The sequence below is a fragment of the Lysobacter sp. 05T417 genome (genome assembly GCF_056396405.1).
The window spans coordinates 341,375-395,216 of record NZ_JBFTLK010000003.1; the positions used below are offsets into that span (position 1 = coordinate 341,375).

59 protein-coding genes and 1 tRNA gene (2 of these 60 cut by a window edge) are annotated in these 53,842 nt (G+C 67.4%); 16 read left to right on the forward strand and 44 right to left on the reverse strand.

Features of this window, described 5'->3' with window-relative positions:
- The 3 genes in view from AC1DER_RS07500 to AC1DER_RS07510 are tightly spaced (at most 39 nt apart) and all read right to left on the reverse strand, a layout consistent with a single transcriptional unit that may run on beyond the window.
- Window positions 1-787, reverse strand: the 5' portion of a protein-coding gene (locus AC1DER_RS07500) for an ABC transporter permease (RefSeq protein ID WP_477247030.1). Its footprint begins 41 nt before the window's first position; the window shows 787 of its 828 coding nt (coding positions 1-787); the start codon lies at window positions 785-787; the stop codon falls past the left edge of the window.
- Window positions 788-826: 39 nt separating this feature from the next.
- Window positions 827-2,002 (reverse strand): cystathionine gamma-synthase, encoded by a 1,176-nt coding sequence (locus AC1DER_RS07505; RefSeq protein WP_477247028.1) that lies wholly within the window; start codon window positions 2,000-2,002, stop codon window positions 827-829.
- A 35-nt stretch (window positions 2,003-2,037) separates the two neighbouring features.
- Complete coding sequence (locus AC1DER_RS07510) at window positions 2,038-3,342, reverse strand: glycosyltransferase (RefSeq protein WP_477247026.1); 1,305 nt, start codon at window positions 3,340-3,342, stop codon at window positions 2,038-2,040.
- 103 nt (window positions 3,343-3,445) lie between these two features.
- Here AC1DER_RS07510 and AC1DER_RS07515 point away from each other — a divergent pair, with 103 nt between their 5' ends.
- Window positions 3,446-4,459 carry a hypothetical protein gene (locus AC1DER_RS07515; protein WP_477247024.1) on the forward strand — a complete coding sequence of 338 codons (1,014 nt, stop codon included), beginning with the start codon at window positions 3,446-3,448 and terminating at the stop codon, window positions 4,457-4,459.
- Between the two features lie 31 nt (window positions 4,460-4,490).
- Here the strand turns inward: AC1DER_RS07515 and AC1DER_RS07520 are convergent, their stop codons facing one another.
- The 5 genes from AC1DER_RS07520 to AC1DER_RS07540 all read right to left on the reverse strand — a co-directional run bounded on the left by AC1DER_RS07520 (window position 4,491) and on the right by AC1DER_RS07540 (window position 8,854).
- A complete protein-coding gene (locus tag AC1DER_RS07520; protein WP_477357813.1) occupies window positions 4,491-5,453 on the reverse strand; it encodes a 2OG-Fe(II) oxygenase family protein in 963 nt (320 codons plus the stop codon).
- The gene (locus AC1DER_RS07525) at window positions 5,450-6,826 is read right to left on the reverse strand and encodes a pyridoxal-phosphate dependent enzyme (protein ID WP_477246906.1); all 1,377 of its coding nucleotides are present in this window, start codon (window positions 6,824-6,826) and stop codon (window positions 5,450-5,452) included. Before AC1DER_RS07525 ends, AC1DER_RS07520 begins: the two co-directional genes overlap by 4 nt.
- Window positions 6,827-6,964: 138 nt before the next feature.
- Window positions 6,965-7,183, reverse strand: a complete 219-nt coding sequence (locus AC1DER_RS07530; RefSeq protein ID WP_158733494.1) for an HP1242/YdcH family protein — start codon at window positions 7,181-7,183, stop codon at window positions 6,965-6,967.
- A gap of 415 nt (window positions 7,184-7,598) precedes the next feature.
- Window positions 7,599-8,480: an OmpA family protein gene (locus tag AC1DER_RS07535; protein WP_477246904.1), complete on the reverse strand. Its 882-nt coding sequence runs from the start codon at window positions 8,478-8,480 to the stop codon at window positions 7,599-7,601.
- On the reverse strand, window positions 8,477-8,854 hold the full coding sequence (locus AC1DER_RS07540) for a DUF4398 domain-containing protein (RefSeq protein WP_441816854.1): 378 nt from the start codon (window positions 8,852-8,854) through the stop codon (window positions 8,477-8,479). The genes AC1DER_RS07535 and AC1DER_RS07540 overlap by 4 nt, the downstream gene beginning before the upstream one ends.
- A 113-nt stretch (window positions 8,855-8,967) precedes the next feature.
- Here AC1DER_RS07540 and AC1DER_RS07545 point away from each other — a divergent pair, with 113 nt between their 5' ends.
- Window positions 8,968-10,080, forward strand: a complete 1,113-nt coding sequence (locus tag AC1DER_RS07545; RefSeq protein ID WP_441816855.1) for a PilT/PilU family type 4a pilus ATPase — start codon at window positions 8,968-8,970, stop codon at window positions 10,078-10,080.
- Window positions 10,081-10,133: 53 nt separating this feature from the next.
- Here the strand turns inward: AC1DER_RS07545 and maiA are convergent, their stop codons facing one another.
- The 5 genes from maiA to rplM form a co-directional block, all read right to left on the reverse strand.
- Window positions 10,134-10,805 (reverse strand): maleylacetoacetate isomerase, encoded by a 672-nt coding sequence (gene maiA, locus AC1DER_RS07550; RefSeq protein WP_441816856.1) that lies wholly within the window; start codon window positions 10,803-10,805, stop codon window positions 10,134-10,136.
- 78 nt (window positions 10,806-10,883) lie between these two features.
- Complete coding sequence (locus tag AC1DER_RS07555; RefSeq protein ID WP_441816857.1) at window positions 10,884-11,867, reverse strand: fumarylacetoacetate hydrolase family protein; 984 nt, start codon at window positions 11,865-11,867, stop codon at window positions 10,884-10,886.
- 237 nt (window positions 11,868-12,104) lie between these two features.
- Window positions 12,105-12,179: transfer RNA gene (locus AC1DER_RS07560), tRNA-Gln, on the reverse strand.
- Between the two features lie 24 nt (window positions 12,180-12,203).
- A complete protein-coding gene (rpsI, locus tag AC1DER_RS07565; protein WP_241918404.1) occupies window positions 12,204-12,596 on the reverse strand; it encodes a 30S ribosomal protein S9 in 393 nt (130 codons plus the stop codon).
- Between the two features lie 10 nt (window positions 12,597-12,606).
- Complete coding sequence (gene rplM / locus AC1DER_RS07570; RefSeq protein WP_158733500.1) at window positions 12,607-13,035, reverse strand: 50S ribosomal protein L13; 429 nt, start codon at window positions 13,033-13,035, stop codon at window positions 12,607-12,609.
- A 169-nt stretch (window positions 13,036-13,204) separates the two neighbouring features.
- Between rplM and AC1DER_RS07575 the strand changes: the two genes are divergently transcribed.
- Together AC1DER_RS07575 and coq7 are read left to right on the forward strand one after the other, a co-directional pair.
- Entirely contained in the window at window positions 13,205-14,401 is a 1,197-nt protein-coding gene (locus AC1DER_RS07575; RefSeq protein WP_477246900.1) for a (Fe-S)-binding protein, read from the forward strand.
- A gap of 9 nt (window positions 14,402-14,410) precedes the next feature.
- Window positions 14,411-15,055 (forward strand): 2-polyprenyl-3-methyl-6-methoxy-1,4-benzoquinone monooxygenase, encoded by a 645-nt coding sequence (gene coq7 / locus AC1DER_RS07580; protein ID WP_441816859.1) that lies wholly within the window; start codon window positions 14,411-14,413, stop codon window positions 15,053-15,055.
- A gap of 257 nt (window positions 15,056-15,312) precedes the next feature.
- On the opposite strand, the gene speD is transcribed toward coq7, so the two are convergent.
- Entirely contained in the window at window positions 15,313-16,107 is a 795-nt protein-coding gene (speD, locus tag AC1DER_RS07585; protein WP_441816860.1) for an adenosylmethionine decarboxylase, read from the reverse strand.
- 259 nt (window positions 16,108-16,366) lie between these two features.
- Between speD and crp the strand changes: the two genes are divergently transcribed.
- Both crp and AC1DER_RS07595 read left to right on the forward strand, forming a co-directional pair.
- Window positions 16,367-17,056 carry a cAMP-activated global transcriptional regulator CRP gene (crp, locus tag AC1DER_RS07590; protein ID WP_441816861.1) on the forward strand — a complete coding sequence of 230 codons (690 nt, stop codon included), beginning with the start codon at window positions 16,367-16,369 and terminating at the stop codon, window positions 17,054-17,056.
- On the forward strand, window positions 17,056-17,517 hold the full coding sequence (locus AC1DER_RS07595; protein ID WP_477246897.1) for a GNAT family N-acetyltransferase: 462 nt from the start codon (window positions 17,056-17,058) through the stop codon (window positions 17,515-17,517). The genes crp and AC1DER_RS07595 overlap by 1 nt, the downstream gene beginning before the upstream one ends.
- A gap of 94 nt (window positions 17,518-17,611) precedes the next feature.
- On the opposite strand, the gene AC1DER_RS07600 is transcribed toward AC1DER_RS07595, so the two are convergent.
- The 13 genes from AC1DER_RS07600 to AC1DER_RS07660 all read right to left on the reverse strand — a co-directional run bounded on the left by AC1DER_RS07600 (window position 17,612) and on the right by AC1DER_RS07660 (window position 28,290).
- Entirely contained in the window at window positions 17,612-18,343 is a 732-nt protein-coding gene (locus tag AC1DER_RS07600) for a haloacid dehalogenase-like hydrolase (RefSeq protein WP_477246908.1), read from the reverse strand.
- A 5-nt stretch (window positions 18,344-18,348) separates the two neighbouring features.
- Complete coding sequence (gene trpC / locus AC1DER_RS07605) at window positions 18,349-19,140, reverse strand: indole-3-glycerol phosphate synthase TrpC (protein ID WP_477246895.1); 792 nt, start codon at window positions 19,138-19,140, stop codon at window positions 18,349-18,351.
- A gap of 63 nt (window positions 19,141-19,203) precedes the next feature.
- Window positions 19,204-19,557, reverse strand: a complete 354-nt coding sequence (locus AC1DER_RS07610) for an antibiotic biosynthesis monooxygenase family protein (protein ID WP_477246893.1) — start codon at window positions 19,555-19,557, stop codon at window positions 19,204-19,206.
- A 1-nt stretch (window position 19,558) separates the two neighbouring features.
- Window positions 19,559-20,605, reverse strand: a complete 1,047-nt coding sequence (gene trpD, locus AC1DER_RS07615) for an anthranilate phosphoribosyltransferase (RefSeq protein ID WP_477246891.1) — start codon at window positions 20,603-20,605, stop codon at window positions 19,559-19,561.
- Window positions 20,606-20,614: 9 nt separating this feature from the next.
- Window positions 20,615-21,208 (reverse strand): anthranilate synthase component II, encoded by a 594-nt coding sequence (locus AC1DER_RS07620; RefSeq protein WP_441816866.1) that lies wholly within the window; start codon window positions 21,206-21,208, stop codon window positions 20,615-20,617.
- 195 nt (window positions 21,209-21,403) lie between these two features.
- Window positions 21,404-22,795 carry a sensor histidine kinase gene (locus AC1DER_RS07625; protein WP_477246889.1) on the reverse strand — a complete coding sequence of 464 codons (1,392 nt, stop codon included), beginning with the start codon at window positions 22,793-22,795 and terminating at the stop codon, window positions 21,404-21,406.
- A 5-nt stretch (window positions 22,796-22,800) separates the two neighbouring features.
- Window positions 22,801-23,478, reverse strand: coding sequence for a winged helix-turn-helix domain-containing protein (locus AC1DER_RS07630; RefSeq protein WP_441816868.1), 678 nt, complete (start codon window positions 23,476-23,478; stop codon window positions 22,801-22,803).
- Between the two features lie 189 nt (window positions 23,479-23,667).
- The gene (locus AC1DER_RS07635) at window positions 23,668-23,856 is read right to left on the reverse strand and encodes a hypothetical protein (RefSeq protein ID WP_441816869.1); all 189 of its coding nucleotides are present in this window, start codon (window positions 23,854-23,856) and stop codon (window positions 23,668-23,670) included.
- 284 nt (window positions 23,857-24,140) lie between these two features.
- Window positions 24,141-24,842 carry a zinc ribbon domain-containing protein gene (locus AC1DER_RS07640; RefSeq protein ID WP_441816870.1) on the reverse strand — a complete coding sequence of 234 codons (702 nt, stop codon included), beginning with the start codon at window positions 24,840-24,842 and terminating at the stop codon, window positions 24,141-24,143.
- A gap of 218 nt (window positions 24,843-25,060) precedes the next feature.
- Window positions 25,061-26,551: an anthranilate synthase component I gene (gene trpE, locus AC1DER_RS07645; protein WP_477246886.1), complete on the reverse strand. Its 1,491-nt coding sequence runs from the start codon at window positions 26,549-26,551 to the stop codon at window positions 25,061-25,063.
- A gap of 184 nt (window positions 26,552-26,735) precedes the next feature.
- Complete coding sequence (rraA, locus tag AC1DER_RS07650) at window positions 26,736-27,209, reverse strand: ribonuclease E activity regulator RraA (RefSeq protein WP_441816872.1); 474 nt, start codon at window positions 27,207-27,209, stop codon at window positions 26,736-26,738.
- The gene (gene rpe / locus AC1DER_RS07655) at window positions 27,206-27,883 is read right to left on the reverse strand and encodes a ribulose-phosphate 3-epimerase (protein ID WP_477246883.1); all 678 of its coding nucleotides are present in this window, start codon (window positions 27,881-27,883) and stop codon (window positions 27,206-27,208) included. The genes rraA and rpe overlap by 4 nt, the downstream gene beginning before the upstream one ends.
- Window positions 27,884-27,954: 71 nt before the next feature.
- Window positions 27,955-28,290, reverse strand: coding sequence for a J domain-containing protein (locus tag AC1DER_RS07660; protein WP_477246881.1), 336 nt, complete (start codon window positions 28,288-28,290; stop codon window positions 27,955-27,957).
- Between the two features lie 204 nt (window positions 28,291-28,494).
- On the opposite strand from AC1DER_RS07660, the gene AC1DER_RS07665 reads away from it, so the two are divergent.
- From AC1DER_RS07665 to AC1DER_RS07675, 3 genes are all read left to right on the forward strand, one after another.
- A complete protein-coding gene (locus AC1DER_RS07665) occupies window positions 28,495-29,442 on the forward strand; it encodes a phosphoribosylaminoimidazolesuccinocarboxamide synthase (protein ID WP_477246879.1) in 948 nt (315 codons plus the stop codon).
- Between the two features lie 144 nt (window positions 29,443-29,586).
- A complete protein-coding gene (locus AC1DER_RS07670; RefSeq protein WP_441816876.1) occupies window positions 29,587-30,093 on the forward strand; it encodes an Mpo1 family 2-hydroxy fatty acid dioxygenase in 507 nt (168 codons plus the stop codon).
- Window positions 30,094-30,243: 150 nt separating this feature from the next.
- Complete coding sequence (locus AC1DER_RS07675; protein WP_477246877.1) at window positions 30,244-31,131, forward strand: DMT family transporter; 888 nt, start codon at window positions 30,244-30,246, stop codon at window positions 31,129-31,131.
- 3 nt (window positions 31,132-31,134) lie between these two features.
- Here AC1DER_RS07675 and AC1DER_RS07680 read toward each other — a convergent pair whose 3' ends face one another.
- The 6 genes from AC1DER_RS07680 to hppD form a co-directional block, all read right to left on the reverse strand.
- Complete coding sequence (locus AC1DER_RS07680) at window positions 31,135-32,007, reverse strand: NAD-dependent epimerase/dehydratase family protein (RefSeq protein ID WP_477246875.1); 873 nt, start codon at window positions 32,005-32,007, stop codon at window positions 31,135-31,137.
- 3 nt (window positions 32,008-32,010) lie between these two features.
- Window positions 32,011-33,252 carry a Na+/H+ antiporter NhaA gene (gene nhaA / locus AC1DER_RS07685; protein WP_477246873.1) on the reverse strand — a complete coding sequence of 414 codons (1,242 nt, stop codon included), beginning with the start codon at window positions 33,250-33,252 and terminating at the stop codon, window positions 32,011-32,013.
- A gap of 34 nt (window positions 33,253-33,286) precedes the next feature.
- Complete coding sequence (locus AC1DER_RS07690; protein WP_441816880.1) at window positions 33,287-34,243, reverse strand: sodium:calcium antiporter; 957 nt, start codon at window positions 34,241-34,243, stop codon at window positions 33,287-33,289.
- Between the two features lie 81 nt (window positions 34,244-34,324).
- Window positions 34,325-34,714 carry a hypothetical protein gene (locus AC1DER_RS07695; protein ID WP_477357816.1) on the reverse strand — a complete coding sequence of 130 codons (390 nt, stop codon included), beginning with the start codon at window positions 34,712-34,714 and terminating at the stop codon, window positions 34,325-34,327.
- Between the two features lie 297 nt (window positions 34,715-35,011).
- On the reverse strand, window positions 35,012-36,310 hold the full coding sequence (gene hmgA / locus AC1DER_RS07700) for a homogentisate 1,2-dioxygenase (RefSeq protein WP_477246868.1): 1,299 nt from the start codon (window positions 36,308-36,310) through the stop codon (window positions 35,012-35,014).
- A 70-nt stretch (window positions 36,311-36,380) separates the two neighbouring features.
- A complete protein-coding gene (hppD, locus tag AC1DER_RS07705) occupies window positions 36,381-37,475 on the reverse strand; it encodes a 4-hydroxyphenylpyruvate dioxygenase (RefSeq protein ID WP_477246866.1) in 1,095 nt (364 codons plus the stop codon).
- A 102-nt stretch (window positions 37,476-37,577) separates the two neighbouring features.
- On the opposite strand from hppD, the gene AC1DER_RS07710 reads away from it, so the two are divergent.
- On the forward strand, window positions 37,578-38,090 hold the full coding sequence (locus AC1DER_RS07710) for a MarR family winged helix-turn-helix transcriptional regulator (protein ID WP_441816884.1): 513 nt from the start codon (window positions 37,578-37,580) through the stop codon (window positions 38,088-38,090).
- A gap of 181 nt (window positions 38,091-38,271) precedes the next feature.
- Here the strand turns inward: AC1DER_RS07710 and AC1DER_RS07715 are convergent, their stop codons facing one another.
- The 3 genes from AC1DER_RS07715 to AC1DER_RS07725 form a co-directional block, all read right to left on the reverse strand.
- The gene (locus tag AC1DER_RS07715; protein ID WP_477246863.1) at window positions 38,272-39,780 is read right to left on the reverse strand and encodes a M14 family metallopeptidase; all 1,509 of its coding nucleotides are present in this window, start codon (window positions 39,778-39,780) and stop codon (window positions 38,272-38,274) included.
- Window positions 39,781-39,917: 137 nt separating this feature from the next.
- Window positions 39,918-41,462 carry a peptide MFS transporter gene (locus AC1DER_RS07720; RefSeq protein WP_477246861.1) on the reverse strand — a complete coding sequence of 515 codons (1,545 nt, stop codon included), beginning with the start codon at window positions 41,460-41,462 and terminating at the stop codon, window positions 39,918-39,920.
- 210 nt (window positions 41,463-41,672) lie between these two features.
- Entirely contained in the window at window positions 41,673-42,554 is an 882-nt protein-coding gene (locus AC1DER_RS07725) for a tryptophan 2,3-dioxygenase (protein ID WP_477246859.1), read from the reverse strand.
- 361 nt (window positions 42,555-42,915) lie between these two features.
- Between AC1DER_RS07725 and pdhA the strand changes: the two genes are divergently transcribed.
- From pdhA to AC1DER_RS07750, 5 genes are all read left to right on the forward strand, one after another.
- A complete protein-coding gene (pdhA, locus tag AC1DER_RS07730) occupies window positions 42,916-43,986 on the forward strand; it encodes a pyruvate dehydrogenase (acetyl-transferring) E1 component subunit alpha (RefSeq protein ID WP_477246857.1) in 1,071 nt (356 codons plus the stop codon).
- Window positions 43,986-45,038 (forward strand): alpha-ketoacid dehydrogenase subunit beta, encoded by a 1,053-nt coding sequence (locus AC1DER_RS07735; RefSeq protein ID WP_441816889.1) that lies wholly within the window; start codon window positions 43,986-43,988, stop codon window positions 45,036-45,038. Before pdhA ends, AC1DER_RS07735 begins: the two co-directional genes overlap by 1 nt.
- A gap of 205 nt (window positions 45,039-45,243) precedes the next feature.
- A complete protein-coding gene (locus AC1DER_RS07740) occupies window positions 45,244-45,417 on the forward strand; it encodes an SH3 domain-containing protein (protein ID WP_477246855.1) in 174 nt (57 codons plus the stop codon).
- Window positions 45,418-45,542: 125 nt separating this feature from the next.
- Window positions 45,543-46,913 (forward strand): dihydrolipoamide acetyltransferase family protein, encoded by a 1,371-nt coding sequence (locus tag AC1DER_RS07745; protein WP_477246853.1) that lies wholly within the window; start codon window positions 45,543-45,545, stop codon window positions 46,911-46,913.
- Window positions 46,914-46,923: 10 nt separating this feature from the next.
- Window positions 46,924-47,310: a VOC family protein gene (locus AC1DER_RS07750; protein WP_477246851.1), complete on the forward strand. Its 387-nt coding sequence runs from the start codon at window positions 46,924-46,926 to the stop codon at window positions 47,308-47,310.
- A gap of 4 nt (window positions 47,311-47,314) precedes the next feature.
- On the opposite strand, the gene AC1DER_RS07755 is transcribed toward AC1DER_RS07750, so the two are convergent.
- From AC1DER_RS07755 to AC1DER_RS07770, 4 genes are all read right to left on the reverse strand, one after another.
- A complete protein-coding gene (locus tag AC1DER_RS07755; RefSeq protein WP_441816893.1) occupies window positions 47,315-48,418 on the reverse strand; it encodes a GGDEF domain-containing protein in 1,104 nt (367 codons plus the stop codon).
- Window positions 48,419-48,548: 130 nt separating this feature from the next.
- Complete coding sequence (locus AC1DER_RS07760) at window positions 48,549-49,484, reverse strand: MBL fold metallo-hydrolase (protein WP_477246849.1); 936 nt, start codon at window positions 49,482-49,484, stop codon at window positions 48,549-48,551.
- Window positions 49,485-49,494: 10 nt separating this feature from the next.
- On the reverse strand, window positions 49,495-49,806 hold the full coding sequence (locus tag AC1DER_RS07765) for a hypothetical protein (protein WP_477246847.1): 312 nt from the start codon (window positions 49,804-49,806) through the stop codon (window positions 49,495-49,497).
- Entirely contained in the window at window positions 49,803-51,143 is a 1,341-nt protein-coding gene (locus AC1DER_RS07770) for a tryptophan--tRNA ligase (RefSeq protein ID WP_477246845.1), read from the reverse strand. The genes AC1DER_RS07765 and AC1DER_RS07770 overlap by 4 nt, the downstream gene beginning before the upstream one ends.
- 96 nt (window positions 51,144-51,239) lie before the next feature.
- Between AC1DER_RS07770 and AC1DER_RS07775 the strand changes: the two genes are divergently transcribed.
- A complete protein-coding gene (locus AC1DER_RS07775; protein WP_477246843.1) occupies window positions 51,240-52,046 on the forward strand; it encodes a hypothetical protein in 807 nt (268 codons plus the stop codon).
- Between the two features lie 131 nt (window positions 52,047-52,177).
- Here AC1DER_RS07775 and AC1DER_RS07780 read toward each other — a convergent pair whose 3' ends face one another.
- The 4 genes from AC1DER_RS07780 to rocF all read right to left on the reverse strand — a co-directional run.
- Window positions 52,178-52,378, reverse strand: a complete 201-nt coding sequence (locus tag AC1DER_RS07780) for a CsbD family protein (protein ID WP_200606993.1) — start codon at window positions 52,376-52,378, stop codon at window positions 52,178-52,180.
- A gap of 236 nt (window positions 52,379-52,614) precedes the next feature.
- Complete coding sequence (locus tag AC1DER_RS07785) at window positions 52,615-52,767, reverse strand: entericidin A/B family lipoprotein (RefSeq protein ID WP_441816898.1); 153 nt, start codon at window positions 52,765-52,767, stop codon at window positions 52,615-52,617.
- Window positions 52,768-52,991: 224 nt separating this feature from the next.
- A complete protein-coding gene (locus AC1DER_RS07790; protein ID WP_477246840.1) occupies window positions 52,992-53,153 on the reverse strand; it encodes an entericidin A/B family lipoprotein in 162 nt (53 codons plus the stop codon).
- A gap of 99 nt (window positions 53,154-53,252) precedes the next feature.
- Window positions 53,253-53,842, reverse strand: the 3' portion of a protein-coding gene (gene rocF, locus AC1DER_RS07795; RefSeq protein WP_477246838.1) for an arginase. The gene runs 334 nt beyond the window's last position; 590 of the gene's 924 nt are visible here — the last part of the coding sequence; its start codon lies off the right edge, out of view; the stop codon is at window positions 53,253-53,255.

Here is a 53,842-nt window from a genome sequence, read left to right on the forward strand (position 1 = left end):
AGGCGTAACCCAGCCACGCCACGATCACGCCCACCACCAGCATCACCAGCCAGGTGCCGACGTCCAGTCCGCGACCCCAGATCATCACGTCGCGCGCCTGCTCGATCGTCGCTGTCAGCGGATTGGCCCGCATGATCGGACGATAGGCTTCAGGCAGCGAATCGATCGCGTAGAACACCGGCGACATGAACAACAACACCGTGGTGGCCACGCCGACAACCTGCCCCACATCGCGCAGGTAAACGCCGAGCGATGCCAGCATCCAGGTCAGACCAAGGGTGAAGAATGCCAGCGGCGCAAGCACCACCGGAAGCAACAACGCGGTGAGCGGCGGCGTACCGAAATAGATCAGGTAGAAGCCGGTCCACACCAGCGTGCTGACCAGCATGTGGAACGACGACGACAGCAGGCTGACCACTGGGAGGATCTCCAGCGGGAACACGACTTTCTTGACGTAGTTGATGTTGCTCAGCACCAGCCCCGGTGCGCGATTCACGCACTCGGAGAACACGCTGAACACCATCAGGCCGGTGAACAGCACGAGGGCGAACTCGGCCTTGGAGCCGCCACCGCTGGGCCAGCGCGACTTGAACACCACGGAGAAGACGAACGTGTAGACCGCCAGCATCAGCAGCGGGTACAGGAACGACCAGAGCAGGCCCATCACCGAGCCGCGGTACCGCCCTGCGACTTCGCGCCGGGTCAATGCGAGGATGAGCTCGCGGTTGTTGCGCAGTGACCTGACCAGACCGAGCGGACTGGTAGGGGCCTGACCATGTTGCTTCACGGGCACCGCCCCGCGTTGCCGGCGCCCAGCGGTTCGAAATCAGCCGACAAGTGCATTCTCCAGGTCCTGCCGGAGGTCGTCCGGGTGCTCGACACCCACGCTCAACCTCACCAGCCCGTCGCCAATACCCAGCTGCGCGCGGCGATCGGCGGGGATCGAGGCGTGCGTCATGACGGCCGGGTGATTGATCAGGCTCTCAACCCCACCCAGCGATTCGGCCAGCGTGAACAGCTCCGTGCGTTCGCACAGGCGCTTGGCAGCGTCCATTCCGCCCTTGAGGTAGATGCTGACCATTCCGCCGAAGCCATCCATCTGGCGCTTGGCCAGCTCATGCTGAGGATGCGATGCCAGTCCCGGATAGATCACTTTCTCGACGGCGGCGTGGCCCTGCAGCCATTCGGCCAGCAGCTGCGCGTTCTCGCAGTGCGCCTTCATCCGCAGGTGGAGCGTCTTCAGTCCGCGCAGCGCAAGGAAACTGTCGAACGGACCCTGCACGCCGCCAACCGCGTTCTGCAGGAACGTCATCTTCTCGGCAAGCGCTTCATCGTCGCCGACGACGACCATGCCGCCGACCATGTCGGAATGGCCATTGAGATACTTCGTCGCCGAATGCATGACCATGTGCGCGCCCAGCTCGAGCGGGCGCTGCAGGATCGGCGAACTGAACGTGTTGTCGACCACGACGATCAGGCCGCGCTTGCGTGCAAGGGTGGCAATGCGCTCGACGTCGACAAGCTTGAGCAGCGGATTGGTCGGCGTCTCGATCCAGACCATCTTCGTTTCGGGGCGAATGGCGGCCTCGAAAGCGTCGAGGTCGGTCAGGTCGACCCAGCTGAAATCAAGACCGGCCGAGCGGCGCCGTACGCGCTCGAACAAGCGGTACGTACCGCCGTAGACGTCGTCCATGGCGATCACATGGGCGCCCGAATCGAGCACTTCCAGGATCGTGGAGGTCGCCGCCAGGCCGGAGGCGAACGCGAAGCCGCGGCTGCCGCCTTCCAGGCCGGCTACACAGCGCTCGTACGCGAAACGGGTCGGATTGTGGCTGCGCGAGTATTCAAACCCCTGGTGCTCGCCCGGGCTGCTCTGCGCGTAGGTCGAAGTGGCGTAGATCGGCACCATCACCGCACCGGTGCTGGGGTCGGGAGCCTGTCCCGCGTGGATGGCGAGGGTCGCCAGGTGGGGCTTCCGCGCTTTTGAGCTTGAATCGGACATGGCACTCCGCCAGAAGGGGTTACAGGGGTCCCGCCTTATCCTGCGGACGAGGCTGGACGGGGCTCAGGATCAGGAAACAGCAGGCGATCGAGGCGACCGGCAATTCTATCCCAGCTGTACTGCAATATCGGGCTGGAAGCCTCGTCCGCCCCGTCGCGCAAGGCGTTGGACGCCACGATGGTGGCCAGGGCGCTGGCAATGGCCGCCTCCCCGTTCTCCGTCACCCAGCCGCGGCCGGTGTCCCTCAGGATCGAGGCAGCCTCGTCGTCGGCGACGTGCTGGCTGATATGGAGAATGGGCCTGCCTGCGCCCAGGTATTCGAAGAACTTGCCCGGTATCTGGGCGGGATCCTCGTTGCCGATGCTGACCAGCAGATCGGATTCCTGCTGCAGTTCCAATACCCGCTCGTGTGGAAGAAACCCGAGCAGCCGAATCGTGTCCGGAAACCGGGCCGCATATTCGCGGACGACATCTGGCACCTGAATCGCAGCGATGCTCAGCCGGACCTGGGGTGTTGCCAGCACGGCGGCGAGCAGCTGGTCCGGCTGCCGGAACATGTAGAAACTGCCGGTATAGAGCGCCTCGACCCGATTGCCATCGCGCGCGCGGCCTGCCTTGGGGGCGGGCCTGGACTCGAATCCCTGCGTCACCACGTGCACGCGCTTTTCGTCGATGCCGTGGCGCTTGACCATCAGCTGCCTTGCGCCTTGATTGGTCACGAGCAACAGGTCGACGCGCCGGCACGTTGCCGCTTCGATGCGATTGGCCCGGCGCTTCCAGCGCCTTGGCGTGTATGCGGCCAACACCGGGTCACCCAGATCGGCAACCCAGCGGTAACCCGAGCGCGACGCGTGCAGACCCAGCTCCAGGGTCGTCGCAGGCTCATGCGAACTGATCACCACGTCCGGTCCGAGAGCACGCAGCAGTTCGCGCATGCGGCGCCGCGCGCCCCATTTCCATTCCCCGCGAAGGTCCGGAAATACGACGTGCTCGGCAACCTTCTGGACGCGCTCGACCAGCCGCCCCTTCCAGTTGAGGCCTGACGGCGTCGCCGCCGCGGGCGCCGGTTCGTCGACGCGGACGGACGCGGGCGCAAGCTCCATCCGTGCCTGTTTGCGCTTTGCCAGCATCGCCACCAGGCCACGGACGGGGCCTGCCCACGAACGATGCACGGTCACGTTGTCCGGCACGGCCAACGCACCGCCATGGGACGCGATATCGGCGGTCAGGACGTGGACCTCGTGCCCAAGGCGCGCCAGTTCGCGCGACAGGTACATCCAGCGGAGCGATTGCGGGGACGGGCTGGGCGGAAACTCGTAGGCAACAATCAATATCTTCATGGAGGTCCAATCGCCTGGACATTTCGCCCTGATGTCGCCGGACCGGGTCGCACCGCGGCCCAAGCCGCCAATGCGAATGCCGGCGATATCCTAACATTGGCCCATGACCACACCCCGGCGCCTCCCGAGCGACTTCAGTCGCAGTGCAGCCTATCCGCTGTTCGCATTCGACCCGGCCCAGGGCCAGGCCTGGGTGCTGCATTTCGAGCCGAAGGACTACCAGCGGGCGAGCTTCCTCGACCGCCGGGCGATGCAGCACCGCGAGGTCTCCGGCTGGGTCCTTTCGCGGGAGGAGCTCGATGCGACCCTGGCCGGCAACACCAGCGGCCTGCCGGTGCACTGGCTGTTCCACATCGGCCACTGCGGCTCGTCGCTGGTGAGCCGGTTGCTGGACCTGGTTCCCGGCGTGCTCGGACTACGCGAGCCGCTGCCCCTGCTGACCCTGGCCCATGGTCGCGGCGATCCGGCGACGGACGCCTGGCAGGCGCCGGTGACCGCCCTGCTGGCCCGCGGCTTCGCCGACACCTGCGCCGTTGTGGTCAAGCCGACCAGCCTGGTCACGACCATGGCCCAGTCGTTGCTCGACGGCGGTGGGCAGGCCTGCCTGCTGTGGGTGGACCTGCAGACCTGGCTGGCGACGATGCTGCGCGACCCCCAGCTCGCCAAGGGCGTCTTCGACACCGAATCACTGCGCCTGCACTGGCTCCCGATCGACACGCCCGCGGTGACCGACGGCGAGCGCCTCGCCCGGGCCTGGCTGGCCGAGCAGGTGCGCTGGCAAACGCTTGCCGGCGATCCCGCCCTGGCCCCGCGCCTGCTCGATCTGGATTTCGCCGACGTGCTGACCGATCCGGCGGCCACCAGCGCGCGCCTGGCCGCGCACTACGGGCTGCAGATGCCCTCCGACTGGCCGCAGCGGATCGCCGGCTCGAAACTGCTCGGCCGCTACGCGAAAGACGACTCCGTGCATTTCGATGCCGATGCGCGCCGGCGCGAACTGGCGGCGGCGGCGGCAAAACATGCCGACACCGTTGCCGAGGGGCTGGCCTGGGCCGAAGGCGAGATCAGGAACTCCGGCGCCGTCGATCTGCTGGAGCGTCTGCGACCAGGCACCTGACGCGCTGCGCCGCGATGGGCAAGGCCGAGCCTCAGGCCAGGAACGTGGTCATCGCGTAACGCGTGCCGCGCTCGACCGGCAGCACCTCGTGCAGCATCGAACACGAGAACACCAGCGCGGCCCCGGTTGCCGGCGAGAACCGGTGCGGGCCGAACTCCGGATAGCGGAATTCGCCGCCGGCGTAATCGCCCTGGTTGAGGTTGACCGACAGCGCGAACCTGCGGTGCGCGACATCGGGCGTCTCGTTGTCGCGGTGGGCACGGAAATAGCCCGCGTCCTGCGGATAGGCCAGCAGCTTGAACGGATCGCGCCGCTTCACTTCGAAATTGAACACGCGCGCGATCTCCGGCAACGCCCGCCGCATCAGCCGCTCGTGCATGCGCGCTTCGAGCGCGGGGTCGCGCGGAATGACTTCGCGGCGCTGCTTGATCGACGGATCGACCTGGAGCCGCTGCTGGCCGCCCTCGAGCACCAGCACCGCCGAGACCTCACCGCCGCCGCAGTCCACCTCGAGGTGGCGGATCAGGGCCGCGCACAGCTCGGGCTCGAACACGTCGGGCACCTGCAGGACCGGCGCGATCAGCCCGGTCTGCCGCCACGAGAGTTCCGGCACCGGGGCCGGCGCGGCCGCGATCGCCACAGTCGCCGCAACCGGCAAGGAATGCGCGGCCTGCAGGCGCAGGTTGGCATCGACCTGCCACAGCGCGCTGGCGCCCAGCGCCGCGCACCAGTGCGGGTCGGCCGCGAACGCCTGCCAGGGCGCCGGCGCCGCGCCCGGCATGGCCTCGCCCACGCACAACGCCACCACGCCCGGCGGCGGTGACGGCAGCGCGCGCGCCGCCGCCTCGTCGACGGGCGTCGCCAGCCACAGCGGCGCGCCGGCGAACTCGGCATGCAGGGTCTGGCTGCCGCCGTCGTGCGCGCGCAGGCGCACGTCGGGCAGGCGGTCGCCCGGCAGCCAGCGTTCGCCCGCCGCCTCGGCTGCGTTGTTCATTGCACGCGTCGGCGCAGGTAGTTGAGCAGGTCGATGCGGGTGATCAGGCCGAGGAACTTGTCGCCGTCGACCACGATCGCAACGTGGCCGCGGTCGAACACCGGCAGCAGCGTCTCGATCGGCGAACTCACGTCGATCTTGTCGAGTTTGCTGACCATCGCCGTCGACACAGGATCGCGGAAACGTGATTCGTCGCCATACACATGCAGCAGCACGTCGCTCTCGTCGACGATGCCGACGATGTTGTCGCCGTCCATCACCGGCAGCTGTGAGACGTCGTAGAGCTTCATGCGCTGGTAGGCGGTGACCAGCAGGTCGTTGGGGCCCACCACCACCGTGTCGCGCTGCGAGTACGGCCGCAGGATCAGGTCGCGCAGGTCGCCGCTCGATTGCCGCGCAAGGAAGCCGTTGTCGAGCATCCAGTAGTCGTTGTACATCTTCGACAGGTACTTGTTGCCGGTGTCGCAGACGAACACCAGCACCTTCTTCGGCGTGGTCTGCTCGCGGCAGTACTTCAGCGCCGCCGCCAGCAGCGTGCCGGTGGAGGAGCCACCGAGGATGCCTTCCTTCTCCAGCAGCTCGCGCGCGGTCAGGAAGCTTTCCTTGTCAGTGATCGCGTAGGCCTTCTTGACCCGGGTGAAGTCGGAGATCGGCGGCAGGAAATCCTCGCCGATGCCCTCGACCATCCAGCTCGCCGACTTCTCCGAGATGGTGCCGCGGTTGATGTATTCCTCGAGGATCGAACCCACCGGGTCGGCCAGCACCAGCTCGGTGTGCGGCGACTTCTCGGCGAAGCAGCGCGACAGGCCGGTCATGGTGCCCGAGCTGCCGCAGCCGAACACGACCGCGTCGACGCCGCCGACATCGGCCATCTGCTCGAGGATCTCCGGGCCGGTGCCGAACTCGTGCGCGGCCGGGTTGTCCGGATTGCCGAACTGGTTGATGAAGTACGCGCCCGGGGTCTCGCGGGCCAGGCGCTCGGCCAGGTCCTGGTAGTAGTCCGGGTGGCCCTTGGCGACATCGGAGCGGGTCAGCACGACCTGCGCGCCCATCGCCTTGAGGTTGAAGATCTTCTCCCGGCTCATCTTGTCCGGGACCACCAGGATGAGTTTGTAGCCCTTCTGCTGTGCCACCAGCGCCAGGCCGATGCCTGTGTTGCCGGCAGTGCCTTCGACCAGGGTGTCGCCGGGCTTGATGCGGCCGGCCTTCTCGGCCGACTCGATCATCGACAGGCCGATGCGGTCCTTGATGGACCCGCCCGGGTTCTGCGACTCAAGCTTGAGGAAGAGCTCGCAGACGCCAGTGTCCAGGCGCTGCGCCTTGATGATCGGCGTGGCGCCGACCAGTTCGAGCACGGATTGATGGATGGTCATGCGGGGAGTTTAAGACTCCCCGCTTTCCTTCGCACCGGGGCGGCTGCCGTTGCCAGCAGCCGCCCCGGTTCCGGGAGACGCGGATGGAGAGACCGACGAGGAAGTCGCCACCCGCGGCGAGGAAGTGGGTGAGGAAGCTCAGTGATGTTGGGTGTCGTAGAGACGGACCAGGCGGTCCTTCGCAGCCAGCTTTTCGCGCTTCATCTGCGCAAGCGTCATGTCATCGATAGGCAGCACGCCCAGTTCGGCGTCCATCACCTTCTTGTCGAGATCCTTGTGGCGCTGATAAAGCTGCTTGAATTCCGGGTTGCTCTTCATCAGCGCGTCGATCTCTGGCTGCGGTCGTTCCTCGAACATGTAAAGCCTCCTTCAGCTGTTTCGGGAACCCGTGGCCGGGCGGCCACGGACCATGCGGAAGGCCCCGCAAATGAAAACGCCCCGGTCGTGGGACCAGGGCGCAGCGGGGTCGTGGGGGTACTGGATTACAGAATCGGACTGAGCGGTCTGGACGTGGACATCGCCGGCTTCACACAGGCCGACCACCATCAAGCGTGGGGCGGATGGATCCTGCGCAATCGGTGTTGGCGTCATCGACCTGGCTCATCGCCAAGCGGAAAACAGGCCGCTTGGGTATCCGACCCTACTCCTCCGTTTTGCGGTCGGCAAGGCCTTGTCTGGCGGTATCGCGCACCGTGTCGCAGTCAGTTTCGCCACGCCCACCTGGCGCCGTCCGGACGACGCCAAGCGGTTGATTTTCCGTTATTTCGTCGCGTTACTTGGACTGCACGACGACGTCGACGCGGTCGCCCTTGCCGCTGCGACCGGTGGCCTGGACCTTGCCGGCCGGAACGCCGCCGGCGACCAGCGCATCGCGCACCGCGTCGGCCCGGCGCTGGGCCAGCTTGGCGTCGCTGCCGGTGGCCTCGACCTTCAGCGCCGGCGACGAGGAGGCCTGCGCATAGGCCGCCACGGTCCGCACGGTGGTGTCGCCCCCGCCGCTCAGGGTCGCCTTGCCCGCGGCGAAACTGTCCTTGGCCAGGCCGAAGACCTCGCCGCGGCTGTCGCGCTTGGCGCTCGGAAGCTTGCCACCGGTGGTCAGTTCGGCTTCTTCGCGGGCGAGTTTGGCTTCGCGGTCGCGGGCGGCATTGAGGCGTGCGGTCTGGGCGCCGGCGACGCCCTTGAGGGCGGTCTCCACATCCTGCAGCGATGCCGCGTCGGCCTCGCTCTGCACGCGCAGGCGCTCGGCTTCCTCGGTCTGCATCTGCGCCTGCAGGCGCAGGCGTTCGGTCTCGGCGCGGGCGCGGGCGGCGTCCTGGCGGCTGGCTTCGACCAGCAGTTCGCTGCGCTCGCGATCGAGCCGGTCGATCTCACGCTGCATCGAATCGGTGCGGGCGATTGCCTCGGCCACCTGCACGCGGCGCTCGGCGACGTACAGGGCAGCGGCGCGCTCGCGGCTGGACGCCTGGTTGAGGGCGTCGACCGCCTGCCGCGCCGTCAACCGCTCGTACGCGGCAAACGGGTTGAGCACCGGGTCGGAATCGAGCGCGGTCAGGCGCTGGGACAGCCTGGCGGCGTCGGGATTGTCGGCCGCGACGGCCGAGGCGGAGGCCAGCGCCGCCACCAGGGCCAGGCCCAGAAGGGACAGGCGGCTCATGGCTGCTCTCCCTGCAGGCGCTGGCGCAGTTGCGTGACTTCGCCCTTGCGCTGGTTGAGCTCGGCCGTGGCCAGGGCCTCGCGGCTCTTGGCCCAGGCCAGGTCGGCATCGGCCGCGGCGGCGAGCGCGAACCTGCGCGCGGCGTCCTCGTCCCCGGAGCTCATCGCCGACTGGGCCTGGCTCAGGCCGTTGCGCGCCACGCCGAGGTCCTGCGGTGCGTACTGGTCGGCGTCGGCGCCCTCGGCCCGGGTCACCGCCTGGCGGGCGGCAGCCAGCTCACTGGTCGGTGGCGGCAGCGAGGCGCAGGCGGAGAGTGCGGAAGCGAGAACTGCTGCCAGCAGATGAAATCGGATTTGTGCGAAGCTTGGGCGCATTGGGGAGGCCGTGCCTTGTGGTTTGATGCCCGGCCATTGTCGGAAGCCGCTGGCGAGGTTGCAACGGTACACGCTGTTGCGACCCTGCCATGGGTCACAAAAGGGGTTGCAGTATGGACATCGGCTATTTCTTGAAGCTGATGACGGAAAAGAATGCGTCGGACATGTTCCTGACGACTGGCGCACCGGTGTACATCAAGGTCGAAGGCCGCCTGTACCCGTTGGGCAACACCGGGCTGCCCCCGGGCATGGTCAAGAAGATCGCCTATTCGCTGATGGACGAGGGCCAGGTGCCCCTGTTCGAGCGCGACCTCGAATTGAACATGGCCCTGGCCCTGCCCGAAGCCGGCCGCTTCCGCATCAACGTGTTCAAGCAGCGCGGCGAAGTCGGCATGGTGATCCGCGCCATCCGCAGCGTGATCCCGTCGATCGAGGAACTGCAGCTGCCGCAGGTGCTCAAGGACATCATCATGGCCCCGCGTGGCCTGGTGCTGATCGTCGGCTCCACCGGCTCGGGCAAGTCGACCACCCTGGCGTCGATGATCGACTACCGCAACAGCAATATCTCCGGGCACATCCTCACCATCGAGGACCCCATCGAGTACCTGCACAAGCACAAGAAATCGATCGTCAACCAGCGCGAAGTCGGTCTCGACACGCACGCCTTCCATAACGCGCTCAAGAACGCGATGCGTGAAGCGCCGGACGTGATCCTGATCGGCGAAATCCTCGACGCGACCACGATGGAAGCGGCGATCGCCTTCGCCGAAACCGGTCACCTGTGCCTGGCCACGCTGCACTCCAACAACGCCGACCAGACGCTCGAGCGCATCCTCAACTTCTTCCCCGAGGCCGCGCACAAGAACGTGCTGATGAACCTGGCGCTGAACCTGCGCGCGGTGGTCAGCCAGCGCCTGGTGGTCGGCAGCGACGGCCGTCGCCTTCCGGCGGCCGAAGTGCTGATCAACACCCCGCACGTGCGCGACCTGATGCGCCGCGGCCAGGTGCACGAGATCAAGCAGGCGATGGAGGCCTCGCTGGAGGAAGGCATGGAGTCGTTCGACCAGTGCCTGTTCCGCCTCCACAAGGAAGGCCGGATCGACATGGAGGAAGCGCTCAAGGCCGCCGACTCGCGCGAAGGCCTGTCGCTGAAGTTCCGCCTGTCCGAGGGCGCCACCGGCGAACACGACCCCTACGCCGAGGTCTACGACGCGGTTACGCAGTAACCGCCGTCGCGATGCAGGGGCCAGCCATTGGCTCCTGCACCGCAAGCTTTCCTTCAGGCCGCCACTTCTTCCGGCGCATCCGGCTGCCGCTCCGGGCGTGCCGCATCGAATGCCGGCAGCGCCAGGCAGGCCTGTTCGATCCGCACGATGGTCGGATACTTCGCCAGGTCGACGCCGAAACGGCGCGCGTTGTAGACCTGCGGCACCAGGCAGCAGTCGGCCAGCGTCGGCAGGTCGCCTTCGCAGAAGCGCCCGGTCGATGGATGATCGGCCAGCATCGCCTCCAGCGCGGTGAAGCCTTCCTCGATCCAGTGCAGCACCCAGTTGTCGCGCTCGGGCTGCGGCACATGCCAGTTGCGGTCGAAAAAGCGCAGCACGCGCAGGTTGTTGAGCGGGTGGACGTCGCAGGCGACGAGCTGGGACAGCGCGCGCACGCGCTGGCGGTCACGCGCCGATGCCGGCAGCAGCGGTGGCTGCGGCCAGGTTTCGTCCAGGTATTCCAGGATCGCCACCGACTGGCGCATCAGCCGGTCGCCATGCTGCAGCACCGGCACCAGACCCTGCGGATTGGCTTCGCGGAATGCCGGCGCGTGCTGTTCGCCACCGTCGCGCAGCAGGTGCACCGGCACGGTTTCGTAGCTCAGCCCTTTCAGGTTCAGGCCGATCCGCACGCGATAGGCCGCACTTGAGCGCCAGTACGAATACAGCCGAAGTTGCTCTGCCACGTCCCCTCTCCTCGCCGCGTCCGGCGCCGGTACGACATCGACGCGGCGGGAATGCCCCGCCGCGCTTGCAGCCTTGAATCAGCCCGCGCGCTCGATGCGCTGCTCGATCGCGCCGAACACGCTGTCACCGTCGCGCGAGAGCATCTCGATGCGCACCACGTCGCCGAAACTCATGAACGGCGTGATCGGCTTGCCGTGCTCGAGCGTCTCGACGGTGCGCTTCTCGGCGAAGCAGGACGCGCCCAGCGAGGTGTCCTCGTTGGCGACCGTGCCGGAGCCGACGATGGTGCCGGCCGACAGCGGGCGGGTGCGGGCGGCATGCGCGACCAGCTGGGCGAAGTTGAACTGCATGTCGACGCCCGCTTCCGGGGCGCCGAACCACTCGCCATTGATGTGGGTGGTCAGCGCGAGGTGCACCTTGCTGTCCTGCCAGGCGTCGCCGAGTTCGTCGGGCGTGACGAACACCGGGCTCAGCGCCGAGCGCGGCTTGGACTGCAGGAAACCGAAGCCCTTGGCCAGCTCGTTGGGGATCAGGTTGCGCAGCGACACGTCGTTGACCAGGCCGACGAGCTGGATGTGCGCGGCGGCCTGGGCCGGCGTCGCCGCCATCGGCACGTCGTCGGTCACGATGACCACTTCGGCTTCCAGGTCGATGCCGTAGTCCTCGCTGGGTACGCGCACCGGATCGCGCGGGCCATAGAAGCCGGCGCTGACCGCCTGGTACATCAGCGGATCGACATAGAAGCTTTCCGGCACCTCGGCGCCACGGGCGCGGCGCACGCGCTCGACGTGCGGCAGGTAGGCCGAGCCATCGACGAACTCGTACGCGCGCGGCAGCGGCGCCGCCAGCGCGGCAAGGTCGACATCGAATGCGCCGTCTGCGGTGCCGGCGTTGAGGGCGTCGTAAAGGGCGTTGAGCCGCGGCGCACTGTTGGTCCAGTCCTCGAGTGCGCGCTGCATCGTGTCGGCAATGCCGACGGCGCGCACGGCGCGCGACAGGTCACGCGAGACGACGACCAGCGTGCCGTCACGGCCACCTTCCTTCAGGGAACCAAGCTTCATCGAAACTCCAGATCTCGGGCGCGAGGGCGCATTAGTTTCAATTGTAACCGCCTCGCCATGCGCGACGCGACGTTGCTGGCGATTGTAGGAGCAGCCCCCACGGGATCCGCGCGTCCCCATTACCTGCACCAGTACGTAAGGCGGCCACCCAATCAGGACATGACACCCGTCGCAGCCCGCTCCCGGCCTTTTGCGGGCAACAAAAAACCCGCCTTTCGGCGGGTTGTTTGTTCGATATGGCAGCCCCGGATGGATTCGAACCACCGAATGCCTGAGTCAGAGTCAGGTGCCTTACCGCTTGGCGACGGGGCTATGTGATCGATTTTAGCGCAGAAATTAGCGCTTGGAGAACTGGCTTGCGCGACGTGCCTTGTGCAGGCCGACCTTCTTGCGCTCGACTTCACGGGCGTCGCGGGTCATGAAGCCAGCCTTGCGCAGCTCGGACTTCAGGGTGTCGTCGTACTCGACCAGCGCGCGCGAGATGCCCAGGCGGATCGCACCGGCCTGGCCGGTGATGCCGCCGCCGGCGACGGTGACCACGATGTCGAACTTGTCGGTCGACTGGGTCAGCTCAAGCGGCTGGCGCACGATCATGCGCGCGGTCTCGCGACCGAAGAATTCATCCAGCGGACGCTGGTTGACGGTGATGTTGCCAGCACCCTTGCGAAGGAACACGCGGGCGGTGGAGGACTTGCGGCGGCCGGTGCCGTAGTTCTGCTGGATTGCCATGTGATGTCTCTTAGATATCCAGCTGCTGCGGCTGCTGGGCGGCGTGCGGATGCTCGGAGCCCTTGTAGACCTTGAGCTTGCGGTACATGGCACGGCCGAGCGGATTCTTCGGCAGCATGCCCTTGACGGCGGTCTCGATGACGCGCTCGGGGTGGCGCTCAAGCGCCTGGGCGAGGGTCTCGGTCTTCAGGTTGCCGATGTAGCCGGTGAAGCGGTGGTACTGCTTGTCGGCGAGCTTGTTGCCGGTGACGGCAATCTTTTCGGCGTTGATCACAATGAGGTAGTCACCCGTATCGACGTGCGGGGTGAAAACCGGCTTGTGCTTGCCGCGCAGGCGGCGGGCGAGTTCGGAGGCCAGGCGACCCAGGGTCTTGCCCTCGGCGTTGACCACGTACCAGTCACGCTGGACGGTCTCGTTTTTGGCGGTAAAAGTCTTCATGACGTGTCTGGTAGGTGCGTTGTCGGGCTGATTCCGCAGGCAATCCGGCTGGGCCGAACCGCGGAATTTCGCCACGCGCTGTGAAAGAAGCGGAATCATAACGGGCCAGGCCAACTCGTGCAACCCACCGGACTGAACCGCGTGAACCCCCGGTGCTAGCATTCCGCCGATGCCGCCAACCGCCCCCTCGCCCGCCACAGGCCATACCGACCCCCTGGTCGCCCTGGCCGACCGCTGCGTGCAGTGCGGCCTGTGCCTGCCGGCCTGCCCTACTTATGGACTGGCGCGAATCGAGAGCGAATCCCCGCGTGGCCGCATTGCCCTGGCCAAGGCCTGGGCGGTGGGCACGATCGAGCCCAGCGACAGCGGCGAGACCCACCTGGATCAATGCCTGGGCTGCCGCAGCTGCGAGGCGGTGTGTCCGGCGGGCGTGCAGTATGGGCAATTGCTGGTGCTGGCGCGAACGCGGCAACGGCAGCGGCGCCTTCCTGGCTGGCAACAGCGCTGGATCGAAGGCCTGGCGGCCCGGCCGCATCTGCTGGCAAGCCTGCTGGGTCTGTACCGGCATGCCAGGGGATGGCTGCCGGCACGGTTGCGCCGCCTGCCTGCCCCTCCCCCGGTGCCCCGGGGCAATTCCCGGTCGGGCCGCCCACCCGCGGCCATCGCCCTCTTCTCCGGCTGCGTGGCCCGGCCGTACGAGGCAGGCCTGCGCAAGGGGTTGCTCGATTGCCTGGCCGCCCTCGGTATCGAAGTTGGCGAACCGGCTGCGCAGACCTGTTGCGGCAGCCTGCATGCTCACGCAGGCAACGACACCGCAGCCGCGGCGCTGGCCGGGCGCAACCGCGGCGCCTTCGCTGGCGCCGAAACGGTCCTGACACTGGCCAGTGGCTGCCATGAATCCCTGGCGCAGTCGCTCACCGGCGATGCGCGCGTGGTCGATGCGATCGATTTCCTCGAGGCGCAGACCAGCGCCCGCGCCGGCTCGCTGCGCTGGCGCCGCTGCGACGAGCGCATTGCACTGCACTTGCCGTGCACGCAGCGCAATGTGGTGCGCTCGGTCGCTTCACTGCGCCGGCTGCTGGCGCAGGTCCCGGGCCTGCAGGTGATCGAACTCGACCGTGGCCTGGGCTGCTGCGGCGCTGCCGGGACGCAGATGCTGACCGACACGCAGCGCGCCGACGAGTTCCGTTCGCCGCTGCTGCTGCAACTGCACGAGAGTGGAGCGACGCGCCTGCTCAGCGCCAACATCGGTTGCCGCCTCCATCTGGCTGCAGGCACCGCCATCCCGGTGCAGCACCCGTTGGAGTTTCTTGCAGGACTGGTTGAACAGACGTCTTCATCGGCCCCAGCCATCGCACCCGGTTAAACTTCGGCCATGGCCACGACACGCGAACTGACGCAACTCGACCGCTTCCTCACCGACACCCAGCGGGCGCTGGACACGGTGTTCGGCTCTCCGCCCGCCTTGCGCGCCAACCCGTCGGACGGGATCGCGCAGATCGAGCTCGATGCCGACGAGCGCCAGCACGCGGCCGGGCTGATGCGCATCAACCATGTCGGCGAGGTCTGTGCGCAGGCGCTGTATTGCGGCCAGGCGGCGGTCGCGCGCGATCCGTCCACGCGCGAGCATCTGCTCGAGGCGGCGCAGGAAGAAACCGACCATCTGGCATGGTGCGCGGACCGTCTGCGCGAGCTCGACAGCCGGCCGAGCCTGCTCAATCCGATCTGGTACGCCGGCAGTTTCGCCATCGGTGCGTTGGCAGGCTTGCGCGGCGACGGCTGGAACCTGGGCTTCGTGGTCGAGACCGAGCGCCAGGTCGAGGCGCACATCGACGAGCACCTGGACTCATTGCCAGTAGCCGACGCGCGCAGCCGCGCGATCCTGGAAGTGATGAAGGCCGACGAGGCCCGCCACGCCGACAACGCCGAAGCCGCCGGTGCGCGCATTCTGCCGATGCCGGTGCCTACGCTCATGGCGGCTGCGTCCAAGCTGATGAAGGCGGTTGCTTACCGGCTGTGAGTTTTTTGCTGTCGGGCGTCGAGGAGGTCGGCACTGCCGGCCTTTTTTGTGGGCGGTTTGGCGCTCTAGCGCTTTCCGCGTGACGCAGCTGCCAGGGCGGGACTCGGGCTGCCTGGGGATCGGGTGGTTCCAAAGGCCCGGCGGACGGCGCCCTTCGGAAGACTCACGCCGAACGCCCCACGCCTCGCGCGCCCCATCGACCGGAAAAGAAAAAGGCCGGCAATGCCGGCCTTTTTCAACAAGCGCGCACCCCGACCTCAGTCGGCCAGGTTGCGCCCGTGATAGAGCTCTTCGATCTCGCGCTTCAGGCGCGCCTCGATCTTCATGCGCTCCTTGAACGACAGATTCTTGGCCTTCTCCTCGAACAGATAATTGTCGAGGTCGAACTCCTTCAGGTGCATCTTCGTGTGGAAGATGTTTTCCTGATAGACATTCACGTCGAGCATCTCGTAGCGCGACTTGATGTTCTTGGCCAGGTAATCCTGGATCGAATTGATCTTGTGATCGATGTAGTGCTTCTTGCCCTTGATGTCGCGGGTGAAGCCGCGCACCCGGTAGTCCATGATGACGATGTCGGACTCGAGGCTCTCGATCAGGTAGTTCAAGGCCCGCAGCGGCGAGATCACACCGCAGGTTGCCACGTCGATGTCGGCGCGGAACGTCGCGATGCCGCTGTCCGGATGCGTCTCCGGATAGGTGTGCACCGTGATGTGCGACTTGTCCATGTGCGCGACCACCGCATCGGAGATCAACTCCTTGCCGGCGTCCTTCTTGTCGATCACCGGCTCCTCGGAAATGAGGATGGTCACCGACGCGCCCTGCGGATCGTAGTCCTGGCGTGCGATGTTGAGGATGTTGGCGCCGATGATCTCCGCCACATCCGTCAGGATCTGCGTCAAGCGGTCGGCGTTGTAGGCCTCGTCGATGTATTCGATGTAACGACGGCGCTCGTCCTCCGATGCCGCGAAGCAGACATCGTAGATATTGAACGAGAGGGCCTTGGTGAGGTTGTTGAAACCCTGCAACCTCAGGCGAGGCAACGGCTTGACCACGGCGGTGGGATCCCGGTACGGCTGTGAGGGGCGAGATTATGAGGCAATTGTTGTGACGGTGGAACGCGCATCCCGATCCGGGGCAGATGCCGCCAGGATCCGTGCACGCCCTCGGCGCCTCCCGGGCGGCCCGCCTGGCTGAACCTGAATCGGCATTCCGTCACAACTTCGCTCCCGGCCGGGGTGACGCTCTAGGGCGGATATTTGCCCAAAGCGTTAGTTCGGCCTAAGCTCGCCGAATCACAAAACCTTCACGCCCATGTCCGCCAATCCGGTTGTTCCCTCGCCCGCCCTGCGCCGAACCAACAGCCCACTGCTGCCGGACGGCGCGACCATTGAGCGATTCCTCGCTCACTGCCACCGCCGTCGCTACCCGTCGCGCACCGACGTGTTCCGGCCGGGCGACCCGGCCAGCACCCTCTACTACATCGTTTCCGGCTCGGTCAGCATCATCACCGAGGAAGAAGACGGCCGCGAACTGGTCCTGGGCTATTTCGGCCCCGGCGAATTCGTCGGCGAGCTCGGTCTGTTCATCGCCAGCGACCAGCGCGAAGTGATCCTGCGCACGCGCAGCACCTGCGAGCTGGCCGAGATCGGTCACGAGCGCCTGTACGACCTGTTCCTGACCCGCCTGTCGCTGGACGCCCCCAAGCTGCTGTACGCCATCGGCGCGCAGATCTCGCGGCGCCTGCTCGACACCAGCCGCAAGGCCGGCCGCCTGGCCTTCCTCGACGTCACCGACCGCATCGTCCGTGCCCTGCACGACCTGGCCAAGGAACCCGAGGCGATGAGCCATCCGCAGGGCACCCAGATCCGGGTGTCGCGCCAGGAGCTCTCGCGCCTGGTGGGTTGCTCGCGCGAAATGGCCGGCCGGGTGCTCAAGAAGCTCCAGGCCGACGAAAAGCTGCACGCACGCGGCAAGACCGTCGTCCTCTTCGGCACCCGCTAGTGGCTCGCGCCGCCGGTTCCGCGGACACCTCGATCCGGGTGCGGCCGGCGGAACTGGGCGACGCCAGCGACGTCGCGCGACTGCTCGGTGAGCTTGGCTACCCCTGCAGCCGAGACGAGGCGGCCGAACGCATCGCCGTTGTCCGCCATGACCCACGCCAGCACCTGCTGCTGGCCGAAATCGACGGCGACACCTTCGGCCTGGTGTCGCTGTACACGCTGTATTCGGTGATCCACGGCGACGAACTGGCGCGCATCACGGGCCTGGTCGTGCAGGCCGGTTGCCAGGGCCAGGGCATCGGCCGGCGCCTGCTGCGCGAGGTCGAGTCGATTTCCCGCCGCATCGGTGTGCGCCGGATCGAAGTCACCAGCAATGCCCGCCGCGCCGAGGCCCACGCGTTTTACCGCCACTGCGGCTACGCCGATGGCTCGCTGCGCTTCATCAAGGCGCTCGGCGACTAGAACAAGTGCCCGAGCTGCCCCGCCAGCCATACCGCGATTTTGCCGAACACACGCTGCTGGAGTTCTTCCAGGACATGGACGCGCCGGGGCGCGTCTAGCTCACCCGGTCGCCGCCGCGGCTCTTGCAGCCCCAGTTGAGGATCGGCGTCCCCGCCGGCAACACGCGGCGGAACATCGCCACGCGGCCGTGCTTGGGGTTGACCACCACCGGCTTGCGCGCCGCCTGCAGCAACGGAAGATCGGCGCTGCTGTCGGAATAGGCCACCCCGACCTGGTCGTAACCCGCATCCCAGATCATCCGCATCTTGTTGCGATGGTGGCAGTGCTCCACGGTGATCATGCCGCCCAGGAACGGGCCGCTGATGCTGCCGATCACCGGCAGGTCCTCATGGGCGACGAAATCCAGGATTGCCCGCGCCAGCTCAGGCGAGGCGCCGGTGGCGATGATCACGCGATCGCCGGCATCGCGGTGGCGCTGCAGCACCTTGAGCGCCACCGGCAGCAGCCGCGCGCGGATCTGGCGCGCGTGCAGCCGCACGTACTCGTCGATCAGGTCGTCCATGTCGGCGCGGCGGTGGGTGCCGACGGTGCCGATCCACAGATAGGCCGAGATCGCGCGCCGCCGCGTCGGCAACCAGGCGACCATCGGCAGCAGCAGCGGCGACAGCAGCAGCGCCGCGGTCACGCGCGCCCAGTGGCGCTGCAGCAGCCACAGCACCAGGTGGCTGCCCGAATCGCCGTCATACAGCGTGTGGTCGAAGTCGAACACGACCAGGGGCGAGTACGGACGCCCCGGATCGTGAAGTTGGGACTCGCCTCCGGCCATCGTGCTCATGCCGCGAACAGCCGGTGCAATGCGGCGCCCGGGTCGGCCTCGCGCATGAAGGATTCGCCGATCAGGAAGGTCTGCACGCCGGCCTGGCGCATCTTCGCCACGTCGGCCGCGCTCGCGATTCCGCTCTCGGTGACCAGGGTGCGATCGCGCGGCACGGCCTGGCTCAGCTCCACAGTGGTGTCGAGCGAGACCTCGAAGGTGCGCAGGTTGCGGTTGTTGACGCCGATGAGCTCGCAGTCGGTCTGCAGCGCGCGCTCGAGCTCGTCGATGTCGTGCACCTCGACCAGCACGTCCATGCCCAGCTCCATCGCCAGCGTGGCCATCTCCACCATCGGGCCGTCCTCCAGCGCGGCGACGATCAGCAGGATCGCATCGGCGCCGATCGCACGGGCTTCATAGACCTGGTAGGGGTCGATGGTGAAGTCCTTGCGCAGCACCGGCAGCGAGCAGGCGCCACGCGCCTCGCCAAGGAACATGTTGCTGCCCTGGAAGAAGTCGACGTCGGTCAGCACCGACAGGCAGGCCGCGCCGCCGGCCTCATAGCTGCGGGCGATGTCGGCCGGATGGAAGTCCTTGCGGATCAGGCCCTTCGACGGGCTGGCCTTCTTCACCTCGGCGATCACCGCCGCTTCGCCGGCCACGTGGCGGCGGCGGATGGCGTCGACGAAGCCGCGCGTCGGCGGCTGCTGCAGGGCACGGTCGCGCATTTCCGCGAGCGGGCGCACGCGGCTGCGTTGCTGGATCTCCTCCACCTTGCGGGCGAGGATGGTGTTGAGGATGTCGCTCATGTGCAGTGAACCAACGAAATTGGACGCGAAGGGGGAGGAGGAGACGGCGCCGGACTGGACTGGTTACTCGTCCCTCTCCGTCTTTTTCGCGCTGCCGTAGGCGCGCTCGACTTTCGCCACGCGCAACTCGTAATGCTCGTACCAGTGCTGGCGCCCGTAGGCGCGCGTCGCTGCGTGCTCGGCATGCTGGCGCCAGGCCGCGATCGCCGCCTCGCTCTCCCAGTACGACACGGTGATGCCAAAGCCGTCCGCACCGCGGGTGGACTCCACGCCGAGGTAGCCCGGCTGCTGAGCGGCCAGCTCGACCATGCGCTGCGCGGCTTCGGCATAGCCGGCATCGTCGTCGCCGTTGCGACGGGACGAGAAGATCACCGCGTAGTACGGCGGCTGCGGCAAGCGGGCGAACGCTTCGTCCACGTCAGGCTCCAACGGGCTGGCCGGCAAGCTCGCGCGTCGTCGCAACAAACTGCTCGAGCTTGTCGCGGGCCGCGCCGGAGGCCAGCGCCGCGCGGGCGCGGTCGATGCCTTCGGCGATGCTGTCGGCGACGCCGGCAGCGTAGATCGCCGCACCGGCATTGAGCGCGACGATCTCGCGCGGCAGCCCGCTCTCGTTGCGCAGTGCCTGCAGCACCAGCGCGCGCGATTCGTTGGCGTCGTTGACGCGCAGGTTGCGGCTGGCGGCCATGGCGATGCCGAAATCCTCCGGGTGCACTTCGTACTCGCGCACCACGCCGTCACGCAACTCGCCGACCAGGCTGCCTGCGCCGAGCGAGAGCTCGTCCATGCCGTCGCGGCCCCAGACCACCAGCGCGCGGCTTGCGCCAAGCTCCTGCAGCACGCGCACCTGGATGCCGACCAGGTCGGGATGGAACACGCCCATCAGGATGTTCGACGCGCCGGCGGGATTGGTCAGCGGGCCAAGGATGTTGAAGATCGTGCGCACCGCCATCTCACGCCGCACAGGCGCGACCACTTTCATTGCAGGGTGGTGCACGGGGGCGAACATGAAACCGATGCCGCAGCGCTCGATGCACTGTGCTACCTGTTCGGGCTGCAGCTCGATCGCCGCGCCGAGCGCCTCGAGCACGTCGGCGCTGCCGGATTTGGACGAGACGCTGCGGTTGCCATGCTTGGCGACCTTGGCCCCGGCCGCGGCCACCACGAACATGCTGGCGGTGGAGATGTTGAAGGTGTGCGCGCCGTCGCCGCCGGTACCGACGATATCGACCAGGCCGGTGCGATCGGCCAGCTCGACCGGCCGCGCGAACTCGCGCAGCACGGTGGCGGCGCCGGCGATCTCGCCCACCGTCTCCTTCTTGACCCGCAGGCCGGTGAGGATGGCCGCGGTCATCGTCGGCGAAACTTCGCCGCGCATGATCATGCGCATCAGCTCGACCATCTCGTCGTGGAAGATCTCGCGATGCTCGATCGTGCGCTGCAGGGCTTCTTGCGGGGTGATGGGCATGGCGGGACGTCAGCGTTCCAGGAAGTTCTTGAGCAGCGCGTGGCCGTGCTCGGTGAGGATCGACTCGGGGTGGAACTGCACGCCTTCAACCGGATGTTCGCGGTGGCGCAGGCCCATGATCTCGTCGAACCCGGCCGCGCCGCCGGCATCGTCGGCGTTCTCGCTCCAGGCGGTGATTTCCAGGCAATCGGGCAGCGTCTCACGCGACACCACCAGCGAGTGGTAGCGGGTGGCCTCGTAGCCGTCCGGCAGGCCGGCGAACACGCCCTTGCCCTCGTGGCGGATCCGCGAGGTCTTGCCGTGCATGATGCGCTTGGCGCGGATGACGTCGCCGCCGTAGGCCTGCCCAAGGCTCTGGTGGCCCAGGCAGACGCCGAAGATCGGGATGCGCGGGCCCAGCTGGCGAATCACATCCACCGACACGCCCGCTTCGTTGGGCGTGCACGGACCCGGCGACACCACGATCCGCTCCGGCTGCAGCGCCTCGATCTGGGCGACGCTCAGTTCGTCGTTGCGGACGACCTTCACCTCGGCCCCGAGCGTCTGCAGGTACTGCACGAGGTTGTAGGTGAAGCTGTCGTAGTTGTCGATCATCAGCAGCATGGCTTACGCAACCCCTTGGCAGTTAAGAGGCCATGTCCGTACTTCGTGGGCGTCCGAACTTGATGGGCGTCCGATGTTCATGGACAGATACCCGCTCAGATACCCGCTCTTGGCCCTGGTATCCGGGGGAAGCGTGACTCGGCTGCTGGAAGGATACCGCACCCGCTACCGCCAGCCGCACTGCCGCGCCTGGCTTCAGGCCGCCGGGAGGCCACGGTGCGCGGCGGCTTCGGCTACGGGCAACAGCACCTGCACGCGCAGGCCGGGCGCGCGATCGAGCAGGACCACGCGACCGCCATGGCGATGCACGATCGCCCGCACCAGGCTCAGGCCGAGGCCGCTGCCGGGGGAGCCGCGATGGCTTTCCAGACGCTGGAAGCGGTCGAACACGCGCTCGCGCTCGGCCTCGGGGATGCCCGGCCCGCGGTCGTCGATCTGCAGCAAGGCGCCCTGCCCGGTCGCCTGCAGCACCACGTCGACCTCGCTTCCGGCCGGGGCGTACTTGAGTGCGTTGTCGAGCAGGTTCACCAGCATCTGGAACAACTGGTCGCGATCGCCTCGCACCTGCACCGGATGCAGCCGCGACTGCAGGCGGATGCCGCGTTCGCCGGCGCTGGGCGTGTACAACTCCAGCCCGTCGGCGACCAGTGCGGCCAGTTCCAGTACCGGCTCGTCGCGCGCCGGCGCCTGCGCTTCGATGCGGGCCAGCCACAGCAGCGACGCAAAGGTCCGCAACAACTGGTCGGTCTCAGCCACCGCCGCGTCCAGCGCCGCATCGCGGCCGGGATCGCCAGGCTGGCGGCGCAGTTCCTCCAGGCCGTTGCGCAGGCGCGTCAGCGGCGTGCGCAGGTCGTGTGCAATGTGATCGGTGGCATGGCGGACGCCGCCCAGCAGGTCCTCGATGCGATCGAGCATGCCGTTGAAGCGGCGGGCCAGGCGATCGAAGGCGTCGTCGCTGCCGTCCAGCGGTACTCGCAATGCAAGTTCGCCGCCGCCGACGCGCTCGGCCGTCGAATCCAGGCTGCGCAATCGCCGCGAGACCCAGCGCGAGGTCAACCAGCCGACCAGCGCGCCCAGGGTGGCCGCGACCAGCAATGCCGCCAGCGCCGTGCGCAGCATCAACGCGAGAAAGCGGTCCTGTGAATGCAGGCGCAGGCCGACCAGCAGCGTGCTGCCATCGCCCAGCGGCTGCAGGTGCGCGATCACGCGGCGGTGGCCGTCGGCATCGCCGGCCTCGGCGGCGTCGAAGGTGATCCAGCGCGCCGTCGTCGCCGCGTGCGCGCGCATGCCCGCGGTTGCGACGATCTCGCCGCCGCCGCGACCGGACAGCGCATAGACCGCATCGGGATCTTCGGGCGCGGCGATGCGCGCCTGCAGTTCGTCGACCAGGGCGGCGCGGCCGCTGTCGCGATACACCTCGGCCAGGCCGGCCGCGTCGGTGCGCACCAGTTCGCGGGCGTCCTGCAGCAACAGGGTCGACACGGCGTAGTAGACACCTGCGCCGAGCAGCACGAAGGCAAGCAGGAACGAGGCCATCACCGCCAGCGCCAATTGCGCACTGGTCGAGCGCAGCCATCGCATCCGCATCGGCGTCATTCCCCCAGCCGGTAGCCGGCGCCGCGCACCGTGTGCAGCAGCGGGTGTTCGAACCCGTGGTCGATCTTCTGCCGCAACCGGCTGATGTGGACGTCGATGACGTTGGTCTGCGGATCGAAGTGGTAGTCCCACACCGCTTCGAGCAGCATCGTGCGGGTGACGACGCGCCCGGACTGGCGCATCAGGTATTCGAGCAGTCGGAACTCGCGCGGCTGCAGTTCAATGTGCTTGTCGCCGCGCTGGGCGCCGCGGCCGAGCAGGTCCAGTTCGAGGTCGCCGACGCGCAGGCGGGTGGGTTCGCGTTCGGCGCCGTCGCGAGTGCGGCGGACGATGCTGTCCAGTCGCGCGCTCAGTTCGGAGTAGGCGAATGGTTTGACGAGGTAGTCGTCGGCGCCGGCACGCAGGCCTTCGACGCGGTGTTCGACTTCGCCCAGGGCGGTCAGCAGCAGCAGCGGGGTGGGATTGCCAGCGCCGCGCAGGGTCTGCAGCAGCACCAGGCCGTCGACCAGTGGCAGCATTCGGTCGAGCACGATGGCGTCGAACTTTTCGGTGGTGGCCAGGAACAGTCCCTGGCGGCCGTCGTCGGCATGGTCGACGGCGTGCCCATCCTCGCGCAGGCCCTTGACGATGAAGGACGCGGTATGGGGATCGTCTTCGACCAGCAGGACTCGCATTCGGCTTGGCTCCGGCAACGCAAAAAAGGATACCCCGTCGAAGCGCCTCGACGGGGTATCCGCCCGCTTGCACACGGGCTCCGGGGAACGGTGGATCGGATTGGTGCGGACTGGCGTGGATCGAGTCCTCCTGATCATCAGGTCCTGGGGAGGGACCTGCTGGTCAGTTCGTCTGGATCAACGTCTCGATCAGCTCTTCTTGCCGTCGTTGGTCTTCTGGGCGTTCTTGTCGGTCTTGGCGTCGGTCTTGGCGGTGTGCTTGTGCTTGCTGACCGAGGACTTGGCAGGTGCGGCCGGGGTGGTCGCCGGGGTTGCGGCCAGTGCGGAGCCGGCCAGGGCGGTCAGGGCGAGGGCGATCAGGGGCTTGCGGATGTTCATGGTGATGTGACTCCTGGAAGGTACGTTGACGAGGGTACGTTTAGTGGGAATCTCTCTTGCTGGTGGGGTCGCTCCCCATCGCAGGGACAGATTGCGCCGGGGCGCTTCTCGTCGATCTTTCCGGAGCATGAACAATCGGTAATGTTTGGGCCTGGCTGCGCGGGTGGGCGCGCGGGTGGGCGCGCGGGCTGGTTGCGCGGGCTGGTTGTGCGGGCTTGTTGTGCGGGCGCGCCTGGCGGACTTCGGAGGGGCGCTGTCCGCAGGGGCGGGAATTCGTGGCGGTATCAACCCACGCCGCTGCCGCGGCGGATTGGAACCGGCGCCGTCGCGATGCGCCCCTTGAGATCGGTCATCGTCCCGGGCAACACCACCAGGTACGAAATCAGCTGCTCCGCCAACTCCAGCAGCAGATCGGCACTGACCTTGTCGATCGTCGCCTCGTCCTCGAACTGGCGACCGAACGTGCCGCTCGGCGCAAGCAACTGCGCGATGTCCTGCAACGGCTTTGCCAGGTCCATCTCTTTCGGCAACGCCTCCAGGTTCTGCGTCAGTGACTGGTCGCGCTTGTCCTCGCTCAGCAGACGCGCCGCCAGACCTGCCAGCAGGTGGCGCACCGTCAATGCCGTCGCGCCCCATTCGGCGCGGTTGTAGAGCTTGAGCGCGGACTCGTAGCTGCGTGCCAGCGGCGCCGACAGGTTCTGCAGGTGCTCCACGCCGGACATCGGATCGCGTCCGGCCGGCCCGGGATAGCAGAACAGGCCGCCCGGTTTGCGCGTGCTGTCGGCCTCGAGCAGCTGCACGAACAGAACCTCTTCTTCGCAGCGCGCGCACGCCAGCTCGCTGGCGGCCAGTTGCCGTCCGTGCTCCTGCCAGGTTTTGGCCTCGAAAACCGCCTCCTTCAGGCAGTTCGGGCAGATCATTTCGACCGTACGCGGGAACGTATTGGAAAACCGGGATTGAACGAGGGTGTCCTGGACGAGTTGCATCGCCGCCTCCTGCCCGTTGGCCTTGCTCCCGTTGATGTGCGTCCCCTGGGCGAATCCCCAAGGCCCTGAAGCCGACCACTCATCACGTGACCAGTGAATACCGGTTCGCTTGTGAATAAAACGTTGTGATCGTGCAATCGAGGACAGCGCAAACGCTCGAATCGGCGGCTGAATTGCGCCCACCCGATCAGGCAGCGACTGACGTCACAATTCCGAGGTCATAACCCCTTGGCCGCCTGGGCGACGGCGCGGAACAATGCGCGCCCCTTGTTCATCGTCTCCTCCCACTCCTTGGCGGGGTCGGAGTCGTAGACGATGCCGGCGCCGGCCTGGACGTGCAGGCGTCCGTCCTGGATCACGGCCGTGCGGATGGCAATGGCGGTGTCGGCGTCGCCGTTCCAGCCCAGGTATCCGATGGAACCGGCGTAGACATTGCGCTTGATGGGCTCGAGTTCGCGGATCACTTCCAGTGCGCGGATCTTCGGCGCGCCGCTGACGGTGCCGGCCGGGAACGTCGCGCGCAGCACGTCGGCATAACTCAGGCCGGATTTCAGCTTGCCGGTTACTTCGCTGACGATGTGCATGACGTGGCTGTAGCGCTCGATGACGAACTGCTCGCCAACCTGCACCGTGCCCGGTTCGGAGACGCGGCCGGCATCGTTGCGGCCGAGGTCGATCAGCATCAGGTGCTCGGCGCGCTCCTTCGGGTCGGCCAACAGTTCGGCTTCGAGCGCGGCGTCTTCTTCCGGCGTGGCGCCTCGCGGGCGCGTGCCGGCGATCGGGCGCACGGTGACCTGGCCGTCCTGCAGGCGCACCAGAATCTCCGGCGAGCTGCCCACGACCTGGGTGCCACCGACATCGAGGAAGTACATGTACGGCGAGGGATTGAGCGCACGCAATGCGCGATAGACGTCAACCGGGCGCGCCTGGAACGGCACCGACAGGCGCTGGCTCAGCACCACCTGGAAGATGTCGCCGGCGCGGATGTATTCCTTGGATTTCTCGACCGCGGCGATGAAGCCTTCGCGGGTGAAGCCGGAGACGAAATCGGCTTCGTCCAGCGCGCGGCCTTCCAGGGTTTCCGGGTAGCCCGGGCCACCCTGGCGCAGGCGGTGTTCCAGTTCGTCGAGGCGACGGTTGGCGCGTGCCAGCGCGCGCGGCTCCTGCGGGTCGGCGTGGACGATCAGGTACAGGCGGCCCTTGAGGTTGTCGAACACCGCCAGCTCGTCGCTCTGCATCAGCAGGATGTCGGGCGTGCCGAGCTCATCGGGCTTGTGCGTGCCGTCCTTGTCCGGGCCGGCCAGGCGCGGCTCGATGTACTGGATGCACTCGAAGCCGAACCAGCCGACCAGGCCGCCGGTGAAGCCCGGCAACCCGGCGATCTTCGGCACGCTGTGCGCGGCACGCAGGCGCTCGACTTCGGCGAAGGGATCGTCGACGACGCGGCTTTCGACCAGCTCGCCGTCTTCGCTGACGAACAGCGTGTGCCCGGCGAAGGCGTACACGCGCTGCGCCGGCAGGCCGATGATCGAATAACGGCCGAAACGCTCGCCCCCCTCGACCGACTCGAACAGGTAGGTGTGCGGCCCGTCGGCGAGCTTGAGATAGACCGACAGCGGCGTATCGAGATCGCTCAGGACCTCGCGGACGACGGGGATGCGGGTGTGGCCGTCAGCGGCCTGCTGCTGGAACTGTTCGGGAGAGGTCACGCGGCGATTCCTTGGAACACGGGGGGCAAGCGGCCCGATGCAGCCGGCCCAATGGTGGCGGCCAATGTAATACGCACGTCATCGTCCGTCCGGAGAATAGGAGGCCATAACAGGGACGACTGGCGGAGGCGGGATTGCCTCCAAATATTCCGCGGCAAGCCAGTGATGGCTTGCCGCTTTGCTTTCAGCGCAGGTCGGTGTCGGCCACCACCACGCCATCCTCGTCCGCGCATAGCCAGTCTCCCGGCCGGATGCGGATGCCACCGAATTCCACGTCGATATCGCGCTCGCCTTCGCCGAGCTTGTCGGTCTTGCGCGGGCACACGCCGAGCGCCTTGACGCCCAGGTTGAGGCCGCCGATCGCGCCGCTGTCGCGGATCACGCCGAACACCACCACCCCGGCCCAGCCGTTCTCGGAGGCCTTGGCGGCGAGCAGGTCGCCGAGCATCGCGCGGCGGGTGGAGCCGCCGGCATCGATCACCAGCACCCGGCCCAGCCCCGGCTCGGCCACCGCTTCGCGCACGCGCGAATTGTCTTCGTCGGCCCGGATCGTGCTGACCAGGCCGTTGAAGGCCAGGCGGCCGCCGAAATCGCGCAGCGGCAGGTCGAGCACGCGCACCTGCGCGTCGTGGAGATCGCACAGGTCGCAGGTGTTCATCCGGTCCTCACTCCTTTGACGGCCGCCTTCATCCTGCCGATCACATCGGCGTAGTCGGGGGCATTGAAGATCGCCGAACCGGCGACGAAGGTATCGGCGCCGGCAGCGGCAATCTCGGCGATGTTGTCGGCCTTGACGCCACCGTCGATCTCCAGCCGGATCGGCTTGCCGGTGCGGTCGATCATGGCGCGCACGCGGCGCAGCTTGTCGAGCGCCGAGGGAATGAAGCTCTGTCCACCGAAACCGGGATTGACCGACATCAGCAGCACCATGTCGAGGTCTTCCAGGACCCAGTCCAGCACGTCGATGGGCGTGGCCGGGTTCAGCACCAGGCCGGCCTGGCAGCCATGCGACTTGATCAGCTGCACCGTGCGGTGCACGTGCGCGCTGGCTTCCGGGTGGAAGCTGATCATGCTGGCGCCGGCCTTGGCGAAGTCGGGAACGATGCGATCGACCGGCTCGACCATCAGGTGCACGTCGATCGGGGCAGTCACGCCGTGCTTGCGCAGCGCCTCGCAGACCAGCGGGCCGATGGTCAGGTTGGGTACGTAATGGTTGTCCATCACGTCGAAATGCACCCAGTCGGCGCCGGCGGCGAGCACGTTGTCGACCTCCTCGCCGAGTCGGGCGAAGTTGGCCGAAAGGATGGACGGGGCGATGACGGTCGATTGCATGGGATGTCCTGGTGCTTTGGAGTCTGCCTGTTCCCCGGCGCCCGGGGGAAGGCTTGGTAGCGGGAAAGGCGTCACCTGCGCTGGCGCAGGGTCTTGATGCGGTCGTAGGCCTGGTTGATCTCGCGCGCCTTGGTTTCGGCCTGCTGGCGCAGCTCGGCGGCGGCGCCGGCCACGCGGTCCGGGTGGTACTGCGACATCAGCCGCCGGTAGGCCCGGTCGATCTCGGCATCGGTGGCGTCGGAGGTCAGGCCCAGGGCGGCATACGGGTTGTCCCGGCGCAGCCTGAACCAGTCGATATCGAAGGCATGCCCGATCAGCAGCCCGACCAGGGCGCCGAACAGCGGGTTGGTGCGGAACAGGGCGGCTCCGGCGAAGAAGCCCAACAACTTGCCGTACCAGCGTTTCATCGTCCTCCACGCGGCCCCGGCGGCCGCCTTCCCGGACGCGTGTCCAGAGCGGACGCCAGTGTACCTGCACGCCGCGCCAAGCCGGCGTACACTGGCCGGCCCTGTCGCGCACGCGCGCGATCCGCCTGGTCCTGGACAGCGAGGACACCCGAGTCAAGGCGAGCGTGCGGCGGGGCCTTCGTGCATATCCTGAGGGTTTTCGCGTTGTCCACGACACTGCTCCAATCCGATCTGCCCGGCCTGAACCTGCGCCACCGCGGCAAGGTCCGCGACGTGTTCGACCTGCCTGCCGAGCGCCTGCCCGCCGGTGCCGGCGAATGCCTGCTGATGGTCGCCACCGATCGCCTCTCCGCCTTCGACGTGGTCCTGCCCGACCCGATCCCGGGCAAGGGCGAGATGCTCTGCCAGATCAGCAACTTCTGGTTCGGCAAGACCGAGCACATCATCCGCAACCATCTCACCGGCATCGACGTCGCGTCGGTGCTGCCGGCCGGTGTCGACGCCGCGCTGTACGCCAAACGCGCGGTGGTGACGCGACGCCTGAAGCCGGTTCCGATCGAGTGCATCGCCCGCGGCTATCTCATCGGCAGCGGCTGGAAGGACTACCAGCGCACCGGTCGCGTCAGCGGCATCGCCCTGCCCGACGGCCTGCGCCAGGCGCAGATGCTGCCCGAGCCGATCTTCACCCCGTCGACCAAGGCCGCTGTCGGCGACCACGACGAGAACATCGACTTCGACACCGCCGTGCGCACGGTCGGCGCCGATCTCGCCGAGCAGGTCCGCGACGCCACGCTGCGCCTGTACAAGTTCGCCCGCGACTACGCCGCGCAGCGCGGCATCATCCTGGCCGACACCAAGTTCGAGTTCGGCCTGGATGCCGATGGCCACCTGTACGTGATGGACGAAGTGCTCACGCCGGACTCGTCGCGCTACTGGCCTGCCGACCAGTACGAGGTGGGCACCAGCCCGCCGAGCTACGACAAGCAGTTCGTGCGCGACTACCTGGAAACGCTCGACTGGGACAAGACCCCGCCCGGTCCGAAGCTGCCGGCACCGGTGATTGAGCGCACCCGCGCCAAGTACGCCGAGGCGCTGCAGAAACTGGCCGGCATCAGCGTCGACCAAGCCGAGCCGGCCAGCACGGTCGGCTGAGCCTGGCCTCCCGGCGCCTGCCTTGCCTGGCTGGCGCAATCGCGGCCTGAGTGGTCGCGATCGTGGCCGGCGTGCGCGTGATCCAGCTATTCTCCCATTCGGCCCCGCATTGAGCGTCGGCCGAGCGCGCCTGGGAGGGACGCCATGAACACCGCAGCCGACTCGACGACCGGGTCATCGCAACGCCAGATCGACCAATGGTTCGCCAACTACTCCGGCGACCATCGCAACAGCACCAACCAGCTCATCCATGTGATCTGCGTACCGGCGATCCTGTGGAGCGTGATCGCGCTGCTGTGGTGCATTCCCGCGCCGGGCACGTGGTTCCGCGCCGGCTTCTGGGCCGGGCTGGCGATGCTCGCCAGCGTCCTGTTCTACTACCGCGCCTCGCGTGCGCTCGGCCTGGGCATGGCTTTCATCTATGTGCTGCTGGGCCTGCTCACGCGCTGGATCCACGACAGCTACGGCACCACGACGCTGCTTTGGCTCGGCGTGGGTGTGTTCGTCGTCGCCTGGATCGGCCAGTTCGTCGGCCACAGCAAGCTGTTCGAAGGCAAGCGCCCGAGCTTCTTCACCGACCTGCGCTACCTGCTGATCGGGCCGGCGTGGGTGCTGGCCAAGCTGTATCGCAAGCTGGGCTGGGCGTACTGATCGGCAACCCCAAGGCCCTCCGAGACCCGTCATCCCCGCGAAGGCGGGGACCCAGTGTCGCGGATCTTCGCGCCAACCCGAGAGAAAAGTCGCTGGGTGCCCGCCTTCGCGGGAATGACGGGTTTTATTCGCAGGAATGATGGAACAGGCATGACCCGACGCGATCTCGTCCTCGTCCTGCTTGTCGTTGTCGCCTGGGCGGTCAATTTCCTGACCTCGGCGCTGGCGATGCGCGAGATTCCGCCGTTCCTGTTCACCGCCCTGCGCTTCGCCCTGCTCGCGCTGCCGCTGGTCTGGCTGCTCAAGCGGCCGGCGCCTGGGCAATGGCCGCGCCTGGTGGCGGTGTGCCTGTGCATCGGCGTGCTGCACTTCGGCCTGAGCTTCACCGCGCTCAAGCTTGCCGGCGACCTGTCGTCGCCGGCGATCGTGATGCAGAGCTACGTGCCGATGACGACACTGCTGGCGTGGTGGTGGCTGGGTGAGCGTTTCGCCTGGCGCACCGGCCTGGCCATCGCGGTGAGCTTCGCCGGCGTGCTGGTGCTGGGCTTCGATCCGATCGTGCTGGACCGGCCGATGGCGCTGGTGCTGATGCTGATCTCTGCCGCGTTCCTGGCGATCGGCACGGTATTGATGAAGGGCCTGCGCGGCCTGGATGTATTCAGCCAGCAGGGCTGGACCGCGGTGTTCAGCGTGCTGCCGCTGATCGCGATCAGCGCCTGGCTCGAACCGGGCGCCATTGCGCAGCTGCCGCATGTCAGCGCGGTCGCCTGGGCCGGCGCCGCCTACGCCGCGTTCGTCTCATCGCTGCTCGGCCACGGCCTGTACTACGTTCTGGTGCAGCGCTACCCCGTCGCGCAGGTCACGCCGTGGCTGTTGCTGGTGCCGGTGCTGGCCATCGCCCTGGGCGTGGCGTACTGGGGCGACCGCCCCGGTCCGCGCCTGCTGCTGGGCGGGGCGATGGTGCTCGGCGGTGTCCTGCTGATCGCGCTGCGCGCCCTGCGCAAGTCGCGCCCGGTCGCGATGGCCGAAGAGCTGTAGGAATCACGCCTCGTCGTCGCGCGCTTCGAACATGTCGGCGCGCGGACGGAACACGCGTGCCGAATAGCCGAAATCGCGCTGCGCCGGCGTCGCATCGAACACCAGGTCGCTGCGCATGCGCCGCACCGCCGCTTCGCCCATGCCGGTCGCGCGACCGGTCATCTGCGCCACCAGCAGCGACAGGTTGAACAGCGGCGATGGCAGTTCGACCAGGCTTGCCGGCGGCTGCAGGCAGGCAAGCACGCGCGCGACCATGTCGCGGTAGCTGAGCGTTTCGCCACCTGGCAGCGCGTAGGCCTGGCCGTGCGTGGCAGCGGCGCCATGGCACGCGAACGCGGCGGCCGCCAGGTCATCGACATGCACCGGCTGGCGCAGGCCACTGGCACCGCGTGGCAGCGGAAATCGCCGCCAGCGCCGCGCCAGGTGGGCGATGCGCGTCAGGGTCGCATCGCGGCCGGCGCCGTACACCAGCGTCGGCCTGAGCACGGTGGCGGCAGCGCCACGTTCGCTGGCCGACGCAAACAGCCGCTGCTCGCCTTCGCGCAGGCGCCGGGCTACATCGCGCTCTTCGGCGTCGGCCGAGCCACGCTTGACCTCGATGCTGGTCGAGCCGAATGCGACCACCCGCGCCGCCTCGATGGGTGAGGTGCCGTACCACTGCGCGAATGCATCGAGCGGCCCGCAGCTGTAGATCGCATCGACCCGCCCGGGCAGGCCATCGGCACGGCCCAGGTCACCGCGCAGCCAGTGCAGGCCCGGCTCGTCGGATTGCGCGGTACGCGACACCGCGGTCACGCGCCAGCCATCGCGGTTGAGCAATCCCAGCAACGGATAGCCGATCTGCCCGCTGGCGCCGAATACCAGTGCGTGCCTCATCGATCAGGCACCCGCCCTGGCGCGGTCGGGCAGCGTGATGCGCAACCAGCCATAGCCGACCAGCGCCGACACCAGCGACGCCAGCAACACACCCAGCACCGCCTCTTCGTAAAGCATGGGGTCGCGATAGGCCAGCGAACCAATGAACAGGCTCATGGTGAAACCGATGCCGCACATCACGCCCAGGCCGAGCATCGCGCGCAGGTCCATGCCGTCGGGGAATCGCGCCCAGCCCAGCGCGCGCATCAGCAGCGCTGCCGCCACTATTCCGACCGGCTTGCCTACGAACAGTCCGATCACCACGCCAATCGGCAAAGGCGACAGCATGTCGTCCACGCTCAGCCCGCCCAGGACCAGGCCGGCGTTGACGAATGCGAACAGCGGCAGGATCGCGTAGGCCACCCAGGGATGCAGCGCGTGCTCGAGCGTTTCCAGCGGCGAATGTTCGACTTCGTCGTCGACGGCGTTCGTGCGGTCGACGTGCGGGATCATCAGGCCGGTGACCACGCCGGCCAGCGTGGCGTGCACGCCCGACTTGAGCACGCACACCCACAGCACCACGCCCAGCAGCAGGTACGGCGCCAGTTTCCTGACGCCACGGCGGTTGAGCAGGAACATGCCGGCAATCGCCGCGCCCGCCCACGCCAGGGCCACCATCGACATGCCGTGCGAATAGAACAGCGCAATGATGACGATGGCGATCAGGTCATCCACCACCGCGATCGTCGACAGCAGCAGCTTCATGCCGCTGGGCACGCGCGAGCCGAGCAGGGCCAGCACGCCCAGCGCGAAGGCGATGTCGGTCGCTGTCGGCACCGCCCAGCCGCGCATGGCTTCGGCGTTGCCATGGTTGAAAGCGGTGAACAACAGGGCCGGCACGGCCACGCCGGCGAGGGCGCAGACCATCGGCAGGACCAGTTGCTCGCGGCTGGCGAGCTGGCCGCTCAGCGATTCGCGTTTGATCTCCAGCGCGACCAGCAGGAAGAAGATCGCCATCAGGCCGTCGTTGATCCACAACAGCAACGGCTTGGCGATCTCGAATCCGCCCACGCGCACATCGACGGGCATGTCGCGGAACGCGTCGTAGGCAGCGGCCATCGGCGAGTTGGCCGCGATCATCGCCAGCACCGCCGCGGCGATCAGCATGATGCCGCCGGCCGCTTCGAGGCGGAAGAATTCGCTCAGGGCGCGCAGTCCGCGCGGCGAACTGGCAGGCCGGGGGTGGCCATGGGCTGATTCGTTCATCGCGGAAGTATATCGACCGCGGGTGCAGGGACCGTCATGCCCGCATGATCAGCATCTCGAAAGCCACCCAGGCGAGGAAGGCGATCATCAGCGCCGCGCCTTCGTTCTTGCTCACGCGCAGGTCGCCGCGCAGCATCGGGTAGAGCATCAATGCGAACACGCCGGCGGCGGGCAGTTCGAAGCGGACGAACGACTCGGGCAAGGCCAGCGAGCCGTCGATGGCGGCCATGCCACCCACCACCACCAGCAGGTTGAACAGACTCGCACCGATCACGTGACCGGCGACGATGTCGCCCTGGCCGCGTCGTGCAGCGGCAATGGCAGCGGCGACTTCAGGCAGCGCCGTGCCGATCGCCACCGGCAGCAGGCCGGTCAGCAACGGCGCCATGCCCAGGCCTTCGCCCAGGGTCGGCGCGCTGTTGACGACGAGCCTGGAGCCGAAATACAGCAGCACCGCGGCGATGGCGAAGCGCAGGAGATTGAGGCCCAGGTCGTTGCTGGTCCGCGCGAACGCCGCGATGGCGTCCTGCAGTTCCGGCGACTCCCGGCGCGTGCGCGCCGCTGCGAATGCCACCACGCCGACGAAGGCAAGCAGCAGCACGATCCCGTCGACGCGCGAAAGCACGCCGTCCAGGCCCATGATCACCACCGCCACGGTGCCGGCCAGCAGCATCAACAGCATCGGCGACAGCGCGCGCCAGCGCAGCACCACCGGCGACACCAGCGCGGCAGCGCCCAGGGTCAGTCCAAAGTTGGCGACGTTGCTGCCCACCGCGTTGCCCAGCGCCAGTGCCGGCTGCCCGCGCAGGATCGCCTGGAGATTGACCGCCAGTTCCGGCAGCGATGTGCCGAACGCAACCAGCACCAGGCCTGCGACGAACGGCGAGGCGCCGATGCGCTGCGCCAGTCCGGACGCACCCTTGACGATGGAGTCACCGCCCAGTGCCAGCAGCACCAGACCCAATACGAACCAGCCCATGGCATCGAACATCGCGCCCATCCCCCCCGGTGACAAGACGATTCACTCGTCGATTCTATGCCCACAGTCCCTGTCCGCGTCCAGCAATGCGTCTCAGGAACACCCTTCGACATAATCAATTTGCGGCGATACACCCACGCGCCAGGAGCTGACCCGGCCCGTGGCACCGGTTTCGAACACCAGCACGCCCGGCCCGCCGCCGTTATCGGCAACGCGCAGATACTGGCCACCTTCGACGTACTTGTGCGGCTGTTTCTGCACGCGCCCGGCATACAGCGTGTCGATGTCCTGCGTGCTCATGCCAACCTTGCCGCCGCCGGGCGCAGTGATGTCGATGGCGTCGACGTCGATGCGCGCGAAGCGGTCCTGCTCGATCATGAAGGCGATGCGATAACCCTTGGCGGTGCGCGGTTGTGGCAGCAGGTAGTAACAGCCTCCCGGCTGCTGCGGTTTCTCGTCGCCAAGATCGGAGCCCCAGGCCATGCGCACCTGCTCCTGGCCGGCACCGAACGGCGCCGTCGCGAAGCCACCAAATCCAACCGCCGTGGTTGAGGGCGTCGTGGTCGATGCAGGCGCGGGTGCGACGGCGCCAAGTGGCGACGAACCCGTGCCCAATGCGGGCGGCACATTGGTCGCTCGCTCGGCGCACGCACACAGGCTGGTCACGGCCAGGAACAACAACCACTTCACGACACAACCCCACGGGCGCGCAAAGGCAGTGGGGCAGACTACCCCGCCGCCGTGAACGCAGCGCATAGGTGCGCCGCGACACCGCGGTGCTCACTTCGCGGTGAAGTGCTTCTTCAGGCCAGTCCAGCACGCCTGGTAGTCGCGCTGGCGGTGCGCGGCGTCCAGCGCCTGCAGCGTCGGCCGGATCACGGCACGCGTCTCGAACATGAACGCCATTGTGTCGGCGATCACATCCGGCCGGGCGAGGTCGGCGGCGCTGGCCTTTTCGAACGTCGCTGCGTCCGGCCCGTGCCCGCTCATCGAGTTGTGCAGCGAGGCGCCGCCGGGCGAGAACCCTTCGGCCTTGGCGTCGTAGGCGCCGTGCACCAGGCCCATGAACTCGCTGGCGATGTTGCGGTGGAACCACGGCGGCCGGAACGTGTCCTGCGCCACCAGCCAGCGCGGCGGGAAGATGACGAAGTCCAGGTTGCTGGTGCCGGCCGTGTCGCTGGGCGAATGCAGCACCAGGAAGATGCTCGGGTCGGGGTGGTCGAAGCTGATCGAGCCGATCGCGTTGAAGCGGCGCAGGTCGTACTGGTACGGCGCGTAGTTGCCGTGCCAGGCAACCACGTCGAGCGGCGAATGGCCGATCTCGGCGCGCCACAGGTGACCCTGGAACTTGGCGATCAGTTCGAACGCGCCATCGACCTCTTCGTAGGCGGCGTTCGGAGTGAGGAAGTCGCGCGAATTGGCCAGGCCGTTGCTGCCGATCGGGCCGAGGTCGGGCAGTTGCAGCATCGCGCCGAAGTTCTCGCAGACGTAGCCACGCGCCTCGCCGTCGGGCAGCGACACCGCGAAGCGCACGCCACGCGGGATCACCGCGATCTGCTGCGGCTCCACCTCGAGCACGCCCAACTCGGTGGCGATGTGCAGGCGACCTTGTTGCGGCACGATCAGCAACTCGCCATCGGCGTCGTAGAAATAGCGGCCCTGCATGTCGCGGTTGGCGGCATACAGATGGATGCCAACACCATGCTGCGCGGCCGGCGAACCATTGCCGGCCATGGTGAACAGCCCGTCGACGAAATCGACCGGCTGCTGCGGCATCGGCAACGGACTCCAGCGCAGCTGGTCCGGTGGCACCGGGCCATCGCCGAAGTCGTTGTGCAAGCGCGGCTGCTCGTACGCAGCGAAAGTGCCATGCATCGCCGCCGGGCGGATCCGGTACAGCCAGCTGCGGCGGTTGGCGTGGCGCGGCGCAGTGAACGCCGTGCCCGACAGCTGCTCGGCATACAGGCCGTGCGCCACCCGCTGTGGCGAGTTGCGCCCGTGCGGCAGCGAGCCGGCTACCGCCTCGCTGGCGAAATCGTTGCCGAAACCGGATTGGTAGCCGTTGCTGCGGGTGGTCATGCAGGCGTCGCTTTGTTGAAGCCCCTCCCCCGCTCGCGGGAAAGGGGTTGGGTGAGGGCTGGTGTGGACCTTACAGCACGCCGCGGCGCATCTGGTCGCGCTCGATGCTCTCGAACAGCGCCTGGAAGTTGCCCTCGCCGAAGCCTTCGTTGCCCTTGCGCTGGATGATCTCGAAGAAGATCGGGCCGATCGCGTTCTGGGTGAAGATCTGCAGCAGCTTGCGCTGGTGGGTTTCCTGGTCGGCGTCGATCAGGATCTTGTTGCGCGCCAGGCGCGGCACGTCTTCACCGTGGTTGGGCACGCGCTGGTCGATGACGTCGAAGTAGGTCTCGGGCGTGTCGAGGAACTGCACGCCCTGCTCACGCATCGCTTCGACCGTGTCGTAGATGTTGTCGGTGAAGCAGGCGATGTGCTGGATGCCCTCGCCCTTGTAGGCGTCGAGGTATTCGTTGATCTGCGACTTGGGATCCGACGATTCGTTGAGCGGGATGCGGACGATGCCGTCCGGCGCGGTCATCGCCTTCGACACCAGGCCGGTCTTGGCGCCCTTGATGTCGAAGTAGCGGATCTCGCGGAAGTTGAACAGACGCTCGTAGTAGTCCGACCACTGCTGCATGTTGCCGAAGTACAGGTTGTGGGTCAGGTGGTCGATGAAGGTCAGGCCGAAACCCTTCGGGTCCTGCTCGGCGCCCTGCACCGGCAGGTAGTCGTCTTCGTACATCGAACCGGCGCTGCCGTAGCGGTCGACCAGGTACAGCATGCAGTCGCCGATGCCCTTCACCACCGGGGCATCGACGGCGCGGCTGTCGGCCTTGTCGGTGATCGCTTCGCCGCCGTTGCCGACGACCGCGGCGAACACGTCCGCGCCCGGCTTCTTGAAGCGGATCGCGAAGCCGCAGGCGCTCGGGCCGTGCTTGGCGGCGAAATCGGCGGCGAAGCTGTCCGGGTCCTCGTTGACCAGGAAGTTCACCCCGCCCTGGCGGTACACCGTGATCGGCCGCGTCTTGTGGTGCAGCACGGCGGTGAAGCCGAGCTTGCGGAAGTAGTCGTGCAGGAGCTCGCCCTGGCCGGCCGGGGCGGCGAATTCGACGAACTCGAAACCGTCGATGCCGAGCGGGTTCTCGAACGTGGTGACCTGCATGCCGAGGTTGGGCTGCGCATTCATGGCATTGTTCTCAGGTAGCGGCGACGTCCGCTGGGGACGGCCTGGATCGGAAGAGGCCGTTATAGTTTCAATTGAAACCATAATCAAGGCCCATTGCAGCAAATGAACGACCGCACGCCCGTTCAGCGTCCGACCCGCCCCGAGGCAGGGTCCGATCACGCCCAGCTCGACCTCGAGCATTTCCTGCCCTATCGCCTGTCGGTGCTGAGCAACCGCGTCAGCGGCACGATCGCGCGCATCTACACCGAGCGCTTCGCCCTGAGCATTACCGAGTGGCGGGTCATGGCCGTGCTGGGGCGCTACCCGGACCTGTCGGCCAACGAGGTCGCCCAGCGCACGGCGATGGACAAGGTCGCCGTCAGCCGCGCGGTGGCGCGCTTGCTCGATGCCGGCCGGCTGCAGCGCGAAATCCACGGCGACGATCGCCGCCGCTCGGTGCTGCGCCTGTCCGAAGCGGGCTATGGGATCTACGACGAGGTCGCGCCGCTGGCCCTGCAGTTCGAGCGCCGCCTGTTGCAGGGCATCGACGATACCGAGCGGGCGTTGCTGTTCCGGTTGCTGGATCGTCTGGATGAGCTGGAGCTGCGGGCGGACTCGGAGTTGCCGGCGCCGTAGTGGCAGCGCCTCGCTGGCCACCCCACAACTCCGTTCGCCCTGAGCGTAGCGCCGCAGGCGCGAAGTCGAAGGGCAGCCTGACGCGTGTGATACGCGGTGGATCCTTCGACTCCGACGCTCCGCGCCTACGCTCAGGACGAACGGTGGTGGGGGCTGCGCACAATGCTAACGGTGGTTCGACTCACCCGTGCTCGATCGCAATCACCCGCCACGCCGGAAACTCGCTGCCCACTTCCGGCTCCCAGATCCAGCCGCAAGCCAGCAGCCCGTCATCGCTCCCGGCCTCGCACAGATACACCGCGACCGCACCGCGCTGCTGTTCGGTGCGAACGATCGCCCACCCCTGGGGCAACGGTCGCTTCTCGCGCTTGTACTCCACCGCCAGCAATGGCGTTGCATCGGCCTCGAGGATCTCGCGCCCCACAGATGAATCATGCGCGGTCACCGTGGCGATTTCCGCATCGAGCTGAGGCGGGACCGGTGCCCACTCGATCACCAGTCCGTGGCCTTCCAGACGCGCTGCGATGTCGCCCGGCACCGCGTACGCCAGCGGCCTGCGCACCACCTGCTCGCCGACGAAGCGGCCGATATAGGGCACCTTCACACTGATCGGCTCGCCTTCCAGCATGTACGGCGCACGCGTGAGCACTTCGACTTCGACGTCCTCGAACGGCTCCAGGCGATAGCGCACCGCGATCTCGTCCGGCGGCATCTCGCAGTTGTCGAGCAGCTGCACGATCTGCGCCCCGTTCTCCGCCACGTAGGCCAGGGTCTCGCGAACGAAACCATAAGTGGTCAGCACCCGCTGTTCGAAACTGATGTAGGCGTAGGTTTCCAGCAGCAGGTCGAGGCGGTTGCACAGGCCGCGGTAATTGCCGCCGAAGCGCGGGTGGTGGGTATAGGTGATCCAGCCGCTGCCCTGGCCACCTTCGTCGCGCAGGAAGTTGCCGTAGTAGAAGGTGTCGCGGCCGTCGTTCTCCTTCACCGCCGCGGTCACCGCCGGCAACAGGTGCTGGCGCATGTACTCGATCGGCTCGCTGCGCCCGCTCAGGATCGTGTGCGGAATGTCGTAGGTGAGATCGAAGCGGTGGATCGAGCCATTGGTGGCGTGGCAGTCGATGCTCAGGTGCGGGTTCCACGGATGCATCACGCGCGTCTGCAGCAGGCGCATCTCCGCCGCATCCTGGCGCATGTAGTCGCGGTTGAGGTTGATGCCGGCGGCATTCACGCGCGTGCCGACGCCGCTGTCCGGGCCGAGCTGGCCGGTGAAGTGGGCGATGTCGAGCCGGCGGTTCTCCGGGTCGATGCGTTCGTTGCCGTCGGCGTTGAACAGCGGCACCAGCAACAGCGTGATGCGCGCGAGCACGTCGCCATGGGCGCCGTCGAGCAGATCGCGCACGTACATCAGCCCGGCCTCCTTGCCCTCGACTTCGCCGGCATGGATGCCGCACATCACCAGCACCACCGGCAGGCCGAGCTGTCTGGCCTGTTCCGGCGTGGTGACGCCGGTCGCCGACAGCACCAGCAGCGGCAGGGTGCGGCCTTCCGGTGTCTGGCCGAAATCGGCGACATGCAGGCGCGGGTCGTTGCGCGCAGCCAGCGCGTCGATGAAAGCCATGACGTCGGCGTGGCGCGACGTGTAGGTGTAGTCGCTGCTTTCGGCGCGGGTCAGCAGGGACGGCTGCGGCATGTCGGGGGTCCGGCGGAGCGAAGGGCCCTACCTTACGCGGGTGCAGTTCAATGGTCCGTCATGGAAGCAGGACCCGACTTTCGTCGGGATGACGCATCGGCAAAGCGGTCCGCGTGGAGCGCGGACCGGCCGATGCGTCACTTCACTCCATGCATCAGCTTCTGCACCAGCGGTGCGATCAGGAACAGCAGCACGCCGGCACCGAGCAGCGCCCAGAAGCCGAAGGTGTAGCCGCTCAGGGCCGAGGCCTTGGTCATGCCGCCTTCGCCGCTGACCACGCCGGCGAAGATGCCCGACAGGTTGTTGCCGATGCCGGTCGAGAGGAACCAGCCGCCCATGCCGAAGCCGACCAGGCGCAGCGGTGCCAGCTTGGTCACCATCGACAGGCCGATCGGCGACAGGCACAGCTCGCCGATCGACTGGATCCAGTACACGGCGAACAGCGTCCAGAACGGGATCAGGCCGGCGGCCGTGACCAGCTTGGACAGCGCGACCATCAGCAGGAGGAATGCCAGGCCATTGAAGATCAGGCCCAGGCCGAACTTGCGCGGGATCGACGGGTTGGCGCGACCGAGCTTCACCCAGATCCAGGCGATCAGCGGCGCCATGGTGATGATCGCCACCGAGTTGACGCTCTGGAACCAGGCGGTCGGGAAGACGCGCTCGCCGCTCATCGAGTACACGATGTCGGCCAGGCCGCCGCTGAAGATGTCGCGGTCGACGATCTTGTCGGCAAGGAAGGTGAAGGAACTGCCCGCCTGCTCGAAGAACATCCAGAACAGGATGTTGAAGGTGAAGATGATCAGCATCGCGATGCAGCGGTCGCGCTGGACGGCGCCTCCACGGAAGGCCTCCACCAGCAGCATGCCGCACAGGCCCAGGAACATCACGGTGAGCACGCCCTGCAGCGCGCCGGCGCCCATGGCCAGCAGGAAGTACACGACTGGGATGGCGAACAGTGCGCCGATCAGCACGTACAGGACCTTGCGCTTGTCCTCGCCGTTCACCGGCGGGCGGCCGATGCCTTCCAGGCCACGACGACCGAACCAGAACCACACCAGGCTGATCAGCATGCCCACGCCTGCGGCCATGAACACGACCTTGTAGGCCGGCATGGTGTCGGTGCCGAAGATCTTGCGCGCCAGGTACTGGGTCAGCAGCGGCGCCAGCATCGCGCCCAGGTTGATGCCCATGTAGAAGATGGTGAAGCCCGAGTCGCGGCGTTCGTCGGTGGGGCTGTAGAGCTTGCCCACCATCGTGGAGATGTTCGGCTTGAACAGGCCGTTGCCGACCACGATCGTGGCCAGGCCGAGCTTGAAGATCGCCTCGTTTGGCAGGGCGATCATGAAAAGGCCCGCGGCCATGATCACCGCGCCGAGCAGGATCGACCGCTGGTAGCCCAGGACCCGGTCGGCGATGTAGCCGCCAAAGATGGCCGCGGCGTACACCAGCGCCAGGTAGGCGCCGTAGACGCGGTTGGCCGGGGCTTCACCCGTGGCATCGCCACTGTAGAACTGGGCGACGATGTACAGCACCAGTGCCCAGCGGATGCCGTAGAACGCGAAGCGCTCCCAGAACTCCGTCATGAAGAGCATCCACAGCGGCTTGGGGTGGCCCAAGGTCTGCTTGAACGGCGGAATGGGCGCGGCCTGGCCGGCCGTAGGTGTAGCGGTTCCGCTCATGCGGTGTCCCCTGTGGATCGATACTGAATGGACGAATACAGAATGGAGCAGCCCACGCCGGCTGGCGCGGGACCGGGGAGATTTACCGGCTGAGGGGGGTCACGTCAAACCTGTGTGAAATCTGGCAGGAACGTGCTGCAGCGCACCATTAAACCTGAATAGCGGTAGCAGTTTGCGGCAGGCGGCTTGGCGCCTCCGCAGCGTTCGACCTCAGGCCGGCGGAGAACCGTAGCTGCTGCCGCCGCCAATCATCGTGCGCACGTCGAACAGTTCCGGGAAGAAGGTCAGCTCCAGCGCCTGCTTGAGGAACCCCACTCCGCTGGAACCGCCGGTGCCGCGCTTGAAGCCGATGATGCGCATCACCGTGCGCATGTGGCGGAAGCGCCACAGCTGGAACTGGCTCTCCAGGTCGACCAGGTCCTCGCACAGGTGGTAGGCCTGCCAGTCGGCATCGGTGTCTTCGTAGATGCGCTCGAACACCGGCAGCAGCTCCGGGTCGGCCACGTGCGCGTGCGACCAGTCGCGCTCCAGGTGTCGCGCCGGCACCGCGTGACCGTGGCGGGCCAGGTAGCGCAGCGCCTCGTCGTACAGGCTCGGCGCTTCCAGCACTTCGCGCAGGCTGGCCTCGGCCTTGGCGTCGTGGGCGAACACCTTGAGCATCGCCGCGTTCTTGTTGCCCAGCAGGAATTCGATGGTGCGGTACTGCAGCGACTGGAACCCCGACGACGGACCGAGGATCTCGCGGAACTCCATGTACTCCGACGGCGTCAGCGTCTCCAGCACCGACCACATCTCGGTCAGCTGGCGCAGGATGTTCTTGCAGCGCGAGAAGATCTTCTGGCATTCGCCGAGGCGGTCGGCGCGAAGGTGCGCGATGGCGGCCTTGAGCTCGTGGATCATCAGCTTCATCCACAGCTCGGCGACCTGGTGCTGGACGATGAACAGCAGCTCGTCATGGTGCGGCGGATTGGACAGGCGTTGCTGTGCCGACAGCAGCGTGTCCAGCTGCAGGTAGCCCGAATAGCTCATACGCCCGGACAGGTCGGTATGGATGCCGGATTCCAGTTCGCGCTCGTTCTTTTCGACCGTCATTGCAGGCTCGTTGTGGCCGGAGCTGATGCCGGCTGAGGGGTCAAAAGGGTACCTCATCGGCGCCGCCCGCCCCTTCGGCACGAGCCGCCATACCCCGCCGTCCGGGAACGTCGGGCGGCGTCGCATACCCGTTTTCCAGCAAAGTTTCATGCCGCAGCGCGCAACGGCCCTTAACACCGCGTTGGTTATGATCTTTGCGAAAGCGCGTCGGCCAGGCCTGTGTTCGGGGCCACCCAGACGCCGCGGAGCCAGGCCCGGTGCGTCTTCCGGGCCCAGCCACCCGATGCGGTGATGCGCCGGCACTGGATCCGGAACGCGGCCGATTCGGACTCCCAGTCACACATCCTCCAGGACCTCTGCGATGACGGTCGCCGCGACCTTCGAAATCGAATACCTGCAATACCTCGGCCCGGACGGCACGCTGGTGGCGGAGCTTCCGCCCGCCTTCCGCGACGCCAAGGCACTGCTGCCGCTGTTCAAGCAGATGCTGTTCGTGCGTACCTTCGACACCAAGGCCATTGCCCTGCAGCGCACCGGCAAGCTGGGCACCTACGCCAGTTGCCTGGGCCACGAAGCCACCCATATCGGCATCGGCGCCTCCATGCAGCCCGACGACGTGTTCGCACCGAGCTACCGCGAGTACGGCGCGCAGTTCATGCGCGGAGTGCTGCCGCGCGAAGTGCTGCTGTACTGGGGCGGCGACGAACGCGGCAACGACTTTTCGGGCCCGAAGAAAGACTTCTCCTGGTGCGTGCCGATCTCCACGCAATGCCTGCATGCCGCCGGCGCCGCGCTGGCGTTCAAGCTGCGCAAGCAGAAGCAGCTGGCCGTGGCCTGCTGTGGCGATGGTGGTTCCTCGAAGACCGACTTCTATGCCGCGCTCAACTCCGCCGGCGCCTACCAGCTGCCGCTGGTGCTGTGCGTGATCAACAACGGCTGGGCGATCTCGGTGCCGCGCTCGGCGCAGACCGGCGCCCAGACGCTCGCGCAGAAGGGCCTGGCCGGTGGCCTGCACTGCCTGCAGGTCGACGGCAACGACATCATCGCCGTGATGGAAGGCATGCGCCGCGCCAGCGAGCGCGCCCGCAGCGGCGAAGGCGGAAGCGTGATCGAGTTCATGACCTACCGCCTGCACGACCACACCACCGCTGACGACGCCCGCCGCTACCGCAACGACGACGAGGTCAAGTCGGCGTGGACGCGCGAGCCGATCACGCGCCTGCGCACCTGGCTGACCGCGCAGGGCCTGTGGAGCGAGGCCGAGGAGAAGGCCTGGGCCGAGGAATGCGGCAAGCGCGTCGACGTCGAGATCAACGCCTACCTGGAAACGCCGGTGCAGCCGGTCGAGGCGATGTTCGATTACCTCTATGCCGACATGCCGCCCGACGTCGCCACACAGCGCGCGTACGCGCTGGCGCAGGAGGGTCGCTGATGAGCGTCGAGGACCCCATCAAGAGCGGCGCAACAAAGGGGACGACTGCCATGGCCAAGGCTCCGGCAACGCCAACCGCGATCACCCTGATCGAGGCGATCACCCAGGCACTGGCCTACGAGATGCGCGCCGACGACACCGTGCTGGTGCTGGGCGAGGACGTCGGCGTCAATGGCGGTGTGTTCCGCGCCACCGCCGGCCTGCAGCAGCAGTTCGGCCCGGAGCGCGTGCTCGACACGCCGCTCGACGAAACCACCATTGCCGGCCTCACCGTCGGCCTCGCCGCACAGGGCATGAAACCGGTGGCCGAGTCGCAGTTCGACGGCTTCGTCTACCCGATGGTCGACCACATCATCTGCCACGCCGCGCGCTTCCGGTACCGCACCCGCGGCCGCCTGACCTGCCCGATGGTGCTGCGCGTGCCGTGGGGCGGTGGCATCCGCGCGCCAGAGCACCACAGCGAAGCCAACGAATCGATCTTCACCAACGTACCGGGGCTGCGGGTGGTCATGCCGTCGTCGCCGGCGCGTGCCTACGGCCTGCTGCTTGCCGCTATCCGCGAACCGGATCCGGTGATCTTCATGGAGCCCAAGCGCATCTATCGCCAGTACAAGGAAGTGGTGCCCGACGACGGCGAGGCCTTGCCGCTGGACGTGTGCTACGTGCTGCGTGACGGCACCGACGTGACCCTGGTGACCTGGGGCGCGCAGGTGAAGGAGACGCTCGAGGCCGCCGAGAAGCTGGCCGCGCAGGGCATAAGCGCCGAGGTCATCGACGTGGCCACGCTGCGACCGCTCGACTTCGCCACCATCGCCGAATCGGTCAGCCGCACCGGGCGCTGTGTGATCGTGCACGAAGCACCGAAGACCGCCGGTTTCGGCGCCGAGATCGCCGCGCGCCTGGCCGAGGAGTCGATGTTCGACCTGGTCGCTCCGGTCGAGCGCGTCACCGGCTACGACACGCACATTCCGCTGTTCCGCCTGGAAATGAAGTACCTGCCCAGCGTCGAGCGGATCGTGGCCGCGGCCAAGCGCACCGTCGCGGCCAGCTGAGGACACGGGTCGAGCATGCGCCACGCCCGCGTCGTCGTCGCCCATCGCGCACCGGATCGCCCGGCGATCCGGATCGCACGCGGTGAGGCGGTGACGCTGGGCGAACGCGACCGCGACTGGCCGCAATTCGTCTGGACCACGATCGCCGAAGGCCATGGCGGCTGGGTGCCTGTTGCCCTGTTCGACAACGAGCAGGGCACGGCCAATGCGCTGTCGGACATACGACACGCGCGAGCTCGATGCGCAGGCCGACGAGATCGTCACCCTGCACTACGAACTGGCGCAGTGGTGGTGGGCCGAGAACGCCCTCGGCCGCCAGGGCTGGATCCCGGCGCGGGCGCTGGAAGTACTCGACGACGACGAAGGCGAAGACGCATGAACGACGCCGGCGAACCGGCCGCGCGCAACAATGCATGGATCCGGGAATTCCGACTTGACGCGGCCCGCCGCGTTGCCACCCGACATTGCCTCACCCAAGTGACAAGACCTTAGGGACGACACCGTATGAGCAAGAAGACCTTCTTCCTTCCCGACCTCGGCGAGGGCCTGCCCGACGCGACCATCGTCGAGTGGTTCGTGAAGGAAGGCGACACGATCCGCCTCGACGACAACCTGGTGTCGATGGAGACCGCCAAGGCCGTGGTCGAGGTGCCTTCGCCGGTGTCGGGCAAGGTGATCAGGCTCGCCGGTGGCCCGGGCGACGTGATCATCACCGGCAAGATGCTGGCCGAATTCGAGATCGATCCGTCGATGCCGCAGCGTGCCGAGGGCCAGGACACCGGCCACCACCACGGCGCCGGCAGCCACGCCCCTGATGAAGGCGACAAGGTGGTCGCCTCCGACGATGGCGGCACGATCAGCACCGGCGAAGCCGCACCGCAGGCCGAGAGCAAGCGCGACGACGCCGGCACCGTGGTTGGCGCCATGCAGAGTTCCGACGCGGTCCGCAGCGAACAGGCCATCGCCGTCGGTGGGGTCAAGGCGATGCCGGCCGTGCGCGCACTGGCGCGCAAGCTCGGCGTCGACCTCACCCGCGTGCGCGCAACCGGCGCCGACAGCGTGGTGACCATGGACGACGTCAAGCGTGCTGCAGCCGATGGTTCGGCCGCTCCGCTCCGCTCTCCCGCTGGCCCTCACCCCAGCCCTCTCCCGCAGGCGGGAGAGGGGGCACCTGCGCGCAGCACCCTGTCCCAGGCCGGCAAGCCGGTCCGCACGCAGCCGCCGGGCGTGAGCGCCAGCGGCCAGCCCGAGCAGCTCAAGGGCGTGCGCCGCAACATGGCGCGGGTGATGGCCGATGCGCACGCCAAGGTCGTGCCGACCACGCTGTGCGACGACGCCGACCTGCACGCCTGGATCGGCAAGCAGGACATCACCGCGCGCCTGGTGCGGGCGATGGTCGCCGCCTGCAAGGCCGTGCCGGCGCTCAACGCCTGGTTCGATGGCGACAACCTCAGCCGCACCCTGCACCCGCACGTCGACATCGGCATCGCGGTCGACACCGACGACGGCCTGTTCGTGCCGGCGCTGCGCAATGCCGACATGCTCGATGGCGCCAGCGTGCGCATGGCGATCCAGCGCCTGCGCGCCCAGGTCGAGGAGCGTTCGCTGCCGGCCAGCGAGCTCAGCGGCTACACGATCTCGCTGTCCAACTTCGGCATGTTCGCCGGCCGTTACGCGACCCCGGTGGTCGTGCCGCCGTGCGTGGCGATCGTCGGCGCCGGCAAGCTCAGCCACGACGTGGTCGCGGTGATCGGCGGCATCGAAGTGCACCGCCGCATGCCGATCTCGCTAACCTTCGACCACCGCGCCTGCACCGGCGGCGAAGCCGCGCGCTTCCTCAAGGCGCTGCTGGACGACATGGCCCTTCCCAACTAAGGAAACATCCGTGGCCCATCGCAGTCGCCTTGCCGGCTTCATCATCGATTGCCAGACCGACGACCTCGCTCCCGCGGCGAGGTTCTGGTGCCAGGCGCTGGGCGCCAGCATCGCCGATCCGGATGCTGGCGACGTGCCTGGCACCTACGTCCAGTTCGGCGATACGCGCGACGGGATGCATATCGAAGTGCAGAAGGTCGACCATGCCTCGCGCGTGCACCTGGACATCGAATCGGACGATATCGACGCCGAGGCCGCGCGCCTGGAAAAACTCGGCGCGAAGAAGATCGCCTTCGTCAAACGCTGGTGGGTGATGGAAGCTCCAACCGGGCAACGCTTCTGCGTGGTGAAGATGCATCACCCCGAGATCGGCATGACGCCGACCACGTGGGAATGAGCCTTCAGATGCCGTGCAGCTGCGTGTCGTCGGCGACCACGCAATTGCGGCCGCGGGCCTTGGCACGGTAGAGCGCCTGGTCGGCACGATCGAACACCTGCTCGGACCAGTCCCGCGTCGGCTCGCCGGCGGCCATGCCGATCGACACCGTCAAGGCAAACGGCAGCGCCGCCTGCGACAGGCGCAGGCGGATGCGCTCGGCCACCTGCGACGCGCTTTCCAGGCGTGTGTCCGGCAGCAGGATCAGGAACTCTTCGCCGCCGTAGCGAACGGCCACGTCGCCGTGGCGGATCGACGCCGCCACGGCATCGGCGACGGCGCGCAGCGCGCGATCGCCCAACAGATGGCCATGGCGATCGTTGACGTCCTTGAAGTGATCGACGTCGAGCAGCATCAGCGTGTAAGGCGACTTCTGCAGCTGCAGCATCGCCTCCGGATTGTCGCGCAGCTGCGCGAGCGCGGCGCGGTTGAGCAGGCCAGTCAGTGCGTCGTGGGTGGCGCTGTGCTGGAGCTGGTCATTGCGGCGCTGCAGGTCGGCACGGGCGTCTTCGAGACGTTGCGCGAACGCTTCGCGCTCGGACAGCAGCCGGCGCTGCTCCAGCGCATAGCGCCGCAGCTCGAGCAGGTGCTGGGTCTGGCGGGCGAGCACTTCCAGGCCTTCGCGTTGCGCACGGGTCAGGCGACGCGGGCGCGTGTCGAGTACGCAGACGGTGCCGATGGCGTGGCCATCCGGACTCAGCAACGGCGCGCCGGCATAGAAGCGGAGCGGCGCATTGCCGATGCGCAGGTTCGGACGCGGGTATGCGGTCTGCGCGGCCAGATCCTCGATCACCAGCGTGCGATCCGGCATCTCGATTGCGCGATCGCAGATCGCTTCATGGCGAGGCGTCTGCCTGGCGTCGAGACCGATCTGCGCCTTGAACCATTGCCGGTCGTGATCGATCAGCGATATCGCCGCGGCGGGCACGTCGCACAGGGTCACGGCCAGGCGCACGATGTCGTCGTAGGCCTGCTCCGGCACCGTGTCCACGACTGCATAGGCATCCAGCGCCGCCTGGCGCGGAGCTTCGTCTGGCAGTGGCGGAGGGAGGGCTCGGACGGCGGACATCAGGGCGGTGCTGAAAGGCGGCTCAGGCTACTCCCCCGCGGCCGCGGGACCTGTGACGCAGGCCACAGCTGCATGGATCCGACGCGGCCGTTAAGCCATTCAGCTGAACGCCTTAATTTCTGAACAGGGATCAGGCCGTATCGCGGTCGAGCCACACTTCCAGGCCCTGGGCGTTCAGCTCGATGTCGATCTCCAGCAGCCGCGCCACTTCGGCCGCTGCCAGGGGTGCACCGTGGGCTTGGGCGCGTTCGACATAGAGGTCCGTCAGCGCTGCGACCAGTCGCGCATGACGGTCGTCATGGCCGTCTGCAGCGCGCGCCAGTGCGACCATCGCGTCGATCTGCGCGATCAGATCCCCGGCCAGTCGCGCGACATCGCCCACGCGTCCGTAATGGGTGAGATGCATCGCGTCGGGCATCTTCGCCAGCATCCTGCGGATCGATGCCTTCAACGGCTCGGGCTCGAACTGCACCGGCGAGGTCGTCGGGATCACGAACGGCGCGCCCAGCGCATCGTCGAACTCGCGGTACGACAGGCCGAACGTGTCGCCGGTGAACCAGCTGCGACTGCGCTCATCCCACACGCACAAATGATGGCGCGCATGTCCGGGCGTGTCGATGCACAGCAGCGCACGTCCGGCCAGCTCGATCACGTCGCCGTCGGCCAGCACGCGCACGTGCGCGGCCGCGACCGGGACGATGTCGCCATAGCTGCGCGCGATCTCCTCTTCGCCATAGACCGCGGTCGCGCCTGCGACCAGCCGCGTCGGATCGATCATGTGTGGCGCGCCACGCGGATGCACGGCGAGCGTCGCATTGGGCAGCTCGCGCATCAGCGCACCCGCGCCGCCGGCGTGATCCAGGTGCACATGGGTCAGGATCAGCCAGTCGACGTCGGACGGCGTCAGTCCCTGCCCTTCCAGCGCCGCCAGCATCGCCGGGATCGAATGCTGCGTGCCGCAATCGATGAAGGCGCCGCGACCGTTCTCCACCAGCAGATAGGCCGCGTCGAAGGTCGGCCGCTGGAAGCCGGTGTCGATGGTGACGATGCCGCTGTTGCCACTCATGCAATGGCACTCATCGCGTGCGCCGAAACCACACGTTGCGCACGACGAAGGCAGCCGTCAGCACCGCCAGGAACACGCCATAGCCCAGCGCCGTGGCGAGGATCTGCTGCCACATCCGCCCATAGACCGGGTCGGCGTGGTCATGCGACCAGTAGATGCTGAGCAGGAAAGCGGTCACCGCCAGCAGCAGGGCAACGGTGTCGTAGAGCTTGCGCGCGGCATGCCGCGGCTGTCGCGGGAACAACCAGTAGAGCACTCCCAGGATCGCAAACCACGGCAGGAACAGGATCAGCGCCAGGTTGAGTTCGACCGCGGGATTCATGCGTCCTCGGCCACCATCTGCGCCAGCGCCTCGACCACCTCTGCCAGTTCCACGCCGTCGTGCAGGTGTCCGACCAGTTCGTCGCCCAGGTGCACGGCAGCATTGCCCGCGCCGTGGAGTGCGGCGCCGCCCTCCTGCTTCAGGCGGCCGATCAGCTGACCTGCCGTGCGCGCCGATTCGTGACCAGCGCTTTGCAGCAGCAGCCGCTCGCCATCGACCAGCTTGAAGTAGAAACGGCCGTCCTTCTCGCGGTACTGCTTGAACACCGGAAGCGAGGTCTTCAGCGCCTTCTTCGTGCCGCCATCGCTCGTCCGCGACAGGTCGCGCAGGCCGACCGCCTCGCGAAGTCGCGCCAGCGTCGGCTGCGCATGGCGCGCGCGCAGGCGGCTGGCGCCGTCGCGCAGCACTGCCTCGATTTCGGCCGGCCGCGCCATCAGGTCCTCGTACTTTTCGCGCAGCGGCGCGACTTCGCTGTCGATGCGTTCGAACAGCGCCTCCTTGGCCTCGCCCCAGCCGATGCCATTGGCGAAGGCCTGGCGCATGGCCGTGGTTTCCTGCGCGGACGCGAACGCCTGGTAGAGCTGGAACACGTTGGAGGTGTCGGCGTCCTTGGCTTCGCCGGGCGCGCGCGAATCGGTGACGATGGAGTAGATCAACTTCTTCAGCGTGTCGCGCGGGGCGAACAACGCGATCGTGTTGTCGTAGCTCTTGCTCATCTTGCGACCGTCGAGGCCGGGGAGCGTCGCCACGTTCTCCTCGATCACCGCCTCGGGCAGGGCAAAGAACTCCTCGCCAACCGGTTCGCCGTAGAGATGGTTGAAGCGCTGGCCGAAGTCGCGTGCCATCTCTATGTGCTGGACCTGGTCGCGGCCGACCGGCACCTTGTTGGCGTTGAAGAGCAGGATGTCGGCGGCCATCAGCACCGGGTACATGAACAGTCCGGCATTGACGCCGGCGTCGTCGTCCTCGCCGATCTCCCGGTTCTTGTCGACCGACGCCTTGTATGCATGGGCGCGATTGAGGATGCCCTTGCTGGCCACGCAGGTCAGCAACCAGTTCAGCTCCTGCACTTCCGGCACGTCGCTCTGGCGATAGAACCAGACCTTGTCAGGCTCCAGGCCGCAGGCCAGCCAGCTGGCCGCGATCTCCAGCGTCGAACGCTGCACGCGCGCCGGGTCCTGCACCTTGATCAGGGCGTGGTAGTCGGCGAGGAAGTAGAAGCTCTCCACGCCGGCCTGGCGGCTGGTGGCCACGGCCGGGCGGATCGCACCGACGTAGTTGCCCAGGTGCGGAGTGCCGGAAGTGGTGATGCCGGTGAGGACGCGGGTAAGGCTCATCGAACGCTGACGCCGGGGAAAACGGCCCCACAGTGTACCCAACCCCGCAGCCGCGACTGGTCCGTTCACCCCGGCGTCCCTTCCGGAGCACCGACCATGTTGCGCACCCTGCCCTGCCTGCTTGCCTGTCTTGCCGCCTCGGCGGCCCTCGCCTTTGCCGCGCCCGTCGCCGCCACCGCGGTGGCCGGTGGCGGGCCGGTCGACCTGGCAGTGGTCGATCGCGACAGCGGCCAATGGCTGTCACCGGTCCACCATCGCGGCCAGCGCTGGATTGCCGGAACGCCCGGCCACCGCTATTCGGTGCGCCTGGCCAACACCAGCGGCCGCCGCGTGCTGGTGGTGCTGTCGGTCGACGGCGTCAACGCCATCAGCGGCGAGACCGCCCATCCCGCCCAGACCGGCTATGTCCTGGCACCGTGGCAGACGATGGAGATCGAGGGCTGGCGCAAATCGCTCGACCAGGTCGCCCAGTTCGTATTCACCGACCTGCCCGACAGTTACGCCGCGCGCACCGGCCGGCCCGACAACGTCGGCGTGATCGGCGTGGCGGTGTTCGAGGAAGCCGGCGTCGCGCTGGAGGAACGGCGTCACGGTGAGACGCTCGACCGGCTGGAACGTGCCGATGCGGCGAAAGCCGCCGCGCCGGCGGCGCGCGAAGCCGAAGCGGCGGCGCAGTCGATCGGCACCGGTCATGGCCAGCGCGAGTGGTCGCCGGCCAGCCACACCCAGTTCGTCCGCGCCACCCGCACGCCGACGCAGGTCAGCGAACTGCGTTACGACGACTATCAGACGCTGGTCGCGCGCGGTGTGCTGCCGTCGCGACCGCGTTACCTGCCCGATTCGCGGCCGCGCGCATTCCCGCAGGGTTTCGTCGCCGATCCGCCGGACTACAGCGGTCAGTGAAACGCAAAAAGGAACCGGCCTTGCGGCCGGCCCCTGGGTTTGGCGTGGGTCTGGCGTGGCGCGCGCCGGTTGCGGCCTTCAGCCGCACCGCCCGGCGCGCGCACCGCGTGCGTGGATCGACGGACTGCCAGTTAGTTCAGCGTCTTCTCGAAGTCACGCACTTCCTGCTGGGCGCGGTCGCGCTCCCAGCCATACCGTTCCTGCAGCTTGCCGGCGAGATATTCGGCATTGCCTTCGGCGACGGCGAAATCGTCATCGGTCAGGTCGCCCCAACGGGCCTGCGCCTGGCCTTTGATCTGAGTCCACTTGCCAGCAATGATGTCTTTGTTCATCACTCATCCTCGGTTCGGGTGATGCGACGCATCTGCTTAGATGCCGCACGCACAGCATCGCAACGCGTGCATTCGCACGGGGTCGCAATTGCGTTAGCCGAAGATTGATTTCAGTGAATGCGAGTTATCTTGCAACGCGCATGACGCGCGCTCGCATCGAACATTGCAAAAAAGAAAAGGCCGGATTGCTCCGGCCTTTCCTGTTTACCGATTGCGATGGCAATCGCAGCGGACGATCAGCACTTGCCGTCCTTGCAATTCGTCGCGGCATCTTCGACCTTCTCACCAGCTCCCTTCACGTCCTTGCCGGCGCCCGCCACGGTGTTGCAGGCGGTCAGGGTGCCCATCGAGAACAGGGCGAGCAGCATCAGGGCGATCAAACGCTTCATGGAAATCTCCTCAGCTAAATGGGAAGCAAGGCGCACGCAATCGGGCTGCGTGCCGCGGAGCCATCTGACGTGAGGGGGTGTGAAGCCGAGGTGGACATGAGCGAAATCCCCGGCTTGCGATTCAGGCGGCAGCCATCGGGCGGCAGCCGTCGCCAGGCAGACGGCACGAAGGCCGGACATGCCGGCCTTCGAGGGAGCGATCGCCTTTGCGATGCCGCGATGCCTCAGCCGCTGGCCTTGTCCTCGACCTTCTGGCCGAGCTTTTTGACGTCCTTGCCGAGGCCTTCCATGGTGTTGCAGGCGCTGAGCAGGGCGAGCGACAGAGTGGCGAGCAGGAGCATTGCGGCAAAGCGTTTCATCAGGTCCCCGGGGACGTTGGCAGTCATGGCGCAAGCATGGCATGGCGCCGCGGGCGCCGCATCCGGGCGGCGGGCTCCGGCGCGGCGACGGCCGCCACAGTTCAGCCGCCGTTGCCCTGGGGCGGCTCAGTCGCGCATCAGGGTCGACTTGCCGAACAGGCTCTCGACCAGGTCCACCGCCAGGCGGGCGGTGCGGTTGCGCTTGTCGATGATCGGGTTGAGTTCGACGATGTCGAGCGAGGCCATGCGGCCGGTGTCGGCGATCATCTCCATCACCAGCTGCGCCTCGCGGTAGTTCGGCCCGCCCGGCACGGTGGTGCCCACGCCCGGGGCGATGCTGGGATCGAGGAAGTCGACGTCGAAGCTGACGTGCAGGTGGGTGTTCTCGTCCACGCCTTCCAGCGCCTCCTCCATGACCCGCTTCATGCCGATCTCGTCGATGTAGCGCATGTCGTACACGTCCAGACCGTACTGCCGGACCAGGCGCTTCTCGCCCTCGTCAACCGATCGGATGCCGATCTGGCGGATCTCGTCCGGACGCAGCGCCGGCGATTCCCCGCCCAGCTGGGTCAGCGCATCCGGGCCGAGCCCGCACAGGCACGCCACCGGCATGCCGTGCACGTTGCCCGACGGCGTCACCTGGCTGGTGTTGAAGTCGGCGTGCGCATCGAGCCAGAGCACGCGCAGCTGCTTGCCGCCCTGGCGGCAATGCCGGG

Excerpts from the sequence above, each read along its gene's own strand:
- AC1DER_RS07575 (WP_477246900.1), top strand. The coding sequence starts at position 13,205 with ATGCCGCCAACCGCCCCCTCGCCCGCCACAGGCCATACCGACCCCCTG.
- AC1DER_RS07740 (WP_477246855.1), top strand. The coding sequence starts at position 45,244 with ATGCGCTGTCGGACATACGACACGCGCGAGCTCGATGCGCAGGCCGAC.
- AC1DER_RS07545 (WP_441816855.1), top strand. The coding sequence starts at position 8,968 with ATGGACATCGGCTATTTCTTGAAGCTGATGACGGAAAAGAATGCGTCG.
- AC1DER_RS07775 (WP_477246843.1), top strand. The coding sequence starts at position 51,240 with ATGTTGCGCACCCTGCCCTGCCTGCTTGCCTGTCTTGCCGCCTCGGCG.
- AC1DER_RS07790 (WP_477246840.1), bottom strand. The coding sequence starts at position 53,153 with ATGACTGCCAACGTCCCCGGGGACCTGATGAAACGCTTTGCCGCAATG.
- AC1DER_RS07535 (WP_477246904.1), bottom strand. The coding sequence starts at position 8,480 with ATGAGCCGCCTGTCCCTTCTGGGCCTGGCCCTGGTGGCGGCGCTGGCC.
- AC1DER_RS07540 (WP_441816854.1), bottom strand. The coding sequence starts at position 8,854 with ATGCGCCCAAGCTTCGCACAAATCCGATTTCATCTGCTGGCAGCAGTT.
- crp (WP_441816861.1), top strand. The coding sequence starts at position 16,367 with ATGTCCGCCAATCCGGTTGTTCCCTCGCCCGCCCTGCGCCGAACCAAC.
- AC1DER_RS07735 (WP_441816889.1), top strand. The coding sequence starts at position 43,986 with ATGAGCGTCGAGGACCCCATCAAGAGCGGCGCAACAAAGGGGACGACT.
- rpsI (WP_241918404.1), bottom strand. The coding sequence starts at position 12,596 with ATGGCAATCCAGCAGAACTACGGCACCGGCCGCCGCAAGTCCTCCACC.
- AC1DER_RS07505 (WP_477247028.1), bottom strand. The coding sequence starts at position 2,002 with ATGTCCGATTCAAGCTCAAAAGCGCGGAAGCCCCACCTGGCGACCCTC.
- AC1DER_RS07515 (WP_477247024.1), top strand. The coding sequence starts at position 3,446 with ATGACCACACCCCGGCGCCTCCCGAGCGACTTCAGTCGCAGTGCAGCC.
- pdhA (WP_477246857.1), top strand. The coding sequence starts at position 42,916 with ATGACGGTCGCCGCGACCTTCGAAATCGAATACCTGCAATACCTCGGC.
- AC1DER_RS07620 (WP_441816866.1), bottom strand. The coding sequence starts at position 21,208 with ATGCTGCTGATGATCGACAACTACGACAGCTTCACCTACAACCTCGTG.
- AC1DER_RS07695 (WP_477357816.1), bottom strand. The coding sequence starts at position 34,714 with ATGGCCTGGGGCTCCGATCTTGGCGACGAGAAACCGCAGCAGCCGGGA.
- coq7 (WP_441816859.1), top strand. The coding sequence starts at position 14,411 with ATGGCCACGACACGCGAACTGACGCAACTCGACCGCTTCCTCACCGAC.
- AC1DER_RS07630 (WP_441816868.1), bottom strand. The coding sequence starts at position 23,478 with ATGCGAGTCCTGCTGGTCGAAGACGATCCCCATACCGCGTCCTTCATC.
- AC1DER_RS07760 (WP_477246849.1), bottom strand. The coding sequence starts at position 49,484 with ATGAGTGGCAACAGCGGCATCGTCACCATCGACACCGGCTTCCAGCGG.
- AC1DER_RS07690 (WP_441816880.1), bottom strand. The coding sequence starts at position 34,243 with ATGTTCGATGCCATGGGCTGGTTCGTATTGGGTCTGGTGCTGCTGGCA.
- AC1DER_RS07660 (WP_477246881.1), bottom strand. The coding sequence starts at position 28,290 with ATGAAACGCTGGTACGGCAAGTTGTTGGGCTTCTTCGCCGGAGCCGCC.
- AC1DER_RS07715 (WP_477246863.1), bottom strand. The coding sequence starts at position 39,780 with ATGCCGCAGCCGTCCCTGCTGACCCGCGCCGAAAGCAGCGACTACACC.
- AC1DER_RS07680 (WP_477246875.1), bottom strand. The coding sequence starts at position 32,007 with ATGAGGCACGCACTGGTATTCGGCGCCAGCGGGCAGATCGGCTATCCG.
- nhaA (WP_477246873.1), bottom strand. The coding sequence starts at position 33,252 with ATGAACGAATCAGCCCATGGCCACCCCCGGCCTGCCAGTTCGCCGCGC.
- rraA (WP_441816872.1), bottom strand. The coding sequence starts at position 27,209 with ATGAACACCTGCGACCTGTGCGATCTCCACGACGCGCAGGTGCGCGTG.
- AC1DER_RS07745 (WP_477246853.1), top strand. The coding sequence starts at position 45,543 with ATGAGCAAGAAGACCTTCTTCCTTCCCGACCTCGGCGAGGGCCTGCCC.
- AC1DER_RS07530 (WP_158733494.1), bottom strand. The coding sequence starts at position 7,183 with ATGTTCGAGGAACGACCGCAGCCAGAGATCGACGCGCTGATGAAGAGC.
- AC1DER_RS07555 (WP_441816857.1), bottom strand. The coding sequence starts at position 11,867 with ATGAAGCTTGGTTCCCTGAAGGAAGGTGGCCGTGACGGCACGCTGGTC.
- AC1DER_RS07725 (WP_477246859.1), bottom strand. The coding sequence starts at position 42,554 with ATGACGGTCGAAAAGAACGAGCGCGAACTGGAATCCGGCATCCATACC.
- AC1DER_RS07675 (WP_477246877.1), top strand. The coding sequence starts at position 30,244 with ATGACCCGACGCGATCTCGTCCTCGTCCTGCTTGTCGTTGTCGCCTGG.
- AC1DER_RS07635 (WP_441816869.1), bottom strand. The coding sequence starts at position 23,856 with ATGAACATCCGCAAGCCCCTGATCGCCCTCGCCCTGACCGCCCTGGCC.
- rpe (WP_477246883.1), bottom strand. The coding sequence starts at position 27,883 with ATGCAATCGACCGTCATCGCCCCGTCCATCCTTTCGGCCAACTTCGCC.
- hppD (WP_477246866.1), bottom strand. The coding sequence starts at position 37,475 with ATGAATGCGCAGCCCAACCTCGGCATGCAGGTCACCACGTTCGAGAAC.
- AC1DER_RS07625 (WP_477246889.1), bottom strand. The coding sequence starts at position 22,795 with ATGCGGATGCGATGGCTGCGCTCGACCAGTGCGCAATTGGCGCTGGCG.
- trpD (WP_477246891.1), bottom strand. The coding sequence starts at position 20,605 with ATGCCCATCACCCCGCAAGAAGCCCTGCAGCGCACGATCGAGCATCGC.
- rplM (WP_158733500.1), bottom strand. The coding sequence starts at position 13,035 with ATGAAGACTTTTACCGCCAAAAACGAGACCGTCCAGCGTGACTGGTAC.
- AC1DER_RS07720 (WP_477246861.1), bottom strand. The coding sequence starts at position 41,462 with ATGAGCGGAACCGCTACACCTACGGCCGGCCAGGCCGCGCCCATTCCG.
- AC1DER_RS07770 (WP_477246845.1), bottom strand. The coding sequence starts at position 51,143 with ATGAGCCTTACCCGCGTCCTCACCGGCATCACCACTTCCGGCACTCCG.
- AC1DER_RS07670 (WP_441816876.1), top strand. The coding sequence starts at position 29,587 with ATGAACACCGCAGCCGACTCGACGACCGGGTCATCGCAACGCCAGATC.
- AC1DER_RS07780 (WP_200606993.1), bottom strand. The coding sequence starts at position 52,378 with ATGAACAAAGACATCATTGCTGGCAAGTGGACTCAGATCAAAGGCCAG.
- AC1DER_RS07640 (WP_441816870.1), bottom strand. The coding sequence starts at position 24,842 with ATGCAACTCGTCCAGGACACCCTCGTTCAATCCCGGTTTTCCAATACG.
- AC1DER_RS07765 (WP_477246847.1), bottom strand. The coding sequence starts at position 49,806 with ATGAATCCCGCGGTCGAACTCAACCTGGCGCTGATCCTGTTCCTGCCG.
- AC1DER_RS07710 (WP_441816884.1), top strand. The coding sequence starts at position 37,578 with ATGAACGACCGCACGCCCGTTCAGCGTCCGACCCGCCCCGAGGCAGGG.
- trpC (WP_477246895.1), bottom strand. The coding sequence starts at position 19,140 with ATGAGCGACATCCTCAACACCATCCTCGCCCGCAAGGTGGAGGAGATC.
- AC1DER_RS07785 (WP_441816898.1), bottom strand. The coding sequence starts at position 52,767 with ATGAAGCGTTTGATCGCCCTGATGCTGCTCGCCCTGTTCTCGATGGGC.
- AC1DER_RS07755 (WP_441816893.1), bottom strand. The coding sequence starts at position 48,418 with ATGTCCGCCGTCCGAGCCCTCCCTCCGCCACTGCCAGACGAAGCTCCG.
- AC1DER_RS07520 (WP_477357813.1), bottom strand. The coding sequence starts at position 5,453 with ATGAACAACGCAGCCGAGGCGGCGGGCGAACGCTGGCTGCCGGGCGAC.
- hmgA (WP_477246868.1), bottom strand. The coding sequence starts at position 36,310 with ATGACCACCCGCAGCAACGGCTACCAATCCGGTTTCGGCAACGATTTC.
- AC1DER_RS07600 (WP_477246908.1), bottom strand. The coding sequence starts at position 18,343 with ATGGCCGGAGGCGAGTCCCAACTTCACGATCCGGGGCGTCCGTACTCG.
- AC1DER_RS07525 (WP_477246906.1), bottom strand. The coding sequence starts at position 6,826 with ATGACCATCCATCAATCCGTGCTCGAACTGGTCGGCGCCACGCCGATC.
- AC1DER_RS07510 (WP_477247026.1), bottom strand. The coding sequence starts at position 3,342 with ATGAAGATATTGATTGTTGCCTACGAGTTTCCGCCCAGCCCGTCCCCG.